This window comes from Cryobacterium suzukii (genome assembly GCF_004403185.1).
Classification (GTDB): domain Bacteria; phylum Actinomycetota; class Actinomycetes; order Actinomycetales; family Microbacteriaceae; genus Cryobacterium; species Cryobacterium suzukii.
Genome location: NZ_SOHJ01000003.1, coordinates 112,930 through 170,600, shown reverse-complemented (window position 1 = coordinate 170,600; position 57,671 = coordinate 112,930). Strand labels below are relative to the sequence as shown.

Sequence of the window (57,671 nt, the reverse complement as noted above, 5' to 3'; positions counted from 1 at the left end):
CGAGTCGGCCCTGCGGCACCTGGCCGGCGTGTTGCTGCACGCCCCCATGGTTCGCGCCCGCGAACTGGCCCGCGCCGGCGAGCAGGACGCCTACCTCACCGGGCTGGACGCCCTGTTCGGTATCGACGTTACCCTGCCAGCTGCCGGCGCAGCGGATGCCGCCGACGCCGGTGCGATCGCCTCTTAGCCCAGCTCGATCAGGGTGACGCCAGCGGGCGGGGCGGAAGTTGACATGGCGGCCAGTGCTGCTGGCGCTTCGGCCAGGGTGATTCGGCGGCTGATCAGGTCTTGCGGTCGCAGCCGGCCGCTCAGCACGAGGTCGAGCAGGGCCGGATAGTCGTGGGCGGGCATGCCGTGGCTGCCGAGCACGGTCAGTTCCCGCGCGATGACCGTACCCAGCGGCATCCGCGGGTCGTCGGCCAGTAACCCGATCTGCACGTGCCGTCCTCGAGTAGCCAGCGAGCGGATGCTGATGGCCACCGTATTCTCCCGGCCGAGCGCCTCAAGGCTCACCTGTGCGCCGTCCACGGTGAGCGCTCGAATACGATCGACCACCTCGGAGTCGCCGAGCCCGGCCGAGTTGACCACGTGCGCCGCCCCAACGCGGGTCGCCGCCTCGAGCGCGTCGCCACTGATGTCGACGGCTATGACGGTGGCGCCAAGCGCCTGCCCGATCATCACCGCGCTGAGGCCCACTCCGCCACAGCCGACGACCACCAGAGTCTCGCCCGCCTTGAGGTTCGCCTGGTGCACGAGCCCACGATACGAGGTGGCGAACCGGCAGCCGAGTAGCGCAGCGGCCCCGGCGTCGAGATCGTCGGGGATGGCGATGAGGTTTACATCGGCGTTGTGCAGCGCGACCCGCTCGGCGTAGGAACCCCAGTGGGTGAACCCTGGCTGGGTCTGGTTGCGGCAAACCTGCCCGTTGCCGGCGTCGCACTCCGGGCACTCGCCGCAGGCGCAAACAAAGGGAACGGTCACTCGCTGGCCCACTCGGAACCGGCGCACGAGCGGCCCGACCGCATCGATCACGCCGACCAGTTCATGTCCGGGGACGTGCGGCAGTGCGATGTCGCTGTCGTGGCCGAGCCAGCCGTGCCAGTCGCTGCGGCAGAGGCCGGTGGCCTCCACCCGCACGATCACGCCGGCCGCGCTCAGCAGCGGCTCCGGCACCTCGCGCAGCACCGGGAGAACACCGAACTCTTCGAAATAGACCGCTTTCATGGTCTTATTCTGCCTGACGGATGCCTGCGCATCCGTTTTTTGAGGGCTAGGCGCCGCGCAAACGCACCGCGAGGTAGGCCTCGAGGTCGGCGAGCGGCACGCGCTCCTGTGCCATCGTGTCGCGGTCGCGCACGGTGACGGCTTGGTCGTCGAGCGAGTCGAAGTCGACCGTGATGCAGAACGGCGTACCGATTTCGTCCTGGCGGCGGTAACGACGGCCGATGGCTCCGGCGTCGTCGAAGTCGACGTTCCACAGCTGACGCAGGCTCGCGGCGAGCTCGCGCGCCATGGGGGAGAGCTTCTCGTTGCGCGAGAGCGGCAGAATGGCGGCCTTCACCGGCGACAGTCGCGGGTCGAGCTTGAGCACGGTGCGCTTGTCGACGCCGCCCTTGGCGTTCGGGACCTCTTCTTCGACATACGCATCGACCAAAAAGGCCATGAGCGAGCGGGTCAGGCCGGCGGCGGGTTCGATCACCCAGGGCGTCCAGCGCTCGTTCTTGGTCTGGTCGAAGTAGGACAGGTCTTTACCGGATGCCTTGGCGTGCGTTGACAGGTCGAAGTCGCCGCGGTTCGCCACGCCCTCGAGCTCACCGAACTCGGTGCCGGTGAAGCCGAAGCGGTACTCGATGTCGACGGTGCGCTTGGAGTAGTGCGAGAGCTTCTCGGCCGGGTGCTCGAACAGGCGCAGGTTTTCGGGATTGATGCCGAGGTCGGTGTACCACTTCATGCGGGTGTCGATCCAGTACTGGTGCCAGGTCTCGTCGGTGCCGGGCTCGACGAAGAATTCCATTTCCATCTGCTCGAACTCGCGGGTGCGGAAGATGAAGTTTCCGGGGGTGATCTCGTTGCGAAAGCTCTTGCCGATCTGGCCGATGCCGAACGGAGGCTTCGAGCGCGATGCCTGCAACACGTTGGCGAAGTTGACGAAGATGCCCTGCGCGGTTTCGGGGCGCAGGTAGTGCATGCCGGCCTCGTCATCGACCGGGCCGAGGTAGGTCTTGAGCAGGCCGGAGAAGGCGCGCGGTTCGGTCCAGATGTGGCGGTTGCCGCAGTTGGGGCAGGCGATATCGTCGAGGCCGTTTTCGGGCGGGCGGCCCTTCTTCTCCTCATATTGCTCTTCGAGGTGGTCGGCGCGAAAACGCTTGTGGCAGCTGGTGCACTCGATCAGCGGGTCGCTGAAGACCTCGACGTGACCGGATGCCTCCCAAACCTGGCGAGGCAGAATCACCGACGAATCGAGGCCCACGACGTCGTCGCGGCTCGTGACCATGGAACGCCACCACTGCTTCTTGATGTTCTCCTTGAGCTCGACGCCGAGGGGTCCGTAGTCCCAGGCGGAGCGGGAACCGCCGTAGATCTCACCGGCCTGAAAAACAAAGCCGCGGTGGCGGGCGAGGGCGATGACGGCATCAAGATGGGTGGGTGCGGCCACGGTGGCTCCAATGGTCGAAGGCGCAGAATTTGGGCGAGTGCCCGGTTATCCATTTTACGTGCTCTATCCATCCCGCGTTCCCGCTCTGGGTCTGAGTCATTCTCGCGTCGGGGTAACGTAAAGAGGCGGATTCACGAGATTTGCTCTGGCTCAAGGAGGAGAAATGGGCGTTACGTCCAGCACAACCAAAGAACCGACCGCTCTGAAACGGGTTCCGCGCGACCTAGCCGTCGCGCTGAATCCCGAGGAGCTTGACGCCCACGATCGCCAGTGGACGCCCCTCAAGATTGCGATCTGGTCGGCGATTTCGCTGCTCGGCGGCCTCAGCTGGGTCATGCTCGCCGTGGTGCGCGGTGAGACCGTCAATGCCATCTGGTTCGTCTTCGCCGCGATCTGCACCTATCTCATCGGCTACCGCTTCTACTCGAAGTTCATCGAGAAGCACATCATTCGGCCCGATGACCGTCGGGCCACTCCGGCCGAGTACAGGGCAGACGGCAAGGACTTTGCCGCGACCGACCGTCGCGTTTTGTTTGGCCATCACTTCGCCGCCATTGCCGGTGCCGGGCCGCTGGTCGGCCCCGTGCTGGCCGCCCAGTTGGGCTATCTGCCGGGCACGATCTGGATCATCGTCGGCGTCGTACTCGCCGGTGCCGTGCAGGACTACCTCGTGCTGCACTTCTCTATGCGCCGCGGCGGTCGCTCGCTCGGCCAGATGGCCCGTGACGAACTCGGCGTGATCGGCGGCACCGCTGCACTCATCGCGACCCTGGTGATCATGGTGATCATCGTTGCCATCCTGGCCCTCGTCGTCACGAACGCCCTCGCCGAAAGCCCATGGGGCGTCTTCTCGGTCGGAATGACCATTCCGATCGCGCTGTTCATGGGCTGCTACCTGCGCTTTTTCCGCCCCGGCAAGATCACCGAGATCTCCATCATCGGCTTTGTGCTGCTCATCGCCGCCATCGTCGGCGGCGGTATGGTCAACGGCACCGAATGGGGCCAGACCTACCTGCTGCTCGACAAGGTCACCATCGCCTGGGGCATCATCATCTACGGCTTCATCGCCGCGATCCTGCCCGTGTGGCTACTGCTGGCACCGCGCGACTACCTGTCGACCTTCATGAAGATCGGCACGATCGGGATGCTCGCCGTGGCGATCGTCATCATCCGCCCCGAGATCAACGTGCCGGCGGTCAGCGGCTTCGCCACCAGCGGCACCGGCCCCGTCGTGGCCGGAACGCTGTTTCCGTTCCTGTTCGTCACGATCGCCTGCGGCGCCCTCAGCGGCTTCCACGCACTCATCGCATCTGGCACCACGCCCAAGCTGATTCAGAAGGAACGCCAGACCCGGTTCATCGGCTACGGCGGCATGCTCATGGAGTCGCTTGTCGCCATCATGGCCCTCGTTGCCGCGCTGTCGATCGACCGGGGCATCTACTTTGCCATGAACTCCTCGCCAGCCCTCACCGGCGGAACCGTGCAGGGCGCGGTCGCGTTCGTGAACGGCCTCGGCCTCACCGGCGTCAACCTCACCCCCAACATGCTGACCGACATGGCCACCAACGTCGGCGAAGAGTCGATCGTTTCCCGCACTGGCGGCGCTCCCACACTCGCCGTCGGGCTCTCGCACATCATGCAGCAGCTCGTCGGCGGTACGTCGATGATGAGCTTCTGGTATCACTTCGCCATCATGTTCGAAGCGCTGTTCATTCTCACCGCAGTGGATGCCGGCACCCGCGTGGCCCGCTTCATGCTGCAGGACAGCCTCGGCAACTTCTTTCCGAAGTTCAAGAACACCTCTTGGCGTCCCGGTGCCTGGGCTGCCACGGCGGTCATGGTCGCCGCCTGGGGAGCCGTGCTGCTGATGGGAGTGACCGATCCACTCGGCGGAATCAACACGCTCTTCCCGCTGTTCGGTATCGCCAACCAGCTCCTCGCGGCCATCGCCCTGGCCGTATGTATGGCCATTGTCGCCAAGCGTGGATTGTTCAAATATCTCTGGGTCGTGGCCCTACCGCTCGGCTTTGCCGCCGTGGTCACCATTTCAGCCTCGTTCCTGAAGATCTTCTCCACCACCCCCGGCATCGGCTACTTCGCGCAGAACCGTGCGTTCGCCGACGCGCTGGCTGCGGGCGAAACAAGCTTCGGCACCGCGCCGAATGTTCTGGCGATGGAGGCGGTCGTGCGCAACACGATGGTGCAGGGTGTGCTGTCCATCATCTTCGTCGTGCTCTCGATCATCGTGATCCTGACGGCGATCCAGGCCACCGTGCGCGCGTACCGCCAGCGCTCGAACGCCACGAGCGAGGATGACGCCGTGCAGTCGCAGATCTACGCGCCGGCCGGGTTCATCATGACCCCGCCCGAAAAGGTGCTGCAGGCACAGTGGGATGCCCTGCCGGTCGAGAAAAAAATCAAGGTCAAGGGCCACTAATGACCCTGTGGGCGGGCGTCCGCACTGGCGTCCGCGGTGTGGCCTGGTACCTCAAAGGCCTTCTCGGCGAGGACGCCTACGACAAGTACGTGGCGCACCACGCGGCCTCCTGCGAAACGGATGCTGCCGGCCTCGACCGCGCGCCGCATCCGCTACTCACCGAGCGCGAATTTTGGCGGGACCAGACCGACCGCCAGGATAAGAACCCGCAGGGGCGCTGCTGCTAGCGTGGTCGCCGGCGGCTAGTCTGGGGCGATGACGAACACGGGGGTGGCAGAACGGCCCAGCGCGCTCCGCTCTCGCCTCGGCCGCCTGCCGCCGTGGGGCCTCGTGCTTGTGATTTGGGCGGCGTCTCGACTGCTCACGACGACCCTGCTGGCGACCCTGTTCGCCGTCGCGACCCGACTCGACTGGAACTTTGCGAGCTACCGCAGCGACCCGAACTTCTTTACCTTCTCGGGGTCGTGGGACAGCTCGTTCTACCGGCAGATCGCGCTGCACGGCTACCCGACCGAGCTTCCAACCGACTCGGCTGGCAACGTCCTGCCGAATGCCTGGGCGTTTCTGCCGGTGTTTCCCTGGCTCGTACGCGGTGTGTCTGCCCTGACCGGCCTCGATTTCTACGTCGCAGGGGTGCTCGTGGCCACCCTGTTCGGCGCTCTGGCCGCGCTCGCGCTGTACCGCCTGTTGGCACCTCGGGTGGGTCCTTACTCGGCGCTCTGGGCGGTCGCCCTGTTCTGTTTCGGGCCGCTGTCGTTCATTTTGCAGGCGGCCTATGCCGAGAGTCTTTTTCTATTCTGCGTCTTTGCAGCCCTCGGCCTGATGATGAATCGGCGCTACCTGCTGATGATTCCGTTTGCGATAGTGGCCGCGTTCTCCCGGCCCGGGGTGCTCGCGCTGTCGCTGGCCCTCGCGATCATGCTGCTGCTGCGCTGGCGTGTGCGCGACCGGATGTGCTGGAGCGAACGCTGGGCCATAGTGGCCGCCGGGCTGTCCATTGCGGCGGCCGGTCTGGCCTGGCCGCTCGTGGCTGGCGCTGTCACGGGCGTGCCCGACGCTTACCTGATCACTGAGCTGTCCTGGTGGACCGGTTTCGTCGGTCAAGCCCCGTTCGTGCCGCTCACCCCGTGGTTTCTGATGGCCGGAAAGTACCTGGGGTCGGCCGGCATCGCTCTCGTGCTCGTGCTCGCGGCCGGTTTTGGGTGGTGGTTGTCGCGGCGTGCGCTGCATCCGCTTCGGCCGGAGGCCGTGGCCTATTCGGCGAGCTACGGACTCTATCTGATTGCAGTGTTTCTGCCGCAGCAGAGCCTGTTTCGCTTGCTGCTGCCGCTCGCACCGCTGCTCGGTGACCCGGCGATCGCGCGGTCGAAACCGCTGCGCCGCGGACTGCTCGCGGGGTCGATCGCGTTGCAGCCGATCGCCATCGTGCTGCTCTGGTTCATCGGGTACCCCTAAGTTTCACTCGCCGAGCCGTGACTCTTCGAGCGTTGAAACGTTTAAATCGCGTCAGGACTCACGGCTCGGCGAAGCGGGCCGGCTACACCCCGTAGATCAGCGCGCGCTGCTCGGCGTAGCGTGCGCGCACGTCGATGGCCCAGTCTCGGGTGGCCGAGGGCGCAAGTTCGGTCGCGATCTCGCGCTTCCACTCGGGAAAGCTCCCGTCGAGGGCCCAGGCGGCCTGCCGCGCAGCCCCGAGGGCCACGTATTCGCCGGGGGCTGGGAGCACGACCGGCACACCGAAAACATCCGCGGCAATCTTCTGCACGGCGGGCGACTGCGAGCCACCACCGATCAGAATGACCTGCCGCACCGGCACACCCTGGCTGCGCAAGGAGTCGAGCGCGTCAGCGAGGCTGCAGACCAGACCCAGAACGGATGCCTGGGCCAGGTTTTCGGGGCGCATATTGGCCCGGCGCATTCCGGTGAGGGAACCGGTGGCATCCGGCAGGTTCGGGGTGCGTTCGCCATCGAGGTAGGGCAGCATGAGCAGGCCGTCGGCGTCAATCGGGGCGGTGAGGGCGAGGGCGCCGAATCGCTCGATGTCGACGCCAAGCATGCCGGCCGTCGCCACGAGGGTGCGGGCACCGTTGATGGTCGCGAGCAGGGGAAGCTGGCCGCCGGCGGCGTCGGCGAACCCGGCGACTGAGCCTGAGGCATCCGCTATGCGGGCAACAGTGCTGGCAAAAACGGTGCCGCTGGTGCCGATCGACACGACAACGTCGCCCTCCTCCGCGCCGAGGCCGAGGGCTGCGGCTGCGTTGTCGCCGGCGCCGGCCGAGATGATGACCCCCCCAGGAGTGACCCCGGCGTGTTCAGATGGGCCGAGCACGCGTGGCACTCGCGCTGCATGACCGAGGGCGGCCTCGAACAGGTCGAGGCGGTACTCGTTGCTGGGCACCGAAAAATATCCGGTGCCTGAAGCATCGCTGCGGTCGGTCGTCGACTCGGCGGGCCGCCCGAGAATGTTCCAGGTGAGCCAGTCGTGTGGCAGCAGTACCTGCTCGACGCGCGCGGCGAGCTCGGGCCGGTTCTCGCGCAGCCAGGCCAGTTTCGTGATGGTGAACGAGGCGACCGGCACTACACCGACCTCCTCGGCCCACATCGAAGCGCCGTACTGCTCGGTGAGCGCGGCGGCCTGCGGGGCGCTGCGCACGTCGTTCCAGAGCAGGGCGTCGTGTACGGGCGTACCGACAGCGTCCAGAGCGACCATGCCGTGCTGCTGCGCGCTCACACCGAGGGCGAGCACATTGCCGTCACCCTGAGCGGATGCGCTACCGCCGGCCTGCTCGAAGGCCTCCCACCAGCGATCGGGGTTGATGCTCGTGCCATCGGGGTGGGGTGCGCTACGCAGCTGTAACAGCTTCCCGGTGTCGGCGTCGACACTGACTACCTTGCAACTCTGGGTCGAGGAATCCACTCCGACAACCACGCGACGATTCAGTGCCAACGCATCTCCTTTGAAACCTAGTTGTGATCAGCCTAATCGAGCGACGCGGTGAGCACCTCAAGGGTGCGGCGTGCGCCGACCGTGTGCAGCAGGTGGAGCGCGCGGTCGTAGGCCGCCACAAACGCGGCATCGTCGATCAGATCGCCGAACAGGTCGCGGTCACGCAGGAACGAGTGCGGATCGGCCCGGTAGTCGGCGGCGCTTTGCATGACCGTGTCCTTGATGCGGTCGACGACGTCGATCGGTTCGCCCTGCTCGTCGGTGCCCTCGGCGTAACGGGCCCAGCTCGCCACGACCTCGTCGTGCTCGAACGCCAGGGTGGCATTCGCCGCCAGCACGGCGGCGGCCGCCTTGTGCAGAGCACCCCGTTCGAGATCGCGCTCGCCCAGCGCCGGTTGGAAGACGCCCCGCAGAAACATCGCATCGCCCAACGGGTGCTGCAGGAGCTGCCGGACGATGACGTTGTATTACTCCCCTCGCCGAGCCGTGAGTTTCAGTCGCCGAGCCGTGAGTCTCAGGGCGTTGGAACGTTCAAATCACCCTAAGACTCACGGCTCGACGGCTGCATCCCCGTGAAACTCACGGCTCGGCGGCGGGATCTGGGCCTAGCGCTCGAGCGGCTCGCCGAACAGCGCGAACATCCAAATCACAATCGACAGGATCACCATCGACCAGGTGATCGCGCCGAGGAACAGGCTGGTCGAGAGCGAGGTACGTGCGTCTGGTGTGCCCTTTCCATTGCGAGATCGGGCATCAGTTGTTCGGGTAGAGGGCGAAGGTGAGCACGAAGCTGATGGCACCGTAGACCACCATGATCCAGTTGACGCCAACGACCAGAAGGCGCACTCCGCGGGACAGGACGGGCGCGGCATTGGTGCCCGGCTCGATGATCGGATCGTCCTGCAGATTCTGGCGCAGCTGGTTCCAGATGGCTGGCGCGAGCAGCAGGATTCCGGCACCGATGGCTACCGGCAGTGCGGGAACGCTAAACAGCACCACCTGCCCCCACCACACGCTGAGCAGAACAGGACAGAAACCACAGAATGATATCCCTGCCGCGATCAGCCCCACCGTACGCGGGCGGGTCCGCGCGCGCAACAAGACGGGAATGACTCTCGGTATCAAGCCCAACAGGAGGATTGTCGCCCCCAGGGACACGACCATCCACAGTCGCACGGCCAGACCGTCGTCACCACCCGCGAGGGGGTAGGCCGTTTGGCCGAGCACCCCCAGCCCGATCACCCCGATTCCGCTGGTCAGCAGGACCTCCCGATTCGACGACTTGTCCTCGGGAAGGGTCGGCAGATCGAGCTCGACGGCGTAGCGGGCGGGGCTGCCAAACGATTCCTCGGCACGGGCACCGGAATCGGCAAGAAACTCGCGGGCGCTGGCCACGGCATCGCCGATGGCGGTGCCGGGCACGTCGAGCAGGCGCAGTTCGATCGTGAGATCGTCGAGCCAGGCGGCGTTGTCGGTCTCGCGTGCGGCCTCAGCCAAGCGGATGCCGGCGGGCTCGGAATCGCTGGTGTCGTGATCAAGCGGGTTGCTGGTCATCATGATTCGGCCGGGCCTTTCTGCAGGTGGTCGTGCACGGTGGTGGAAAAAAGTTGCCACTGGGCGATCTGGTCGGTCAGTTCGCGCCGTCCCGCCTCGGTCAGCGCGAAGTATTTGCGCCCCGGTCCCCCGGCGCCCGGTCGCCATTCGCCGGCGATCCAGCCGGCCGCTTCGAAGCGGGTGAGCAGCGGATACAGCGTGCCGCCCTTGATGGCGCCAAACCCAGACGTTTCGAGCGCGGTCGCGATCGCATAGCCGTAGGTCGGGCCGGGCGCGAGCGTGCGGAGCACGCAGAGGCTGAGGGCCGCGCGCATCCAATCGGCCGGCCAGGGTTTGGGTTGCATGACTACATAGTCTCACTAGTTAGTCAGACTGTCTACTTACGATTCCGTATCGCACTCGTCAAACCTGGGCTCGTGATCATTTTCTCGAGTGCTGACCCCTGAAATTGCACGTCCCCACCACACTTGTATAAGAACTCACAGCGAGCCGCGTCAGGCCAGGGTGCCGTCGACCAGTTTCACGATCATTGAGCAGTCCTTGCCGCCCTGGCCCTGGTCGATCAGGCGCTGGAATAGCTGCTGCACGTGCTGACCGATCTCGAGCGGTGTGTTGGTGGCGGCGGCAGCGGCGACCGCGAGGCCGATGTCCTTATTGGCGAGCTCGGCCGTAAAGGTCGGCGCGAAGTCGCGGTTCACGGCCGCCGATGGCACGACCCCCGCAATTGGATACCAGGTGCGCAGCGCCCAGCTATCGCCCGACGAAACGGATGCGATGTCCCAGAACACCTGCGGGTCCAGTCCCAACCGATCCGCCAGCACCGCTCCCTCGGCGGTTGCGGCGAGGCTGATGAACAGCATCAGGTTATTGCAGATCTTCGCGGCCTGGCCGGTCGTCGCCCCACCGGTGGGGATGATATTCGCGGCCATCGGCTTTATGTACTCGGTGGCGTCGGCGACGGCATCCGCTTTCCCGCCAATCATGAAGGTGAGCGTGCCCTTCTCTGCACCGGTGATGCCGCCAGAGACCGGGGCGTCGACAAAGCGAAAGCCCGCCGCCGCTGCCGCATCGTGCAGGACCTGGGACGATTCAATGTCGATCGTCGACGACTCCACGAGCAGGGTTTTTTGGTCGGCCTGAGCGAAGACTCCCTCATCGCCGAAGTACACCGCGCGGGCATGCTCACCCTTCGGCAGCATGGTGAAGACCACGTCGGCGCCTGCTACGGCATCTTTGATGCTCGTCGCGCGCGTGACTCCAGCGGCCACCGCCGCGTCGAGGGCGGGGGCGCTCAGGTCGAAGCCGCGCACGCTGTGCCCGGCCTTCACCAGGTTTGCCGTCATGGGGCCGCCCATGTGGCCAAGTCCAATCCATCCGATGACCGCCATGGCATAGCTCCTTCGCGTAGGTATCGGGCCTCAATGCCCGACAACTCCACGATGGCACAACTTAGCGCCAGCTAGTGCACGTACTCCAGCAGGTCGGCCCCGACCGCGCGCATGCCGTCGAGAACCGCGAGCCGCGTCATCAGCTGAGTGTCATCGAAGAGCAGCGTCACAGCGTAGGTCACGCCGGCCCGCGGTCCGCGGAGGATTCCCGCCTCGCTGCGCACCCCGGCAGTCGCTCCCGTCTTGTTGACCATGAGCAGACCGTGGTCGCTCTCCCGATGCGCGAGCGGATCCAGGCCGAAGGCGCTGGCCACGAGCGACAGGTCGGTGTTGAGCGACAGCCAGCCGATAACGCGCGCGCTCGTTTCAGCATCGACGATCTCGCCGCGGGCGAGCGCCGTGAACAGCCAGGTGAGTTCTTTAGCGCTCCCCACCGACAACTGTGGCGCGTCATCCGGCCCGCGCTTGGAACGCACCAGATCGAGCAGCGCCGTGCGGCTGAGCCCGAGTTGCTCGGTGCGGGCGCGTACCGAGTGCAGCCCGACAGCGCGAATAAGCACGTTGGTCGCGAGGTTGTCGCTCGTCGCGCCGACCAGCGCTGCGAGGTCGGCCACGCCGAGTCGTGAAATCTGCAGGTGTTGCCAGACCCCGGAATCGCTCACGGCGTCCGCGCCGGACCGCTCGAGCATCGTCGCCAGGCCGAATTCGGCGTCGTTCAGGCGCGCGGCCACCTCGATGAGCAGCAGCACCTTGCCAACGCTCGCCGTCGGCATCGACACGTGATCGTCGACCGAGAACAGCACCCGTCCAGTCGCGAGATCGGTCGCCCGCGCCGAAACCTGCACCCCGTTGAGGGCGAGGTCACCGAGGGACGCAAAGCCGCGGGTGAAATTCTCGGGCGAATCCGTCGTGCGGTGCTTGCCACCGGAGAGCGCGGCGTGGCGGGAACGGCCGGTGACGGCATCCGCTCGGCTGGAAGCAGCACCGGTGCCGTCGGCGTCGCGCTTAGAAAAGACCACTCGGCTCGATCCCTTCCTCGACAAACGCCCCGCGCCTGCCCCATCCCCGGCTCAGAAGAGCTTGTTCCTAGACTAACCCCGACGGGGGGACAATCGCGCTACCAGATGGTGACGCGCTGCTCGGGGGCGAGGTAGAGGGCATCCGTTTCGCCGACCTGGAACGCTTCATAGAACGCGGGAATGTTGCTGACGATCTGGTTGCAGCGAAACTCGTTCGGCGAGTGCGGGTCGATGGCCAGCAAGCGGATGGCCTCAGCGTCGCGCAGCTTCATTTGCCAGGCCTGGGCCCAGGAGAGAAAGAATCGTTCGGCACCGGTGAGTCCGTCGATGACCGGGCTGTCTTCGCCGTTGCGCGAAAGCAGGTACGCCTTCCAGGCGATGGAGAGCCCGCCGAGGTCGCCGATGTTTTCACCGATCGTGAGCGCGCCATTGACGGTGTTTCCCGGAATGGCCTGCGGCTCAAGCCCTTCGAACTGGGCGATGAGCGCGGTCGTGCGCAGCTCGAACGCGGCCTTGTCCTCGGCGGTCCACCAGTCGATGAGGCGGCCGTCGCCGTCGTACTTCGAGCCCTGATCGTCGAAGCCGTGGCCGATCTCATGGCCGATGACCGCGCCGATCGCGCCGTAATTAGCGGCCGGGTCGCGCGCGTCGTCGAAGAATGGAAACTGCAAGATAGCGGCCGGAAAGACGATTTCGTTGAATCCGGGGTTGTAGTAGGCGTTGATGGTCTGCGGCGTCATGAACCACTCGTCGCGGTCCAGCGGCTTGCCGATCTTGCCGAGCTCGCGCTGAAACTCGAACTCCCCGGCGGCCTTGACGTTGCTGATCAGGTCGTCGGCGTTGATGGACAGGCTCGAATAGTCGCGCCACTTCACCGGGTAGCCGATCTTCGGCGTGAATTTGCGCAACTTCTCGAGGGCTCGTGTGCGTGTCTCCTCGGTCATCCAGTCGAGGGTACTGATGCTGTTCTCGTAAGCCTGTACGAGGTTGGCCACGAGCACGTCCATGCTCTCCTTGGCGCTCGGCTTGAAGTGACGCTCCACGTAGATGCGGCCGACGGCCTCGCCCAGGGATCCCTCTACGAGCGAGACTCCGCGCTTCCAGCGGTCGCGCAACTGCGGGGTGCCACTCAGGGTGCGCCCGTAGAAGTCGAAGTTCGCCTCGACGAATTCGCCAGACAGATACGCAGCACTCGAGCGGATGACCTGCCAGCGCAGCCAGTCCTGCCACGATTCGAGCCGGTCGTCTGACAGGGCGGTCGCGAGTCCGGAGATGTAGCTGGGTTCCCGCACGACGACCTCCTCGAAGGCGCCGGCCGGGGCGTCGAGGCCCGCAAGCCAGAGGTCAACGTCGGCGCCCGCGGCGAGCGCGGAAACCTGGCCCCAGGTGCGCAGGTTGTAGGTCTTCTCGCTGTCGCGGGTGGAGACCTTGTCCCAGTGGTGCGAGGCGAGTTCGGTTTCGAGGTCGAAGACGCGCGCTGCACGCTCGGCTGCGCCGGCGAAACCGGCGAGGGTGAACATCCGCTCAAGAAATTCCTGGTACTTGGTGCGGATCTCGGCGAACTTTTCTTCGCGGTAGTAGCTCTCGTCTGGCAGGCCGATACCGCCCTGCGCGATGAAAACCAGGTAGCGCTCCGGATTGCCCGGGTCGTTGTCGACGTAGAGGTGGAAGGCTCCCGCGACGCCGCCACGCTCGAGGCGGCCGAGGGTCGAGAGGAGCTCGGAGATGGAGGTGACCGCGTCGACCGCTTTGAGGTCTGCGGTCAGCGGGGTGGAGCCGAGCGCTTCGATACGTTCTTCGTCGAGAAAGCTCGTGTACAGGTCGCCGAACTTGCGCTCGAGGCTGCCCGCGGGCGCGGTCTGCGCCTCGACGATGATTTCGCGCACGGCCTTCTCGGCGTCTTCGGCCAGCATCGTGAAGGAACCCCAGCGGGCCTTGTCGGCGGGAATCTCGCTGCGTGCGATCCATTTGCCGTTCACGTGCCGAAAGAGGTCGTCTTGCGGGCGCACCTCCGGGTCAAGTTCGTTCTGGTTGATTCCGGATGCAGTCGCCAGCTCAGTCATGGGTTCAGCCTATCCGGGGAGGATGACAGGTTGTCGCAGCGGGGTCGCACATGCCGTTCTGGATGCGCGCGCCCGGTATGGGAGCGCGCATCGGTAACCGGCGTAGCGCCCACCCAAATGGCGCGGCCATAGCTTTCGGGCGTGCGCCGATAGCGGATTATGTCGCGGCGAGCGTTCCGAGCGCCTCACGGGCGCGAGTCATCGAGGCGCCGAGCCCCCACTCGGTCGACAACCGCTCGAGCACGGCAAGTTGATCAGGGGTACTCAGGCGGATGCGGGCGTCGAACGCCGGCAGATCCAGGTCGCGCACGACCTGCACCACGGCCGGGGCCACCGTGAGGTAGTCGGTGGCGGCGAGGATCTTCGAGCGAACGGATGCCCCCATCACCGTTTTCGGGTCGCTGGCGGCCGTCACGATGCCGTCGAGGTCACCCCAGGAGGCCAGCAGGATCGCCGCGGTCTTCTCCCCCACCCCGGCGACTCCTGGCAGCCCGTCGGAGGCGTCGCCGCGCAGGACCGCGAAGTCGGCGTATTGCGCCGGGGTGACGCCGGTCTTAGCGGTGAGGGAGGCATCCGTCAGTGTCTCCAGCCGGGACATGCCGCGCCCGGTGTAGATGACGCGCACGTGGCGGGAATCGTCGACGAGCTGAAAGAGGTCGCGGTCGCCGGTGACGATGTCGACGGAGATCGACGCGTGCGAGGCCAGGGTGCCGATCACGTCGTCGGCCTCGTGGTGGGCGGCGCCGATGATGGGGATGCCGAGGGCGTCGAGCACCTCGCGGATGATCGGAACCTGGGGACTGAGCAGGTCGGGCACCGATTCGATCGCGGGGTCGGCATCCGTTGCCGGCTCGGCGGCGACCCGGTGGGTCTTGTAGGTGGGGATGAGGTCGACCCGCCACTGCGGGCGCCAGTCGTTGTCCCAGCAGGCCACGATCTCGGTCGGCCCAAACTCGGTGCTGAGCCGGGCGATCATGTCGAGTAGTCCGCGCACGGCGTTCACCGGCGTTCCGTCGGGGCCGCGCACGGTGTCGGGCACGCCGTAGAACGCGCGAAAGTACAGGGCTGCGGTGTCGAGGAGCATGCGGCGCTCGGGTTGAGGGGTCACGGCGAGCAGTTTGCCACGGTAGGCCCGTGTTGGCGCGATGACCGCGCCCGATCTGGGTGGGCGCTACGGTATCCGGCGTAGCGGGTGCCGATATCGGGCGCCCTCCTACGCGCGTGGCGGGCCGGCGCGGGTAAGCGCGCCAGGTACGGGTGGGCGCGCCATCTGTAGGTGGCGCGGTGACCCGCAACTGGCGCGCCGACGGGCGGCGACCGCCTACAGCGCCTTGAGCTCCTCGGTCACCTGGGCGACGGATTTCTTGGCGTCGCCGAAGAGCATCGTGGTGTTGGCTCCGAAGAACAGCGGGTTCTCGATGCCGGCAAAGCCCGAACTCATCGAGCGCTTGAGCACGATCACCGCGCGCGACTGGTCGACGTTGAGCACTGGCATCCCGAAGATGGGCGAGTTCGGGTCGGTGCGTGCGGCGGGGTTGGTGACGTCGTTGGCGCCGATGACGATGGTGACGTCCGTGCGGGAGAACTCGCCGTTGATGTCGTCCATCTCCTTCATCGCGTCGTAGGAAACGTCGGCCTCGGCAAGGAGCACGTTCATGTGCCCGGGCATGCGCCCGGCCACCGGGTGGATCGCGTACTTGACCTCGATGCCGCGTGCTTCGAGCACCTTGGCCATGTCCTTCACAGCGTGCTGGGCCTGGGCGACGGCGAGTCCGTAACCCGGAACGACGATGACCTGGTTGGCGTAGGCGAGCTTGATGGCGGCATCCGCTGCAGAGGTGGATTTTGCGACCTGGTCTCCGTTGCTCGTGGCCGCATTGCCCTGGGATCTGCCACCGAACCCACCGGCGACGATCGACGGAATCGACCGGTTCATGGCCTTCGCCATGAGGTTGGTGAGGATGGTGCCCGATGCCCCGACGAGCATGCCGGCGACGATCATCGCGATGTTGTTGAGCGCGAGTCCGGCAGCCGCCGCGGAGAGACCGGTGAGGGCGTTGAGCAGCGAGATGACGACGGGCATGTCGGCGCCGCCGATCGGGAGCACGGTCATGACCCCGAGGATGCCCGCCAGGATGAGGATTGCGACGAACCAGACCAGGGCCGCGCCCGTGGTGGTTGAGCCGATCCCGACGACGACGGCCGCGACGACGGAGCCCAGGAACAGGATCGCGTTCAGCGGCTGTTGCAGCCGACCGACCGACAAGGGGTGCCCGGGCAGAATCTGCTGCAGTTTCAGGAACGCGACGATCGAGCCCCAGAACGACAGTGAGCCGATGATCGCCGCGAACAGGGACGCGATCACCAGTGGAAGCACCGGGCCGGACGCGACGCGGAGACCGGTGAAACCGTCGCTTTCGAGGAATTCACCCCAGGCGATGAGCGCGACGGTTCCGCCGCCGACTCCGTTGAACAGGGCGACGAGCTGCGGCACGGCCGTCATCTTCACCTTGCGAGCCGGCGGGATACCGACGATCACTCCCACGACGAGAGCGGCGATGATCACCAGCCAGCTGCCGGTGTCGCGGATGTGGATCAGGGTCGCAATGAACGCGACGCCCATGCCGGCCGCAGCGATCTTGTTGCCGCGCACAGCAGATCTCGGGGCAGTCAGCCCGGAGAGCCCGATAATGAACATCGCGAACGCGACGATGTAGAGAGCGTAAACGAGGATATCCATGGTCAGTTCTTCCCGTCGGTCGAAGCGGCGGGGCGGGTTTTGAACATGGCGAGCATCCGGTCGGTCACGACGAAGCCGCCGATGACGTTGACGGTGCCGAACACGATCGCCACGAACGAGATGATCTGCAGCGGAATACTGGGGTTATGTGCCGTGCCGAGCACGGTAAGGGCGCCGAGCACGACGATGCCGTGGATGGCGTTTGTGCCAGACATGAGGGGGGTGTGCAGCGTGTTGGGTACTTTCGAGATGACGGCGAAGCCGATGAAGCCCGAGAGCACGAGGATGGCGATGTTCGCCAGAAAGTCGGTGTAGTCCATGGGTCAGATCCTGTTCGGGGCCGTGGCACGCGTGACGCAGGAGAGCGCCACGACGTCGTCGGAATAGTCGGGGTCGAGTCGGCCGTCCCGCACGAGCAACTCGAGCAGCGCGGTGAGGTTCTTTGAGTAGAGCTCGCTGGCATGCTCGGGCATGGTCGAGGGCAGGTTGAGCGGCGAGGCAATCGTGACGCCGCCGACGACCACGGTCTGGCCGGGAACGGTGAGCTCGCAGTTGCCGCCGGTCTCCCCCGCCATGTCGATGACGACACTGCCCGGTTTCATACCGTGCACGGCCGCAGCGGTCACGAGTCGCGGCGCCGGCCGCCCAGGCACGAGGGCGGTGGTGATCACGACGTCGAAGGTGGAAATCGCTTTCTCCAGTGCTGCCTGCTGCGCGGCGCGCTCGTCGGCGGTGAGCTCGCGGGCATAGCCGCCGTCACCGGCCGCGTCGATGCCCACGTCGAGCCATTGCGCGCCCACCGACCGCACCTGGTCGGCGACCTCCGGGCGCACGTCGTAGCCGGTTACGCGGCCGCCGAGCCTTCTGGCGGTGGCGAGAGCCTGAAGCCCGGCGACGCCGACGCCGAGCACGAGCACGCTCGCCGGTTTGACCGTTCCGGCCGCCGTCGTGAGCATCGGGAAGAATCTAGTCGACAACGACGCTGCGAGAATGACCGACTTGTAGCCGGCCACGTTCGCCTGCGACGAGAGGGCGTCCATCACCTGAGCCCGGGAGATGCGCGGGATCGCCTCGACCGCGTAGCCGACGATGCCAGCATCTTGCAGCGCGACGATCTTGTTATCTGTGTTGCGCGGTGCGAGGAACCCGATCAGGGTCGTGCCCGCCCTGAGGCGGGCTATCTCGGCGTCGGTGGGCGGAGCGACCTTGAGCACGATGTCGGCGCTCCAGGCGTCACCGATGGTGGCGCCAGCTTCGAGATAGAGGTCGTCACCCATGAGCGCCTCGGCTCCCGCGCCGGATTCGACAACGACGTTGAGCCCCCTGGCAACGAGAGACGCGACGGCGCGCGGCACGAGGGCAACTCGCCGCTCCTCCGCCCCGCTCTCACGCACGACGCCGATTCGGGGCGTCTCAGGGTACGGTCGGGGATCCGGCATGGTCGAGCCTTTCGAAACGGATGTCCGCACGCTCGTCACTGAGGCGGCAAACATTCTTGCGGGATGAACGCGGGCACCTGAACCAAAAATGATGTTCCCGGCGCGTGCCCGAAGCGTCCACGGTCGGCAGAAGCTTCTGGGACGAACATATCGGGATGGGGCGGGGGATAGGCCCGATATGCGGTCGCCGCTGATGAAAGATTTGGCTTTCTTAACACTTCAGCGGGTTGCCCTGAGGCGTTTTCACGTCCTGAGCACGCAGCATCCGTTTCGCATTTTCGTTGGAGTGGCTGCGGGATCACGGGGCGAGCCACCGCCGGCGCGCCCGCCGTAGAGTCGAACCATCAACATTTTGCGGGCACAGCCCATCGACCGCGACATTCTGCGACTCGCCGTGCCCGCGCTCGGCGCGCTCATGGCTGAACCCCTGTTTCTGCTGGCGGATTCGGCCATGGTCGGACACCTCGGAACCACCCCGTTGGCCGGACTCGGCCTGGCGAGCGCGGTGCTGCAGACCATCATCGGCCTGATGGTGTTTCTCGCCTACAGCACCACCCCGGCGGTGGCCCGCTGGCTCGGCGCCGGCGACACGCGCAAGGCAGTCTCCGTCGGCATCGACGGGCTGTGGCTCGCCGTCGGCCTCGGCGTCGTTCTCGCGGCCGGTGGCCTGCTCGCCGTCCCGGTACTCGTCGGCGCGTTCGGCGCCGAAACGGCCGTGACAGCGGATGCCGCCACCTACCTCGGCATCTCGATGGTCGGCCTGCCCGCCATGCTGCTGGTGTTTGCCGCCACCGGACTGCTGCGCGGCCTGCAAGATACCCGCACCCCGCTCTACGTCGCCGGGATCGGCTTCGGCGCGAACATCGCGCTCAACTATGTCTTCATCTACCTGCTGGGCTGGGGCATTGCCGGATCGGCCGTTGGCACCGTCGTAGCGCAGTGGGGCATGGCCCTGGTCTACCTCGTGGTGGTCGCCACGCATGCCAGGCGCCACAGCGCTCCGCTGCGCCCGCACCGGGCCGGAATGCTGCTCGGCGCCCGGAGCGGCGGCTGGCTGTTCCTGCGCACGCTGAGCCTACGCGCCGCCATGCTGCTCGCCGTGTTTGTGGCCGCCCAGCTCGGCTCCCCCGAGCTCGCGGCCTTTCAGATCGCCATGACCCTGTTCGCGACGCTCGCTTTCGCGCTCGACGCCCTCGCCATCGCCGCCCAGGCCCTCGTCGGTCGCGGCCTCGGTGCCGGGGATGTGACCGGGGTGCGCGCCATCCTGCGCCGCTGCCTCGAGTTGGGTCTGCTCGCCGGGATCGTGCTCGCGGTCGCGGTGATCGGCACGAGCGGGGTGCTCGGGCACGCGTTCACCAATGCCTCGGCGGTGACGGAGCTGCTTCCGCTGACCCTGATCGTGCTGGGGGCATCCGTTCCCCTCGGCGCGGTGGTTTTCGTGCTCGACGGCGTACTCATCGGCGCCGGCGACGCCCGCTATCTCGCGCTGACCGGGCTGGTGAATCTCGCGGTGTTCGTACCGCTCGCCGGAGCAGTGCTGCTCTGGGCGCCGGCGGGTGCGGCCGGGCTCGCGCTGCTCATGGCCGCGTTCGCGCTCGGCTATCTCGGCGCCCGCGCCGTGACCCTCAGCTTGCGCGCGCGCAGCAAGGCTTGGATGGTCGTCGGGGCGCTCTGACTTCACCAGATGCCTTCCGGTTGCGCGCCCAAGAGTGCGGGCCACTCACGCGTCCGACAACTGGTTGCGAGGCCGGAATCTGCCGACAACGCTACTCGAGCGGGTAAGCGAGAGCGTTCTGACAGATGCCCAGCGTCACGCGGTCGCCGACCCGGGGCAGGTCGGGCGCTGCAATGCGCGCACGCACCGCCGTTTTCTCTGCGTCAGCGAGAGCAAAGCTGACCAGGGCATCGTGGCCGGCGTAGGCGATGGCTGTGACGACGGCATCCGTTGTGGGCTGGGCCGAACCCCGCGCGCCCAGGGTCAGCCATTCCGGGCGGAGGAGTACGCGCACGCTCGTTCCGTCGGCGGGAGCGGATGCTGCGCCCCGCTCGCCCATCGGCCCACCGGACGACCGCTCGGACCGTGACTGCACGCCCATCCAGTCTGCCGCGAGTGAGCCAAGGGCGCACTCCACCCGGCCGTCCCTCCAGTGACCGTCGAGTTCGACGGTGTCGCCGACGAACCCGGCAACCCAGGGGTCGACCGGGCGCTCGTAGACATCCGCCGGGGTGCCGAATTGCAGAATCTCGCCGCCGCGCATCACGGCCACGAAGTCGGCGAGGGAAAGCGCCTCTTCCTGGTCGTGCGTCACGAGCAGGCTCGTGTTGTGCTGCCCGCGCAGCAGGGCAGCGACCTCGGTGCGCAGGGCCGAACGCAGCAGCGGGTCGAGGGCCGCGAACGGTTCGTCGAGCAGCATGAGGTCGGGCCGGGGGGCGAGCGCCCGGGCCAGCGACACCCGCTGAGCCTGGCCGCCGGAGAGCTGCGAGGGGGCGCGATCCACGAGTTCGGTCAGGCCCACGAGGGTGGCCAGTTCGGTGATTCGGGCCGCTCGGCTGGTCTGGCGGCTGCGGTCTGGGCTGATCGGTGCCGCCGCGAGGTGGCTCGAGGGCGCGCTCACGCGCACCGGGGCGCGGGCCACGCGACCACGCCGGGTGAGTCCGGCCAACAGTCCGCCGACTCCGCCGGAAGTCTCGCCGGGTTCGCAGTAGAGGTCGTCGTTCTGCTTCGTGCGCGGCAGTCCGAAGCCGATGTTCTCGCCGACCGACAGGTGCGGAAACAGGGAGGCATCCTGGGGAACCCAACCCATGCCGCGCTTCTCCGGAGCGCGCTGCACGCCGGGGCCGGTGACGAGGCGCCCACCGACCGTGATCGTGCCGGAGGCGACCGGCAACAGACCCGCGACCGCGCGCAGGAGAGTGGTCTTGCCGCATCCGCTTGGACCGAGAACGGCCACGAGTGAGCCGCGCGGAATGCGCAGGCTGACGTCGTCAAGCACACGCGTGTCACCGTAAGAGACGCTCAGCGCCTCGATCGCTACCCAACCCACTAGTTCTCCCTTGCTGTGCCGCGGATGCCCGACAGCAGCACCGCGGGCACCATCGCCACGAGCACGAGCGCCGCAGCGTAGGGCGCGGCAGCGCCGAACTCGAACAGGGCCGTGCGACTCCACAACTCGGTCGCGAGCGTCGAAATGCCCGTCGGCCGCAGCAGCAGCGTCGCTGGCAATTCTTTCATGGCCGAGATGGCCACGAGCAGTGCGCCGATCGCGATGCCGGGCAGGGCGAGTCGTGCGGTCACCCGCCACCAGGCCTGGAACGGTGAGAGGCCGAGCATGCGCGATACGTCGCCGAGGCTCGTCGGTACCGCCGCGATGCCGCTGCGCACGCTGCCGATGGCGCGAGGCATGAACAGAACGACGTAGGCGAAGACGAGCACGAGCGAGGTTTGGTAGAACATCGGCACCGCGGCGAGTGCGAAGAACACGAGGGAGAGGCCCACGACGATGCCGGGCAGAGCATGGCCGAGAAAGCCGACGGCCTCGATTACCGCGACCAGCCTTCCGCGGTACCGGGCGGCGAGCGCGGCGATCGGCAGTGCCACGAGCACCGCGATCACGGCGGCCGCCAGGGCCAGCCCGAGGGTCGCGCCGATCGCCTCGACCAAACGCGGCACGTCGATAGCGCGCAGGGTTTCGGCCTCGAGCAGGCGAGTGAGCAATCCGACCACCGGAACCACGACCCCGGCGAGCGGCGCGGCGAGGAGCACCGTGACGTAGACGGGCCAGGTACGGCCGGGCGCGCGCGCCGGCATGGTACTCCGACCGGGAACACTGGAGACTTGGCGGCGGCTGTGACGTTCGCCAGCCACGACCACGAGGGCGAGCACGACGAGCACGAGGGCGAGCAGCGCGGCCTGGTTGCGGTCGAAGCTCGCACCGTACGCGGCGTTGATTCCCCAGGTGAGCGTCTGAAACCGCAGCATCGAGACGAGCCCGAAGTCACTCAGCGAGTAGAGGCAGACCAAAAGTGCCCCGGCGATGGCGGCCGGGCGAATCTGCGGCCAGGTCGCGGCCGCGAATGCGCGCAGCGGGCCACGACCGAGGGTGCGGGCCACCGATTCCAGATCTGCGGATGCCCCGCGCAGGGCCGCAGCGACCGGCAGCGTCACGTAGGGGGTGCAGACCATGGTCATGACGAACCAGCTGGCCCAGAACCCATTGAGGTGGGGAAACCAGACCAGCCAGCCGTAAGCGGCCAGGTAGCTTGGAACCGCGAGCGGCAGCGCGGAGACCAGCAGCAACGTGCGCTGGAAGGGCAAGCGGATGCGCGTGAGAATCCACGCGCAGACCGTGCCGAGCACGAGGCACGACAGGGTGACGGCCGCGGCGAGCAGCACCGTGTTGACCGTGAGCTGCAGCACGCGCTGGCGCATCAGGGTGTCGAGCAGTTCGGTGAGCCCCGCCTCCGTCGTGCGCACCACGAGGTAGACCAGTGGAATGGCGGCGGTCGCCGCGCAGAGCGCGGCGAGCACCAGCAGCCAGGGTGGCGCGCCAAAGCGATACCGGCCGGGAGTGCGTGGCGGGGCATCCGTTTCGAGCGGCGGAATAAGCAGCTCAGTCACGAGAGGCTCCCGCCGCAGGGTAGGGCGCGGCCCCCGACCCGAGCCCGCAACCGCGCCTTCACTACTGCAATGCTAGATCAGGCCGTGCTTGCCGAGCAGGGCCTGCGTGTCAGCGAGGGTGTCGAGATCGGCCAGGTCGAGGTCCGGGTTGACGAGCGAGTCAAGCTCTGGCAGTCCGGCCGGGGCGTCGATGCCGCCGATGAGCGGGTACTCGTAGGTCTCGTCGACGAAATACTGCTGGGCATCGGTGCCGACGAGATAGTCGATGAACTCGAGCGCGTCGGCATCCGATGCGGCGCCCGCGAGCAGGCCGGCCCCCGTGACGTTCACGATCGATCCGGCATCGCCAGCCTCGGGGTAGGAGAGCTGCGCGCGCATGTTGGCCTCGCCGGTTTCGGCGGCCTGGGCGAACCAGTAGTAATGGTTGATGAGTCCAGCCTCGATGACCCCGTCGTTGACGGCGGCGAGAATGGCTCGGTTGTTATCGAAGATGACCGGATCGTTGGCGGCAACGGCGGCGACCCACTTGTCGGCGGCCTCTTCGCCGTTCAAAACCCGATAGGCGGTGACGAAGGCTTGAAAGCTCGCGTTGGCCGGCGCGATGCCGAACTTTCCGGCCCAGGCGGGGTCGGTGAATGCATCAACACTTGAAGGCACGTCGGCCGCACCCATCGCCTCACTGTCATAAGTGATCACCCGGGCCCGGCCGGTGACGCCGACCCAGGTGTCGTCGGTCGAGGTAAATCCGGCCGGGACCTTGTCGGTGGTTGCTGCTGGCAACGTCGCGAACAGGTCGGCGTTGCTCAGGGCTCCGAGCGCTCCGGCGTCCTGCGCGAGAAACACCTGGGCCGGAGTGGCCTCGCCCTCTTCGAGCAGGAGCGCGCCGAGCTCAGCGGTGTTGCCGTAACGTACCTCGACGCTGATGCCGCTCTGCTCTTCGAACTGGTCGATCAGCGGCTGGATGAGCGCTTCGTCGCGACCCGAGTAGAGGGTGAAGGCGTTGTCGCTGGTTTCCGCTGGGGCTGACGGCTCGGCGGCCTGGGTGCAGCCGGCAAGGGCAAGGACAGAGGCACCGGCCAGGAGGGCGGCGACAGGGAAGGGGATGCGCATGGGACTCCAGAGACGTGGCGAACGATTTCTAAGGTAAGGCTACGCTAACTTTGGCGTTGAGGCGAATCGTGGATCCGCTCGATCAGGGCAAGCCGCATGGCCTCGCTGGCCGCGACGCGCGACCTTTGGCGGAGCGCGCGGAGGGAATAGCCCGCGTCAGCACACCGTTGACCCCACTCAACGATGCGGTTCAGGCACTCGCTGCCTGTCTCGTCCGATACGAAGGAATGACAATTTTGGATCTAATCAACCGACACGGCATCATCACCGGAGCAGGGCAGGGAATAGGGCGGGCCCTGGCTGTTGAATTCGGATCGCGAGGCGCACACCTGCTCCTGGTGGGCCGGAAAGAGTCAACGCTCACCGCGACAGCCCAGCTGGTCGAAGCCGCCGGAGGCACGGCCGAAGTCCTGACGCAGGATCTCACCCTGCCTAACAGTGTTGACCGAGTTTCTGAGGCCGTCGAGTCGTGGCCCACCGTCGACCTGCTAGTGAACAATGCCGGCAACGTTCGCGCCGGGCGCCTCGAATTGACCAGCGAGGCCGATATTCGATCCATGATCGATCTCAACCTCGTTGCCCCCGTGCTTCTGACCCGGGCACTGCTGCCGCGTCTTCGCGCCGGCGCCGACCGGGACAGCATTGTCTTGAACATTTCCAGCGGAATCGCCCTCGTCGGCATGCCGTTTTATTCTGTCTACGCCGCAACCAAGGCCGGCCTCGCTCGTTTCGGAGAATCCCTGCGGCGCGAATTGACCGGATTGGGAGTGCACGTCGCGACCGTATACCCGGGCGCGACGGATACGGACATGATGTCATCGCAGAATGCCGCCGCCTCACCGGGCTGGGAGCGCCGATCCCTCGACGACGTCATTGCCGATGTGCTGGCCGGGCTGGAGGCTGGCGACCACGAAATCAACACAGCCCCCGAAGGCCGGCGTGGCATGCAGGAGCTCAACATCTCCGACCCCATGGCCGTCGATGCCGCGATGGCTCCCGGGCTCGCAGATTTGGAATCCGCGGTACGAGACCACCGCAGCATCTAGGCGGTCGTTCGCCGGGCTGGCGGCATCCGTCGGCCCGGCCGACCGCATCCGTTCGCCGCAGAAACGACACAAAAAAGCCTGGCGACCGCCGCGCGGGAACGCGCAGCGACCGCCAGGCCGGTAAAACGACCTATCGGCTGATGACAACCTTCAGGGCGTTGGTTTCGGCGGCGCGACCGAAGGTGTCATACGCTTCCAGCATCTGATCAAAGCTGAAGTGGTGACTGGCGAACTTCTCGGCGGGGAGCTTGCCCTGCGCGACGAGCTTAAGCAGCATCGGGAGGGTGTTCGTGTTGACCAGGCCCATGCTGATGTTGATGTTCTTGATCCAGAGCTCTTCGAGGTGCAGCTCGACGGGCTTGCCGTGCACTCCAACGTTGGCGACGCGGCCGCCGGGGCGAACGATCTCCGTCGCCATTGTGAAGGTCTGCGGGATTCCAACGGCCTCAATGGCCACATCGACTCCGGCCCCATCGGTCAGCGCGAGAATCTGCGCCTTCCAGTCGGTGGCAGAGGACACGACCGTGTCCGTCGCGCCGAATTCCTTGGCCTGCTCGAGGCGGTTCTTGTCGAGGTCAATGGCGATGATCGTGGCGGCTCCGTAGAGGCCGGCGGTGGCCATCGCTGAGAGGCCAACCGGCCCGGCGCCGATTACGGCGACCACGTCACCGGGCTTGATCTGACCGTTCTGAACGCCGATTTCAAAACCGGTCGGCAGGATGTCGGACAGCATGACGGCCTGATCTTCGGTGACGCCTTCCGGCACCTTGTAGAGCGAGTTCTCGGCGTAGGGCACACGCACGAATTCAGCCTGGGTACCGTCGATCAAATGACCGAAGATCCAGCCGATGCCGCTCGTTCCCTCGTCACCGAGGCAGTGCGAGTAGAGTCCGGTCTTACAGTTAGCGCAATGTCCGCAGGACTTGACGCACGAAATGATGACCCGATCTCCGACGCTGAGCGTGCTTACGGACGAGCCGATTTCGGTAATGGTGCCAACACCCTCGTGGCCGAGAATTCGGCCCTTCGTGACGGCGGGCACATCGCCCTTGAGAATATGCAGATCCGAGCCACAAATGGTGGTCGTCTCAACCCGCACGATCACGTCGGTCGAGTTGATGATCTCGGGATTTGGAACGTCGGTCCAGGACTTGTCGCCGGGACCGTTATAAACCAGTGCCTTCACTGACTTTCTCCTCTTATCGAATCGCGGGCCTCTTACGGCAGGAGCTTTCGCCCCGTTCCGGGCTCGTTACTTTCAGCATGCGCCTCGAGTCTGGGAGCCAGAGGCACGTTGTGCGGTGCCGGCACCGGCATCGCAACGCGGCATCGGTTAAGCTCGACCAGTGCGCCTTGTAATTGCGAAATGCTCCGTTGACTACGCCGGGCGTCTCAGTGCGCATCTGCCGCTGGCCACTCGCCTGCTGATGATCAAGTCTGACGGTAGTGTGCTCGTGCACTCCGACGGCGGCTCATACAAGCCGCTCAACTGGATGAGCCCGCCCTGCTCCGTCACGATTTCCGAACCCGACAGTGATCAAGCGGATGCCGGCATCACCGCCCTCTGGACGGTCACCCACGCCAAGACCGCCGACCAACTCGTGGTCAGCGTCTACGAGGTGCAGCACGACTCCGCGCACGAACTCGGCATCGACCCCGGCCTGATCAAGGACGGCGCCGAGTCACACCTGCAGAAGTTGCTGGCCGAGCACATCCATCTGCTCGGTGAAGGCTTCACTTTTGTGCGCCGCGAATACATGACGGCGATCGGGCCGGTCGATATCCTCGCGCAGGACGCGAGCGGCCGGTCGGTCGCGGTAGAACTGAAGCGCAATGGTGATATCGATGGGGTCGAACAGCTCACGCGCTACCTCGAACTCATGAACCGTGACCCACACCTGGCACCGGTCAGCGGGGTTTTCGCCGCGCAAAAGATCAAGCCGCAGGCCCGCAAGCTGGCCGAGGATCGCGGCATCCGTTGCCTGCTGCTCGACTACGACGCGATGCGCGGACTCGACGATACGGCCTCGAAGCTCTTCTAGCTCGCTGTACCGCGCTAACCGGGCAAAAGCTGAGAAATAATGGGCAAATGGGGGAAGTGCGTTGAGATCGCCTAGGCTGGTGCGAGTGAATCCCACTCTGACGCGCACCTGGAGCGCCATCCTCTTTGACCTCGACGGAACCATTACCGATTCCGCCCCGGCCATCACCAGCTCTTTGGCTCGCACCTTCACGTTGCTCGGCCGCCCCGTTCCCTCCGATTCCGAGCTTCTCGCCTATGTCGGCCCGCCAATGCTCGACGCCTTTCAGGAATACGCGGGCATGACCGCCGACGAAGCCCATGAGGCCATCGCGGTCTACCGAGCTGAATACCACGGTGCTGCCGCACTGGATACGGCTGTCTTTCCCGGCATCGCCGGTCTGCTCGAGCGCATCCACGCTGCGGGCATTCCGCTCGCCCTGGCCACCAGCAAGCCCGAACTGAGTGCGATCGCCATTCTCACGCATTTCGACCTCGCGAAGTACTTCACGACAACGGTCGGGGCCTCCGCCGACGAGACCCGCAGCCACAAGGCCGACATCGTCGCCGAGGCCCTGGCGCGCCTTGCAGCAACCGGAGTCGACACCAGCGGTGCCGTCATGGTGGGTGACCGCAGCTACGACGCCGTCGGTGCCGAGGCCAATGGCATTCCGGCAATTCTGGTGGAGTGGGGCTACGGCTCCCCCGCCGAAGCCGCCGCGGCGACCGCCGTCGTGCACTCGACCGACCAGCTCGGTCGTTTGCTGCTCGGCTGAGACCCGGCGTCTAGGAGTCGAAGCCGAGACCCAGCGCGTCGAGGCTCCTGAGTAGGGCGTTGCGCTTGCCGCGGTTGTGGTCGGCACGGTCCAGCGCCCACCGGGTGGCCTGAATTCCAACGAATGCGATCGGCTCCGGCGGGAACGAAAGTGGACGGCCCCGCACCATGGCCAGTTCAGTGCGTTCCGTGCTGCGGCCGGCCAGCTGGTCGAGCATGACCTGGGCCGCGAAGTGCGTGGCGCCAACGCCGAGGCCGGTGAATCCGGCGGCGTAGCTGATGCGTCCGCCTCGAGCCTGCCCGAAAAAGGCGCAAAACCGGGTCGAGGTGTCGATGGCACCGGCCCATTTGTGGCTGAAGCGCACCCCGGCCAGCTGCGGAAAGGTCGTGAAGAAGTGACTCGCGAGCTTTTCAAAGCTTTCGGGTCGGTTCTCATAGCCGCTGCGCACTCTGCGCCCATAGTGATAGACGGCGTCGTAGCCGCCGAACAGAATGCGGTTGTCGGCGCTCAGCCGGTAGTAGTGAAACTGATTGGCCAGGTCACTGAGGCCCTGCCGGTTCTGCCAGCCGATCGCGGCGAGTTGGTCGTTGTGGAGCGGTTCGGTCATGAGCACGTAGTCGTAGACCGGCACGGTTGCGAGTTTGTTGCGCTTGAGTAGCGAGGGGAAGACGTTCGTGGCGAGCGCCGTCTTGCGAGCGGTTACGGTGCCGCCCGCCGTCACGATTCGGGTGCCTTGCGCCGCGGTTAGTCCGGTCGTGTCGATGTTCTGCACGAGCGAGTGCTCGAAGATCTCGACGCCGAGCCCGGTGGCCACCCGGGCGAGCTCGGCGGCGAGCTTGCCCGGATGCACGAGGGCGTTGCTGCGCCGATGCCACACCCCGGCCAGGTAGGTCGGCGAGGCCACCTCGGCCTGCACGGCCGCCGCATCGAGAAAGACGGTGTTGTCATCAGTGTCTTCTTCGCACAGCCACTGAACCTGGTGCTCCTCGACGGCGAGGTCGATGGCGCCGGTGCGTTCGAAATCGCAGTCGAGGCCGAGGCTCGCCACGGCCCGCTCAATCTCGTCGAGATTTTCCTGGCCGAGCTCGGTCAGCCGGTCGATCTCCTGCGGCCAACGGCGGCGCCCGTTCTCTTGACCGTGGGTGAGACTCGCCTCGCAGAAACCACCGTTGCGGCCGGATGCTGCCCAGCCCACCGTGCGCGCCTCCAGCAGCACCACTCGCGCCGCCGGATTCTGCTGCTTGGCCAGCACCGCGCTCCACAGGCCCAGGTAGCCGCCGCCGACGATTGCGAGGTCGCAGTTGAGGTTGCCCGAGAGGCGGGGATAGTTCGCGCGCGGAGCGAGGTCATCGAGCCAGAAGGAGCCCTGCCGGGTATCGACGAACGAATCGGCGACGACGGATGCTGCGGGCCGGGCTCGGTCGAAAATCGTGCGGCTCATGCGTGGCAGCTCGTCATGGTGGCGTCCTCTCCTCCGGACGGGGCCCGGGCCCGATCCACGGGCCCAGTTTATAGACTGGGCCCGTGGACGGGGCCCGGGCCCCGTCCGGTTCGCGGACATCCGCTTAACGCAACAGTGCCGCCCCGCAGAAGCGGGACGGCACCAGATCAAACGCTGAGACTAGATGATCGCGGCGCGCAGGGCGGCAGCGGCAGCTGCCGGGTCCTCGGCGCCGTAGATTGCTCCGCCGGCAACGGCGACCGTTGCTCCGGCGCGCTGCACGGAGGAGATGGTCGACAGGTTCACGCCGCCCGCGAGGGAGAAGGGAACCTTGGCGGTCTCGCCCTGGTTGAGCAGTGTTGCCAGCGAGAAGCCGGGCTCGGCCTGCTCGTCGAGTCCGGCGTGCATCTCCACGAACTGGGCGCCGAGCGCGGTGACCTCGCGGGCGCGGGTGACCTTGTCGGCAACGCCGATGAGGTCGACGACGATGCCCTTGCCGTGCTTGGTCGCGGCGGCGACGGCACCGATGATGGTGCTGTCACCAGCCGTGCCGAGCACGGTCACGAGGTCGGCGCCGGCGGCGAAGGCGATGTCGGCTTCGAGCTCGCCGGCATCCATCGTCTTGAGGTCGGCGAAGACGATCTTGTCGGGGTGCGCAGCCTTGATCGCGGTGACGGCGCGCAGGCCCTCTGCCTTGATCAACGGGGTGCCGAGCTCGATGATGTCGACGTGGGGGGCGACCTGAGCGGCCAGCGTGAGCGCCGCTTCGGTGGTCAATACGTCCATTGCTACCTGGAGCTTCATGGGGTTCTGCTTTCTGTTGGTGATGAAGAGTGGAAAGTTCTTGGAAAAGGTGCGCGCCTTATTCGAGGTTGGCGTGACGCGGCCAGAGCTGTTCGGCCGTGGCGCCGCTCAATTGCCAGAGCGTGTGAAACAGGGCGTCGCCGACGAGCAGCACTGCTTGCTCGAACAGACCGCCCGAATACTGCGCCGACACCTGTCCGGCATGGTCCTGCTTGGTCGCGGCCGGAATGACCACGGTCACCGCAGCGAGCCGCCCGAGCGGCGACTCGGGAGCCGTGGTGAGTGCGATAATGTTCGCGCCCACGCTGTGGGCCGTCTCGGCGGCTCGCACAATGGCGCCCGTCGTCCCGGAACCACTGGCAACCAGCAACAGGTCGCCAGAAGCGATCGCCGGGCTGGTCACCTCGCCGACAACGTGCACGTCGAGTCCGAGATGCATCAGCCGCATAGCGGTCATCTTCAGCGCGAGGCCGGAGCGACCGGCACCCAGTACGAATACACGGGGCGCCGCAGCGAGCACGGTGACCGCCTCGTCGAGCGATGAAGCGGATGCAGACCGCAGCGCGTCGACGACGTGGCTGTTCTCGGCGAAAATGAGCCCGAGGGCATCCGCTGCAGTTGGGGTGGTTGTCGTTTCGGTCATAGGTCAATACTCCACTCCTTCGAGCGGGAGTGCTGCCCGCCAAAAGAATGGTTAAACTACCCAAACGGATGGTTCTGAGTGGGAATCAGGGATGGCCCGGGTAGGCTATACCTATGACGATCTTCGCAACCTCCCCCGAGCCCGGCACCCGCCCTGCCACCTCATCCGCGCAGACCGCACGCAGCGCGGCGGCCGAGCGCTCGAAACTCATCGCCGACCTGACCGACGCGCACGCGACCACGCTGGAAACCCTGCTCGCCGTGCTGCGCTCGGGTAGCACGAGTGACACGGCCGCCCGCCAGAAAGCCACCGAGCTGGCGGCCGCTGCGATGGTCGCCCTGCGCGCGGTGAGTGACCTGGATCGCAGCCTCACCGAGGAACCCGTCGCCCAGGCCTTCGAACGACTGCGCGACGATCTGCGCCCGCTCGTGCGTTTCGGCGATCTCGATGTGCAGTTCATCGAGCCACCGGTGAATGGGCGCGCCCTGCCCGGTGAGGTCGCCCACGAAGCCCGCGCCATCGTGCGCGGCGCCGTGCTTGCCCTGGTCGAACAGACCGGGGTCGCCCGGGTGCGCGTGCAATGGGACTGCGACGGCAGCAACCTGCTCATTCGCATTCGCGACGACGGACCGGGCGACCTCGACGCGGAGGTGCCCAGTGTGCGTCAACTGGCAGCCCGCGTCGTCGCCCTCAGCGGCACCCTGGGCGTCGAGGCGACCGCCGGCTGGGGGTCCGAGATGGCGGTGTCACTTCCGCTCGACGCGCCCACGGCATCCGTTTCTGCCGCTGCGGCCTGGGGGCTCAGCCCACGCGAACGCGGCGTGCTCGAGCTCGTGGCGTCGGGCGCGCGCAACAAGGCGATCGCCGAGGCGCTGACCATCAGCGAGAACACCGTGAAGTTTCACGTGGCCAACCTACTGCGCAAGGTGGGCGCCTCGACCCGCGCCGAATTGGCCGCCCTCGCCCGCTGACGCGCGCTCGTTCGCCGCGCCAGCTATCGCGCGCCGCCCCCTCTAAGGCTGGCGCGCCCACCCGCAACTGGCGCCATGACCCGCGCTGAGAAGGCATCGGAGAGAAGCATCTCGAGACCACCCGCCAGACGCGGACGACCAACCGCCTAGCCGGTCCAGCGCAACCCCGAGCGCATCGCGTAGGCATCCTGCTCGAGCTCACGCAGCGCATGCCGCCGGCCGCTCCTGATCCGGCTTCGGATCACGACCCACCGCGCTCTGGGTCGACTCAACGCAATAGTCAGCGACAGCCGGCGCGTCCATTCTCGCAGCCCTGGTTTTCGAGATTCCGAAACAGGCCACCGCTCATATTCTGGACGGCTGAAACGGGGCGCATCTTTCCCTCGGCACCGGCCGCCACTCGGGCTCCTGATATATCCTCAATATTAGGGGTAGTGGACTAGCCCACACGCGGCTTTCCCGGGCTTCGGCGAACCGGCACCATGGTCGAATCCCGACAGCGGAGGTCATCATGACAATCGGATTCGACACACGAGCGCAGCCCGTCACCATGCCCGTGGCGCACTTAACCGTTCATCTATTTGGCAACCTGACCATTCGTCGAGGATCGGTTGTGCTGCACGCGCATCAGCTCGGCGGCCCGAAACCACGTCAAATTCTGGAGATCCTGCTCGTACGCCTGGGACGGCCGGTCTCAAAGGACCGCCTCATTGAGCTGCTCTGGGGAGCCACACCGCCTCTCGAAGCCCTGCCCACACTGGAAAGCTACGTCAGTGTGCTGCGTCGCCACCTGCAGCCGGGTGCGGGCAAATTTGGCCCGCTACAAACCACGACCGGCGGTTACGTGCTGGACCGCGACCTGGTCGACGTCGACCTCGACCAATTCGACGTTCTATTGCAGCGAGCACAGAAGACCATTCCAACCCTGGCCTACCCCCTGCTGCTTCGGGCCCTTAACCTCGCCGCCGCACCGCTGCTCGGCGATGAACTGGTACCTGCGTGGGCGTCGGAGGTCCGCGAGTTGCACGCTTCGCGGCTGACGTCTGCCCGCATCCTTGCGGCGGAGACCGCCGCGACCCTGCACCGCATCGATGATGCCCTCGACTTTGCGAGACTCGCGCTGGCCGACGATCCGCTTAATGAGCGGGCATGGACCGCCCTCATCCATGGGCTGGAAACCAGCGGGCGCCACGCGGAGGGCCTACAGGCCTATGAGCGTTGTCGCCAGGCCATGCAGAGCGAACTCGGCTGTGCGCCCGGCTCCATACTGCGTTCCGCCCAGCAACGACTGCTGCACGCGACGGCCGAAGGCGACGGCGATCTTTCGGACGTACTCTCGGCCCTTCTCATGCTGCACAACCAACTTCGCGTGTCGCCCGTACCCGCCATCGGAGAGATTTCTCGTCCCGATACGGCGTTGAGCACCACCACGCCACGACCAGAACCGGGCGCCCAATCCCTGCGGGAGGCCACCAATGTCGTCACGTCATTCCTCCAACGAGTACTCGCTTGCACCTAGACCGACCGCTCTACCACATGGGGGGGACGAACGACAAGCACTCGACAGAAACTCATGTAATGCACATACTGATCTCGACGATCACAGGACGCGGTACCTTCCGCCCGCAGCGAGGCTCGAACCGGGTCAGAGAGGTCACTGGAAATGAGCACGAAGATGTCCCCAATCAAACCCAACGTCCAGGGAATGACACCAACCTTGCTGGCGCCCACAATGACGGCCCCCAGTAAAATTCGCATCCTCATCGTCGACGACCACACGACCTTCACCGAACTGCTCACCGGTTCCCTCGACCGCGAACCCGACCTGTGCAGCGTCGGCTCGGCCAACAGCGTCGCGAGCGGCATCGCCGCGTGCCTGGCGCTGTCCCCCGACGTCGTCGTCATGGATTACCACCTGCCCGACGGCAGCGGGCTCGTCGCGGCCGCCGCCATCCTGGCCCGCGCGGCCCACACCCGCATCGTGATCCTCACCGGCGACCCGGCGCTGGAAGCTCTCGAACAGGCAGCTGCGATCGGCGTTTGTGCCTTCCTCCCCAAGGACGGCTCCCTCGCAACGGTGCTCGACACCCTCCGGCACGCACGCATTGGCGGTTTCATCGTTCATCCGTCGCTCGTAAGTTTGCTCAGCACCCGGCGCCGCCTGCGCAGCGAGGAGATCCCGTTTCCCGACCTCACCAAACGTGAACTGGCGGTGCTCCGACTCATGGGCGAGGGTTCCGACGTTCGCGCCAACGCCAAGACCCTGGGAATTTCCGAAAACACCTGCCGCGGCTACGTGAAATCCATCCTCGGCAAACTGGGCGCACACTCACAACTGGAGGCCGTCGTCGTCGCAACCCGTCTTGGCTTGGTACCAGCCCAACATGTCTAAGCGACCCCCGAGGCTTTCCCGGCCGGAAGAAAATCAGGCTGCTGAGCGCTCAGAGGTACGTGCAGCCGTGCAGCGTTTTCTCCTGACCGGACTCATCGCGTTGGTGGTCGTTGCTGTTCCCGTGGGGCTCTGGGTGCGTGCGCAGGCCGCGGCCAATGCCATGACTAACGCCGTGTTGTTGACGCAACGCCTGGCGGACTACTCGCTCGGCCCACTACTTACCGACGCCGTGCTCGACGGCGCCGCCGGCGCCGACCGCCAGCTCAATGAGCGGCTGGCCCCCCGCCTGGCCGACGGCGCCCTGGTGCGAATCAAGGTGTGGGACGCCACCGGGCGTGTGATCTACTCGGACCTGCCGATGCTGGTCGGTCGACATTTTGACATGCCCAGTTGGGCTCCCCAACTGCTGGCTGACGGCCAGGGGAGGGCCAGCCTGGAGGCCCAGGATGAAGTTGAAAATCAATTCGAAACCGGTAACGGTGATCTGGTGGAGGTGTACGTTCGCGCCATCGCCGTCAATGGTCAGGCTTTGGTCGTGGAAGCGTATTTCAATGACGCGGATGTGCGTGCGGATCAGGACTCCGTCCTGCTCGGTCTGATCCCCACTTTCCTGCTGTCACTGGGTGCCTTGCAGCTGGCCCAGCTCATTCCGGCCATCCAGCTGGCCCGTCGAATACAGGGGCACCAGTCGGTCCGACGCAAGCTGCTGCAACACGCCATCGATGCCTCCGATCTGGAACGCCAGCGCATCGCCCGCGATCTGCACGACGAGGTCATTCAGGATTTGGCTGGCTTGTCGTACGCCCTCGAGGCCGAGGAGATGCACTCAACGCCCGAGAATCGTCCACTCTTCGCGCAGGCCAAGGCAATCCTGCAAAAGAACGTGAGCACGCTGCGCTCCATGTCCTCCGAACTGTATCCGCCCGATCTTGATGAGCTGGGCCTGCCCGAAGCACTCGCTCAGCTCGCCGCGCGCGTGCTCGAGCATGGAATCGAAGTCAAGCTCCAGATACCGGCCGACTGTGACCTCGACCGCGATCGGGCTGCCATGTTCTACCGGGTTGCCCGAGAGGTGCTCGCCAACACCGTGAAACATGCCCGTGCCGGCATCCTGGAACTGACTCTCATGCAGGACGACGACCGCACCATTCTGCTGATCCACGACAACGGATGCGGCTTCGACCTGTCCGCCGACGCACCAGACAACCACGTGGGCCTGCGCATCATGCGCGACACCATCCAGGTCGCCGGAGGTTCGCTCGAGGTACGCTCCTGGATGGGCGGTGGCACCTCGGTCATGGCCACTCTGGATCGAGAGGCTCCCGTTCGAACGCGGTAACCGGACATCGCCGCCGCCGTAGGAACCCGCTCCATAATATGATCGGCACGGTCGCGCACAGCATCCGTCAGACCAATCCCATAGCCGATTCGGCGACCAGGCGAGACGGCAACCGGGGAACTCGTCGACGGCGTGGTCAGCGCACGGAGTGGTGCCATACGTGCCGATCGCATCAGCAGCACGGGTCACACCGGGCCTGCCATTGCCGAGGTCGGCACCGGGCTCAAGCAACGGTCCAATCCGGTATCGAATCCGGGGCCATACCCCGGCAGTGCAGCCGTTCAGTATGAGCACTAGCAGCACCGCCGGGACCAGCTGATTCACGTAGAACAATTAGGTGCCCGCCGGCAATCCCGGCCGGTAGACCGGCGGGAATGAGCCCATCGGCGTGGTGTCCACCACCGGAACATCCGAGGTGACCGGATCGTTCACCCGGTAGTCGCCGACGGCAAACTGAATCATCATGTCGTGGTCTTCGTGCGAGAGGTTGTGGCAGTGGATCATATAGCGGCCGCCGGCAGCCCCCCCGGTATCGAACTGCATCAGCACCGTGACGGATTCATTTTCACCGACATAAAAGACGTCCTTTGGCCCCTTCTCCCAGGCGAACGGTTTGCCGCCATTAGTATTGCGCCCGATAATCTTGCCGTCTACCAGGTGGATATGGACCGGGTGAAACCAGCCGCCGGAGGAGTTGACGATGGTCCACTGCTCCACGTCGTAGGGCTGAGGGTTGCCGAACAGCTTGGTGAAATTCGACTTCTCCACGTCGTCCCAGGTCATGCCGTTGATTCTCCACAGGCCGTTCCCGCGGTCCACCACCATTTTCCGTTTGACCTTGGCCATCTCCGGCGTGAGGCTCATGGTGGCCAGGCCGCCCAGAGCGGGATGGATCGCGCCGCCATCGTCGAGGGAGGTGGGGATGGCCGAGATGGAACCGGCGCTCGAACCGGAGTCGGCTACGACCTCGAATTTCATGATCTTGCCGGTGTTCGCGAAGTCCACGTTGTTCTTGTTGCTGAGGTTGCGCAGCTCGATCGCTTGCCCTGGCTTGTACTTACGAAAGTCGATCAGAATCTCGTAGCGTTCGGCCGTGCCCTGGCGCCACGATCTCACCGCTTGAACGGTGGGCGTCATGCCGCCGTCGGTGCCGACGATGTAAATCGGCTCACCGGTCGAGAGGGTCGGACGGTAAGAGCGTCCGACTGAGGCGATCAGCACTCGAAACCGGTAAATGCGAGGCTTGACCTTCATCGTGGGCCAGGGCACTCCGTTGACCATGATGATGTCACCCCACACCCCCTTGTGGCCGTTGTCGTTGTAGCCGAGGGAGCCGTCGGCTTTAAACATGGCATCGGAGATCATGAGCGGCACGTCGAATTCGCCCTGGGGCAGCTGCGCCCGTTCGAACGGGTCGTGCAGGGCATAGATGCCAGCCAACCCCGAGTACACATTCTGCGCGGTCTGGTGCATGTTGTGATCGTGGTACCACAGCGTGCGCGCCGACTGCCAGTTGGGGTACTGATAGTTCTTGACCTTGCCGACAGCGGTGAAGTCGTTGGCGTAGCCGTCGTACTGCGGCAGCGACGGCGAACCGTGCAGGTGGGTGACGGTGCGAAACGCACTCGGGTGAAGCAGACCGTTGGCTGGCAGAGCGTTGCGAATGCGCACCTCGCTCCGGGTGCCCTGATCCAGCCGAATGGTCGGGCCGGGGAAGATCCCGTTATAGCCAGCGACCGTCGTCGCTAGCCCGGGAACAAACTTGGCTTGCCCGAGCTTCTGGGTGAGAGCGTAGCGGGCAAAGGGGCGCGACGGATCGCCGTCATCGAATCCCGTCTGGTACGGCAATAATTCGGGGGGACGACGGAACACGCCAGCGTAGGGCACCGGCATATTGGCGGGTGCGAGCTGGCTTTTCGTCATGAGCGGGGCGGTGGAAACCGGATCGTCGTCGCCTCCGCTCATCCCGATGACACCGAGCGCACCGAATGCGCCCAGCTGCAATACTTCTCTGCGTGATGTCATGACGTCTCCTGCTGAATTTCTGAAAAACACTGGTTGGGGATGTTGCGGTGACCGGCTGGCGACTCATAGGAGAGTCGCCAGCCGGGTAATTCGAGTGACTGTTTTAGTTCACCGCCCCCGTCGTGTACGACCACGTGCGGGTGACCACCGGGTTGCCGACCAGGTCTCGCACAGCACCCGTGCCACCGGTGATGTTCACCGTGTACGTCGTGTTGGCCAGGAGTGTGGCATTCGGGTTGATCGTCAGTACGCGAGTCGTCGCGTTGAACGACAGGGTCGAAGCGATCGTCGCGCCGGGACGCGTGACAGTCACCGACGTTGCGGTGAATCCAGTGATGGCTTCGCTGAAGGTCGCGGTCGGGCTCACCAGCCGTCCAACTCCTGTCGCGCCCGAAGCGGGAGTCAGCGCGGTGATGGTCGGAGCCGGACCGGTAGTGAACGACCAGGTGCTCGTCGCTAACTCGTTACCGGCCGCGTCACGGATGCCCGAAAGGGTAGCCGTGTAGGTGCGGTCGGCGAGCAGGGTCACGCTCGGGTTCAGAGTCGCGACTCGCGTCGTGGCGTTGTAGCCGACCACAGCTGCGATCACCGTGGTACCGCGCCGCAGCACGAACGTCGTACCGCTGACCCCGGTGACCGGTTCACTGAACGTTGCCGTCAGATTTCCGGTCTGGCTGATCGAGCGATCACCGGCAGCCGGCGTGCGCGTGGTCACCGTCGGCAGCACGAACTCCGTGCGCGGCGTGACCACTACCGAACGAGCCGAGGCCGCTCCGGTGCCGACCGAGTTGATCGCCGCAACATCGAAGGTGTACCCGGTGCCATTCGTCAACGACCCGATCACAGCGCTGGTGACATCGCCCACCGTCGTCGTTCCCGTTGCCGTTGCGTCCGCTCCGATGAAGGTTCGAACCAGGTAGCCCGTGATCGCGGCGGCGTCAACCACCGGCGCCGGGGCCGTCCAATTCACGGACACCGAAGCATCACCAGCAACCGAGGTTCCGATCACGGGAGCTCCGGCCACGACCTGCACCACCGGTGCTACCGGGGCCGTCGTGAACGACCAGCTGTCGGTAGTCATCAGGTTGCCCGCAACATCCGCTATACCCGACAGCGTCGCCGTGTAGGAGGTGTCGGCCAACAATGTCGCGCTCGGGTTCAGGGTCGCAACCCGAGTAGTGGCGTCGTAGGACACTGCGCCGGGAACGGCCGTGGCACCGTTGGCGAGCACGAACGTGGTGTCGCTAACTCCCGTGACCGATTCACTGAACGTTGCCGTCAGGTCACCAGTCGCGCTGACCGAGGTAGCGCCAGCCAGCGGTGTCCTCGCCGTCACCGTGGGGGCGACGACATCAGGTTCCGGATTCACCGCACTGATCGTGAACACAGCCTGACCAGTGGCCGAAACGTTTCCGGCGGGATCGAAGGCATTGAACGTGAGCGTTGCGGAGGTAGTGACCGGTATCGCGCCGGTGTAGAGCGTAGCGGAGTCGGAGATGACACCGCCGGCGAGAACCACGTCGGTACCGTCGACGGTGTAGTAAATGTCCGACCCGGTCTCATTGGCGCTCAGCGTGACCGATTGTGCGGTAGCGAAGGTGCCGCCGGCCGGCGTTGCTGTGACGGTGGGTGCTGTGCTGTCGGTTGCCGGGATGGCATGAACGGCCGGGAAGGTTTCTCCGACGCTACTGACCGCGACCACGTACACGTCGTAGGTTTCGCCGGCGGCCAGGCCGGTGATCGTGGTGCCGGTTGCACCCTGGCCGGTGATGCGCTTGCCAATTTCAACTTGCTCATTGTTCGTGACGGTTTGCCCCACGGCAGCGGCCCGGTACCCGGTAATGGCCGGTGTTCCGGGGATCGCCTGTGCGGGGGTCCAGGTGAGTGCGATCCCGGTGCCTGCCTTCGTGGCTGCGACGTTCGTTGGCCCGGGAGGTCCCGAAGCGAGCGGGCCATTGGGGCAACCGCCCATGCCGGGGCCGCCCGGTTCACCGAACTCGGCGATGGTCAGACCCTGGCGGTTGGCATTGATATCTTCGGCCTGCCATCCCATAGCACGCTCGCCGCCAGCATCGGCCGCGAGCTGCGCCGCGTCAAGCTGGTCGAAAATATAGGTAGCGGTGAAGGTGTTCGGCCCATTCAGATCAAATTCGAGACTGGAGCGGTAGCCGCCCTTGGGTGCGGGGGTCATCGGTCCCGGTACGGCGCGCACATCGCGGCGCTGCACGGTCGTTGGTACCAACGCGGGCTCGATGATGCGTTGTTCGACCTGTGCCCGGTTGACCGTGGCGCCGATATGGCCGGTGACCGTGACGGTGGTGCCGCTGCGCACAGCGCGGCCGGTCACGAACACGTCTTGGACCAGCGTGTCTCCGGCAGCTGTGGCACCAAATTTGACGGACACTGTGTCCGCCGGGAGGATATCGGGGGTCACCTGCAGGCCGGTTCCAGCGCCCCAACACACGCCGCCGGGATGGTTGATCTCAAAGGCGACGTCGCCGGCCTGGACAACAGCCTGGGCTGAACCAATCACACCGACACCGGCGCGGCTGACTTCAACGGTCGCCGTCTCCCCCAGATGGTTTTGGTAGCCCTCGAGCACGACGAAGTCCCGGTTGGGGAAGACCACGATGTTGTCTGGGAAGGTCGGAACGGCAGCATTTGCCGCTGGGATGGCGAGCACGAAGCTGGAGCACAGCGCTGTGACAGCGATCCCCACCAGTGCGGTCTGACGCCGATCCGGGAACCGGGAACCGGTCCATTTCGGTCCGTTCAATAATTTTTTCATGGTGCGCCGTCCATTCCATAAAGTGGAGCATGATTCACGCGTGTACGAACGATGTCAGCCGAAGCTTGTAAAAATACTGGGGTTGGCGCCAGGCCGGCGCGAAGGGGATTCTCCGCGATTCTCGAACCTCATTTGTGGGGAGGTCGCCGACAAACACGAACCGGCCGGCGACTCGGGAAGAGTCGCCGGCCGGCCGGGGGATGGTTCAGGTTCCTTGGCTTAGAACAGGATGCCGGTCGTGAAGGTCCAGGTGCTCGTCACTAGCGGGTTACCCGCGAGGTCTCGAACGCTGCCCGTTCCTCCGGTCATGGTGACCCGGTACTGCACGTTCGAGCTCAGTGTCACCGGGTTGATGGTCAACACATTGGTGGTGGCGTTGAACGCCGCAGCCGAGGTGATGACCGCTCCGGTGGAGACCCGAGTGATTCGAACCGTGGTCGCGCTGACTCCGGTGATGTCTTCACTGAGTAGCACGGTCACGTTGGCGTTCCGGCGTACCGCGATGGCTCCGGGTGCGGGAGTCCTCGTGAGGATCGTCGGTGCCGGGCCCGTAGTGAAGGTCCAGGAACTGGCCACCATCGTGTTGCCGGCGAGGTCACGGATACCCGAGAGGGTGGCCGTGTAACTGCGGTCCGGGAGCAGGCTCGCGTTCGGGTTCAGCGTCGCGACGCGAGTCGTGGCGTTGTACGACACCACGGCAGGGACCAGCGTGGTGCCGAGCCGCAACACGAACGTCGTTGTGCCCACTCTCGTGACCGGCTCACTGAACGTTGCCGTCAGGTTGCCGGTCTGGCTGACCGAGCGTGCACCGGAGGCCGGCGTGCGCGCTGTCACTGTGGGAAGCACGAACTCCGTGCGCGGTGTGACCGCAACCGAACGAGCGGATGCCGCTCCGGTGCCGACCGCGTTGATCGCGGCAACATCGAAGGTGTACCCGGTCCCGTTCGTCAACGCCGTGATCACCGCACTGGTGACGTTGGCCACCGTCGTGGTGCCCGTTGCCGTGGTGCCCGCCCCGATGAAGGTACGAACCCGATAGCCCGTGACAGCCGGGGCGTTGGCCACAGCGCCCGGGGCGGTCCAGTTCACCGTCACCGAAGCGTTACCAGCGACCGACGTTCCGATCGTCGGAGCGCCCGCCACCACCGGTGCTACCGGCGTCACCTCCACCGAACGAGCCGAGGCCGCTCCCGTACCGACCGAGTTGATCGCTGCGACATCGAAGGTGTACCCGGTTCCGTTCGTCAGCGCAGTGATCGTCACGGTCGAGACGTTGGCGACAATCGAGGTGCGGGTCGCCGTGGTACTCGCGCCGACGTAGGTGCGAACCCGGTAACCCGTGATCGGTGCCTGGTTGGCCACCGGTGCGGGAGACGTCCAGTTCACGGTCACCTGCGCATTACCGGCGACCGGGGTTCCGATCGTCGGAGCGCCCGCAACCACCTGCACCACCGGTGCCGACGGAGTCACCGCGTTGGACGATGCCGAGAATGCGCTCGTCCCTTCCGCGTTGGTCGCCGATACCTGGAACGTGTAGCTGGAGCCGTTGGTCAGCCCGGTGACAACCAGGCTGGATGCGGTTCCGGCCGCGGGGCGAAGTGCCCCCACCTGAGCACCGAACGAGTCGAGCACCCTCACCGAGAAGCTGGTGGCGATGCCGGTCAGCGAAGCCACCCAGTCGACGGTCGCCTGACCGTTGCCGGCAACTGCAGAGACGGTGGTCGGCGTTCCTGGAGCCACGGTGTCGCTGAACTGCAGGCGTTCAATGTTGCGAAGGGTGTCTGTACCGTCGATACCACGGTTGTCAAGCACCGTGGTGGTCGATCCCGCCGAGCCGAGCGTGCCGTCGCCACCGGTCGTGGTGACCTCGTAATCGGTGGTGAGCCCGGAGAAAAGTGCCGAGTCAGTGCCGCTGGATCCATACAGGATCTCACGAACTGCCACAATGTTGCCCGGGTCGACGTTGCCAGCAAAAACAGCTTCCTGAAGCGTCGGTCCGGTGAGCGCACCGGCGGCGTCGGACAGGTACTGGCTAGCCATCGCGCTCTGGTTCGTGCCGTTGATGCTGGCACTGCCAATCTCCGATGCCGGGTCGCTCGCGTTGGTGCGGACGCTCAGGCGAAGGCTGAGGTACGCGTCGCCGTCGATGATGTCGTCGGCGCCTCGTCCCTCGATCAGGTCGCTGCCGCCGCCGCCGAGGAGCACGTTGCCGGCGCCCCAGACGTTCGGGCCTTCGAGGATCGGGCAGTCACCCTGTGCCGACTGCGCGACAACGGATGCCAGCGTGGTCGTGAATTCCGGAATCAGCGCGTCGAAGCCCGCGATGCGGTCTACTCCGGCCTGGTCCACAACGTCACAGCCGATGAAGCCACCGCCACCAACGGCGCTGGGAACCACGTCGTCGCCGCGGAGGATGTCATTCAGCTTCCAGCCCGAGAGTGCCTCGACTTCGTTGTACTTGTCGCGTACACCGACCTGCAGGATGTCCAGCGGAGCGATCGGCAGAGCCAGATCGGAGTCCTGAGCCTGGGGGTCACCCTGGCCAGTCGACCAGTCGTAGCCGGAACCGCCGGCGACCTTTTCAATGCCAGGACCACCGACGCCAATGTCGTCGCCGCCCTCCATGTCGTAGTCGTCGTCGCCGCCCTGGCCGATCATGAAGTCGCTACCCGGCTTCTGCGAGTCGTCCAGGAAGAACAGGTTGCTGCTGTCTCCGATCATGAGGTCGGGCTGGTTGCCGCCCTCTTCCCAGTCGTCTCCACTGTCACCGAAGGCCGCGTCGAGGCTTTCACCGAGAACGATGAAGTCGTCGCCTGCGCCACCGAAGGTTGTGTTGGCGTTGGCTCCACCGTTGGTGAAGTCCTTGCCTTCGCCGCCCATGAGGATGTCGAGTCCGGGTCCGGCATCGATCGCGTCGTTGCCTGGTCCGCCCTTGGGCACGTCGTCTCCGGCGAGGTCGGTGATGATGTCGTTGCCTTCACCGCCGAGAGCCACGTCGGCTCCGCCACCGCCCTCGATGACGTCGTTGCCGAGGCCACCCCAGTAGGTGTCGTTGTCGTTCCCGCCGTAGATCCGGTCCACGTTTCCGGTACCGTTGTAGACGGCCTGGCCGTTGATACCAGCGGGGTCGACCGTGTTGCGGGCACGGTATTTGATCGTGCCGTCGGGCATGCGAATCAGCAGGGCTGTCTCATTACACTCGGATTGCGGGTCGTCGGCGACGGCGTTGCCCGAGGCTTCAAAGCCAGCGATGGTTCCCGCCAGGTTCTTCAGCTCGAACTTGCAGTCAGCCGTGGCGAAGGGATCAGCCTTGAGCGAGTGCGCGTTCGTGTTGCGCATCATGAGCTCGGCAAAGGAGTTACCCTCCAACTGGGTGCGGAGGTTCATGCCGGGCGTGCGGGCGAGATAGTACAGACGGTCACCGTTTTGCAGGTTGGTCATCTGGTTCTCGAACACGTAGTTGAACGTCGTGCCGAGCAGGCCACCAAACGGGGTCGTCATCTCAGCGAGGCCGCCGACCCAGAGGTCGACGTCGTCGAGACCCGTGATCGAGTGCGTGCCCGAGTTGGCCCACGTTCCGGTGCTGTTCATGAAGTCCATGGCACCGTCCGGAGAAGTTTCTCCGGCCAGGGCGTCTGGGCTCACGATCAGTCGTGCGGCGTCGCGCTTTCCGTCGAGCGTGCTCGCGCCGGTAATGGTGGGGAACTGACCGTAAGCCGCGACGAAGTTGATTAACGATTCCGGGTGCTTGAGGTTCTCTCCGAAGTCGATCCAGTTCGTGTATGGCTTGAGCGCCCCATCGTTGGTCTTGTTGAACAGATCACGACGGAATACGTTCAGCCGCGGCACGCCTTCAGAACGCGCACGGGTTATGTTGATCGCTGCCAGATCGAGCGGCAGCCCGAGGAGGTCATTGCGCAGGGTGTCGGTGACGAACTCGTCGAGTTCGTTACCCACCTGGTCGCTCATGCCCATGATGACGCTGCCGGCGGCCTCTTCGGAGGTCAACTGACCCTCTGGTCCACCATCGGTGTACGCGGGCGGGTTGAGGAAACCCTCGAGCAGGGAAATGTCGTTCTGGCTACCCAGAACGTCATCACTCGTGCCGAACAGTCCGTCTACTCCCGGCTTGTCCTGGTTGCGACGCGAGATTGTCTCGGTCAGCATGGAGTGCCCAAAGCGGTAGACCGCGTGCGCGAACTCCGCGCTGACCGCCGGGTTTATCTCGGTCTGGGTGAAGGCGAACGGCTCGAACGGGTTGATACCGGGCTGCACCTTGCGGGCGAATTCCTCGAAGACGAGGTGCTGGTACTCCATCTCGGTGACGTAGCGGGCAGCCTGGAACAGGCGGTCGCCGTTCCACCCGACAGCTCCGCTAGCCAGCTTCCACTCGGTCAGCGCCGCAGCGCCCTTGGCGGAGGTGTCGTTGGTCAGGGTGTTCTTGATGTCATCGACCAGACGGTCATGCTCCGAGTGGAACACCTGGTGAATGGCGGTCAGGCCAATGTTCTCGTTGACGCGACCGTCACCGGCGATGAAGTGAGCATTGAGCATCTCATCGTCGTAGGTGCCGGACGGCTGGCTGGCGAAGTCAGCAGATGCCGTGGCGTTACCGTCTGGCGTGAGTCCGGACTTCGGCTCCGCGTTGTGCGCGATATCGGTCAGGAACGGCGTGTTGAAGTAGAGCACGTCGCTCGGAACGGGCACGGGGTTCGCCGTGTCGCCCTCGACCAGGCCCGTCGCGGTGGCGTACTGTGCCATGCCGCGCGCTGGTCCGGGGATGAACTTGCCGTAAGCATCCACTGCCAACATCGGGATGTTGAGAACATCCTTGTCAGCCAGCAGGAGTCCGAGCACGTTTGCGGCCTGCGCCTTGGTCGTGGCCCAGGTTGCCATGCCGCCCGCGGTGGGTCCGGTCGGGCCGCCGATGAGCTTGCCGGTGGCGACCGGCCTGCCACCCTCGGTCACGTACTCGCGCAGGAACACCTGGTGCGAGGCGTGCGAGGCGTAGGTCTGGCTCTGGTCGACCCACGGGGAGTCCGTGTTGAGGGCATCTTGAACGTCGTCGGCGCTCTCGTCGGCGGGGGTCGCCGGGTTGTTGCCGGCGACGCCATCGGGTCCTGGCTGGTTCTTCGCACGGGTCAGCACCATGAAGGCCTGGTTGGCGGGAACCTCGTCACCGTTGCCGGCGATCCCGTCAGGACCGGAGACGCGCAGCGGGTCATCAGCCTTGAGCGGCACGAAAACCGTGCCACCGCCCTTGACCGTCTGGTCGATCCCGTGGTCGAAGAACTGACCGAACAGGGTGAACATCGAGTTGTACGGCGGCGAGAGGCCGACGTCGGTCGTCACGTTCGGCATGAACAACGTCTGGTTGGAGGGGATACAGCCGGCGGGAACACCAGCCGGCACGGTCGGGCTCGGGTCGGTGGTGCACGCTACGACGCCCTCATTGCCCTGGGTGCGCACCGGGTTTCCGGCTGCGGCGATGGCGGCCGGATTGGTCGACGTCTGGTCGACGATCAGGTTGCTGACCGTGCGCGGCTCACTGTCGAAGACCAGGCCCTTTTTCTGGGCGTAGGAGGTCTGGTTCGGCGGTCCGAATCCGGAGGGCGTGACCTCCGCTTGTGAAAACACCGGTGTCGTGAGGCGCGGGAAGATCTGGTCGGCGGCGCCGAACTGGTCCTGACCGGGCTGCAGATTATTGCAGGATCCGTCGACCGTGCGCAGTCCGAGCGAGAGCAGCGGGCTGGCGATTTGGTTGGGGCCGGTTCCGACGAGCGCGCCACACGGGCCGGTGGCCGAGGTGGTGTTCGCAACGTGGGCTTCAGCGATCTTGATCTGCTTAAGAATGTAGGCGAGGTCGCTTGTGGTGACTGCGAACCCCTGGCCGACCGCGGCGATGGCCGCCTGGGCCGGCAGTGCGGCCGTCAGTCCGAGTCCGGCGTAGAGCACCGCAGCCATGCCGGCTGCTACTACGCGCATGGGCTTGCCGAAGACTCTCCGCGGTTTTCCACCGTCCTGAAAAGGTGGACTACCTCGCATCCCGGTTGTGCTTCTCGTTCTGCGCATGTTTCCTTGACCGTCGAACGTGCTCATGACGCACCTATCTCTTCAGGGTGAGCGAATGGTGCAAGAGTGCGTTGTGTGCCTTATGGAAACCTTGGGCCGGCGCCACCCCATCCACCACCGCTTTCCGGGCCCGGGCCCGATCGCCTTTCGCCCGCGACGGCCAGCCCCGGTTCCGTGCTAATTTCGCCAGACCATGTCTGATCTGTCCGCGCCAGCCGCACTCACCGCCCACGCCCCGGTTTCCGGCTCCCGGCAAGCGGATGCCCGCAGCCGCGTCGCCGTCGCCGACATCGCTGTTCGTCTGTTCCATGCCCAGGGCTACGAGGCCACGAGTACCACTCAGATCGCCGCGGCGGCTGGCGTGTCACGCAGTACCTTTTTTCGCCAGTTCCGGTCGAAGGACGACGTCATCTTCGCCGACCATGATGAGTTGCTCGAGCAGATCGACGAGTATTTCGCCCGCGAACACGATGACCCGTGGCTGGCCGTGTGCGAAGCGGCCGCGCTCGTGTTCGAGCGGTTCCGGGAGCGCCTCGAGGTCGTGCGGGTGCGCGACCGGGTCGTGCGCCAGACATCCGTTCTGCGCGACCGGGAAACGGTCATGGTGTCGCGCTATGAGAAGACCTTCTCGGCCTACCTGCGGCGACGGCTGCCGCAGGTCGACCCGGTGCTCGCCATTCAGTTCGCGGCGGCGGTCACGGCCACCCACAACTTCGAGCTGCGGCGCATGATTCGCGCCACCGCCGCGGCCCAGCTGCTCGATTCGGCCGCATTGGCCGCCGAATTGCGCGCGGTGCGCACTCGTTTTGCTCCAGCCAGCGCCGCCCCGGCCACCCCGGCCAGCGAGCTTTTGGTCGCGGTGTTTCCGGCCTCCGCTCTGCCCGACGATGTCGCCCGGGTGATCGCCAGCCGCCTTCGATCGGCCGAGGACTGACACCAAGTGTCACTTGACGTGAGACTCAGTGTCAGATAGAACTGTAGTCACACCCGCTTCTGCGAAAGGCAATGATGCCCGATTACGATGTCTCCGCCCCGCTCGACACCGACTACTACGGCGTTTTCGCTAATGTGCCCGAAGCTGATCGAGCGTTCTGGAGCCGGGCACGTACTTTTGCAGTGGAGACTCTCGACGAGCTGAGCGAGGCCTGGGACAAGGCGGAGTACCCGCTGCACCTGGCTCGCCGCTTGGGCGAACTCGACCTGCTCACCGACGGCGTCGAGGGGCCGGGGCTCACCCCCATGTCACCGCTCGCCGCCGGCCTCGTGAACATGGAGATCTCCCGCGGTGACGGTTCAATGGGAACAGTCGTGGCCGTGCAGGGCGGGCTCGCCCTGCGCAGCATCGCCATGTTCGGAAGCGACGAGCAGAAAGCTACCTGGTTGGTGCCCCTGGCCCGCGCCGAGAAGCTCGGCGCCTTCGCCCTGACCGAACCCGATCACGGTTCTGACTCGGTGGGCCTCGAGACCACCGCCCACCTTGACGGCGACGAATGGGTCATCAACGGCGAGAAGAAGTGGATCGGCAACGGCTCAGTCGGTGACGTGACCGTGGTCTGGGCACGCGACGACGACGGCAACGTACGCGGCTTTCTGGTCGACCAGTCCCTACCCGGCTACCACGGCGAGACGATGCTCGGCAAGGGCTCATTGCGCGCGGTGCATCAGGCTCGGATCACCCTGACCGACGTGCGAATTCCGCTCGACGCGGTGCTCCCCGGCACCCACACCTTCAAGGACACGGCCGTGATTCTGTTCGCCACCCGGCTCGGTGTGGCCTGGTCGGCGCTCGGGCACGCGACCGCGGTGTTCGAAGCCGCCCTCAACTACGCGCAGCAGCGCGTGCAGTTCGGCAAGCCGATCGCCGGGTTTCAGATCGTGCAGGAACGCCTCACTCTGATGCTCTCCGAGCTCACCTCCATGCAGCTGCATTGCATCCGCCTCGCCGAACTCGACGCCGCCGGAACCCTGCGGCCCATCCAGGCCAGTCTCGCCAAGTTTCACAACACCCGCGCGGCCCGTTCTCTCGCCTCTCTCGCCCGCGACATGCTCGGCGGCAACGGAATCCTGCTTGAGAACCACGTCATTCGTCACCTAGCCGATATCGAATCAATTCACACCTACGAGGGCACCGAGAGCATCCAATCACTGCTCATCGGTCGCGACCTGACCGGGGTCAGCGCCTTCCACTAGGTTCGACCTGTTTTTTCGCTACATCTATCATCTTTTCGGACAAAGGAGTCCCACGTGATTGAAACGACGAATATACCGCCCGGTTCACCCAATGACTCTCCGCTGACCCCGATGCGATTTCTGCAGCGTAGCGCCGAAGTATTCCCCCACAAGGATGCGATCGTCTATGGCGCTCGGCGTTACACCTACCGCGAATTCGCGCAGGCTGCCGAGGAGCTGGCCCATGCCATCCGTTCACGCATCACACCGGGCGACCGCGTTATATTCCTCGCGCCGAATATACCCGAGATGCTCATCGCCCACTACGCCGTTCCGCTAGCCGGCGGTGTACTCGTCGCGTTGAATTCCCGGTTGGCCGGTCCGGAGGTGCACTACGTCCTTGAGCACTCCGAGGCGACCCTGCTGTTCATCGACGCCGAGCTGGTGAGCGGCGTTGGGGACGTGTTTGCGACATCCGCTACGCTCACGGGGATGATCGAAATCGCTGACGGTGAGTTCGGCATCACCGAGAGCGGCCTCGACGTTGGCCAGCAGACTCTCGAGTCCTTTCTGGCCGAAGCCGACAACGACTCCGCCGAACCGCTGGCCTGGGAGGTCACCGACGAACGCGCCGTCATCTCAATCAACTACACCTCTGGCACGACCGGCAAGCCCAAGGGCGTGATGTACTCCCACCGTGGGGCGTACCTCAACTCCTTCGGCGAGGTGTTCCACAACAAGTTCACGAGCGACTCTGTCTACCTGTGGACCCTGCCCATGTTCCACTGCAACGGCTGGTGCACACCGTGGGCGGTCACAGCAGCCGGCGCCACCCACGTCTGCCTACGCGCCGTGCGGGCCGAATCGGTCTGGTCGGCCATCGACACCCTCGGGGTGACCAACCTATGCGGCGCACCCACGGTCTGCGGCGTCATCGCCAACGCGCCTATGAAGCACGTGCTCGAGACGCCGCTGTCCATCACCACCGCCGGCGCCCCGCCATCGCCGAGTGTGATTGAACAGCTCGACGCGCTCGGAATCACGGTCGTGCACGTCTACGGCCTCACCGAGGTCTACGGCCCGTACACGATCTGCGAATACCAGCGCGAGTGGGACGACCTGCCGGCCGACGAACGCGCCCGCAAGATCTCCCGGCAGGGTGTCGGCATGGTGCAGGCCGAGTCTGCCCGCATCGTCGACTCGGCCATGGCAGACGTTCCAGCCGACGCGCAAACCATCGGTGAGATCGTGCTCCGCGGCAACAACGTCATGCTCGGCTACTTCAACGACCGTCAAGCCACAGCGGATGCCTTCCGCGGCGGCTGGTTCCACACCGGCGACCTCGGCGTCATGCATCCAGACGGCTACATCGAGATCAAGGATCGCGCGAAGGACATCATCATCTCGGGCGGCGAGAATATCTCAACCATCGAGGTCGAAAACGCGATGCTCACCCACCCGACCGTGCTCGACGTGGCCGTCGTCGGCATGCCGCATCCCAAGTGGGGCGAGCGGCCCAAGGCCTACGTTGTGTTGCGGCCAGACTCCCTGGTGACCGAGGTCGACCTGCTCACCCACACCCGATACCTGATAGCGGCGTTCAAAGTACCCGACTACGTGACCTTCGTCGACGCACTGCCGCGCACGGCCACCGGCAAGATCATGAAGGTCGTGCTGCGCGAGCTCCCCGAAGAGGCATCCGAGCCGGCCGTCCTGTAGCTGGTCGTGCGAGACTGCGCCGCCCGGCATCACCGGCCAGGTACGAAAACGCCACAGCGATCCAAAAGAGCCCTAGCATCAGACAAGTCGGCAAACTACAGTTGTTGGAATGCTCACTCCCATGAAAGAGCCAGCCAGGCCCGTCCCGTCTTTTTCCGGTGTCGGCTTTGTGCGCGTGCGCGGGGCCCGCGAGAACAACCTGCGAAACGTTGACGTCGACGTTCCCCGGGACTCGATCGTCGCCTTTACCGGGGTCTCCGGCTCGGGCAAATCCTCCCTCGCCTTCGGCACTATCTTCGCCGAGGCTCAGCGTCGTTTCTTTGAGTCGGTCGCGCCCTATGCCCGCCGACTGATTCAGCAGGGGCACACGCCGCGGGTTGACGAGATCACCGGGCTACCGCCCGCCGTGGCCCTGCAGCAACGCCGGGGAACACCGAGTTCTCGCTCGAGCGTAGGTACAGTCACCACCCTCTCGAACTCGCTACGCATGATGTATTCCCGTGCTGGTATATATCCGACGGATGCCGCGGGTCGACTTGATTCGGAATCATTCTCGCCCAACACAGCGATAGGCGCCTGCCCCCGATGCCACGGTCTCGGCATGGCCCACACCGTCACAGAGGCGTCGATGGTGCTCGACCCCACCCTGAGCATTCGGGACGGCGCCATCACCGCCTGGCCAGGGGCCTGGCAGGGCAAAAATCTGCGTGACATCGTCGCCGTTCTTGGTTACGACATCGACGCGCCCTGGCAGGAGCTATCGCGGGCCGACCGGGACTGGATCCTCTTTTCCGAGGAGCAGCCGGTGGTCGAAGTCGTGCCGCAGCGCGACCGGATCGCAGTGACCTATCAGGGTAGATTTTGGAGTGCGAAGAGCTTTGTGCTGCACACCCTCGCCGACAGCAAGAGTCAGACGATGCGGCAGCGGGTGCTGCGATATGTCGACACTGGCCCGTGCCCGGACTGCGGCGGAAGCGGTCTCAAGCCCGAGGCATTGGCCGTGACGGTCGCCGGGTACACCATTGCCGCGCTCAACGCTCTACCGATGACTGCCCTCGCTGCTATTTTGCGGCCAATCGTGTCTGGCGCTCCGAATACGTCGGAGGTCGCCGTCACCCTCGCCGGTGACCTCTTACGCCGCATTAACGTACTGCTCGACCTGGGACTTGGCTATCTGGCGCTCGGGCGCTCGACACCGACGCTCTCTCCCGGGGAGATGCAGCGGCTGCGCATCGCAACGCAGCTACGATCTGGGCTGTTCGGCGTGATCTATGTGCTTGATGAGCCCTCGGCGGGTCTGCACCCGGCCGACGCCGAACCCCTGCTCGACGTGCTCGAGCAGCTCAAACTCTCGGGTAACTCGGTCTTCGTGGTCGAACACAATATGGATGTCGTCGGTCGTGCCGACTGGGTCGTCGACGTTGGGCCACGGGCCGGTGAAGGTGGCGGCGACGTGCTTTACAGCGGGCCGACCGCTGGACTGGCCGAGGTGGAGACATCAGTGACGCGGCGGTACCTGTTTGCCGACCACCGTGATCTGGTGCAGCGAGGCGAATTGCGGCATCCGCTGGGTTGGCTGGGCTTGACCAATATCACCCGGCACAATCTGCGCGGACTCGACGCGCAGATCCCACTCGGCGTACTCACTGCCGTTACCGGCGTCTCGGGTTCAGGCAAGTCAACCCTGGTCAGCCACGTGCTCGCCGAGGCCGTGGGGCTGCACTTGCACCCGGATCCCGACGACGTGCCGGTGCTCGACCTCGGCGACCCCGATGTTGATGTTGATGCCGCTGCAGAAGCAGCGGCTGATGCGGCGTCCGGCGAGCGAATTTCCGTCGCCCAGGTCGACGGGATGGAGGCGATCGACCGTTTGGTGCAGGTCGATCAGAAGCCGATCGGGCGCACACCTCGATCGAACCTGGCCACCTATACCGGCCTGTTCGATGCCGTGCGCGCGACCTTCGCCGCCACCGACGAAGCGCGCGTGCGCGGTTACAACGCCGGTCGATTTTCTTTCAACGTGGCTGGTGGCCGCTGTGAGACCTGCCTCGGCGAAGGTTTTGTGGCTGTCGGGTTGCTGTTTCTGCCCGGCAGCTACGCACCCTGCCCGAAGTGCGGGGGATCGCGCTACAACCCCGAGACTCTCGAGGTGACCTACCGCGGCAAGAACGTCGCCGAGGTGCTCGGCCTCTCCGTCGACGCGGCGCTGGTCTTTCTCGCCGAGGTTCCCGTGGCCGCGCGCAGCCTGGAAACCCTACGCGAGGTGGGCCTCGGGTATCTTCGCCTCGGTCAGCCAGCCACCGAACTCTCCGGCGGAGAAGCCCAACGCATTAAGCTCGCGACAGAGCTTCAGCGGGCTCGCCGCGGTCACACGCTCTACTTGCTCGACGAACCGACGACCGGATTACACCCGGCCGACGTCGAACTCTTGATGAAGCAGCTTGGGCGCCTCGTCGACGCCGGAAACACCGTCGTCGTGGTTGAACACGATATGGACGTCATCGCCGCCGCCGACTGGGTGATCGACCTCGGCCCCTCCGGTGGCGACCAGGGCGGCCGCATCGTGGCCGCCGGCACCCCTGCCGCCGTGGCCGTGCACCCAACGAGCCGAACCGCCCCCTACCTGGCCCGCCGCCTCGCCTGACTCCCCGCACCGCCCTCATCGGTCTCCCTGAGGTTGATTTCAGTGAATAGAGCCCAAACGAGCGGCGGCTCGGTCAATTTTAATTTGGCGGAATAATTCACACCCTGCAAAACGCTACACCTGAAGGCGCTCACAGCGAGCCGGCCCGGGGGTACTCACGGGGCGGGCGGCCCGCTCATTCTCGCACGTCCCCCTTTTCGCACGACCGTCAGGATCAGTTATGACCACAACAGCCAACGCGCCTACCACCAAGGCCGAGCTACACCCGGACGCCAAGCGCAACCAGCTGGTGATCCGCGTTCTGTTGGTCTCGGCGTTCGTCGTTATCTTGAACGAGACCATTATGGGTGTGGCGCTGCCGCACCTCATGAACGACCTCAACATCACGGCGACCGCGGCGCAGTGGCTGACCACAGCGTTCATGCTCACCATGGCCGTGGTCATTCCGATCACCGGTTTTCTCATTCAGCGCTTCAACACCCGGCCGATCTTCATCGCCGCCATGACACTGTTCAGCACCGGCACCCTGGTCGCCGCGCTTGCTCCCGGCTTTGAGGTGCTGCTCATCGGCCGCATCGTGCAGGCCACCGGAACGGCCATCATGATGCCGCTGCTCATGACCACCGTCATGACGCTTGTTGCACCCGCTTCCCGCGGCAAGACCATGGGAAACATCTCCATCGTCATCTCGGTTGCCCCAGCCATCGGCCCCACCATCTCCGGCATCATCCTGAGCGTGCTGGACTGGCGCTGGATGTTCATAATCGTGCTGCCGATCGCCATCGGCGCGCTCATTCTCGGTGCCTCGCGCATTCAGAACGTGACGACGCCACGCACGGTTCCCCTCGACGTGCTCTCCGTCATCCTCTCGGCATTCGGCTTTGGCGGGTTCGTCTACGGACTCAGCAACCTCGGCGCGGCTGCCACTGCCGGTTGGCTACCGCTCGGCATCGGCGTGTTCGCCCTACTCCTGTTCGTGTTGCGTCAGCTGCAGTTGCAGCGCACCGATCAGGCCCTCCTCGATCTGCGCGTGTTCACCTCGCGCACGTTCACCCTCTCGATCTCGATGCTTGGCATCAGCATGATCGCCCTCTTCGGGACCATCATTCTGCTGCCGCTGTACATGCAGAACGTGCTCGGCATGACCGCACTCGCCACCGGACTGTTGCTGCTTCCGGGAGGGCTAACGATGGGCCTGCTCGCGCCGTTCGTCGGCCGCATCTATGACCGCCGCGGCCCGACCATTCTGCTCGTTCCCGGGTCGATCATTGTCAGCGCCGCGTTCTGGACCATGACCATGATGGGGCAGAGCACCGAACCGTGGATGCTCATGGTCGCCCACATCGGCATGAGCGTCGGTCTGTCGATGCTGTTCACGCCGCTGTTCACGTCGGGCCTCGGCTCGCTCTCGCCGAACCTGTATTCCCATGGCAGCGCCGTTGTCGGCACCATCCAGCAGCTGGCGGGCGCCGTTGGAACCGCACTGTTCATCGCCGTGATGACGTCCCAGTCGACCGCTCTCATGACGCGGGGCGTGTCCGAGGTCTCGGCGACGGCATCCGGTATTCACGATGCGTTCCTGTGCGGCGCGATCATCTCGCTCTTCGCGATTCCAGCGGCGTTCCTGGTGCGGCGTCCACCGCTCGGTGCGCCGGCGCCCATCGGGCACTAGCCCACGCACCTGCACAGCGCGCTGGTTCAGCGGATGCGCTGGGCCAGAACCGCGGGGTGGTCATCCGGCAGTCCATGCCGACGGCCGCCCCGCAGCCGCGCCACGTTCTTCTTCTCCCAGTCGCGCAGCGCCCGGCGCAGGGGGTCAATCGCGGCGCTCTCTGCACAGCTGCCGGCCGTGCGCCCGCAAGAACACTGCTGCGTCGCTGAGTCGTGGTGCAGCGCTTCGATGCGCCAGATCCCGGCCATGGCCCAGTCGATCTGCCGGTGAGCCAACTCGGTGTTGCGTTCGGCCCGCTTGACCAGGTCGTTCTGCAGCAGGCCGCGCACCCCGTCGATCCCGGCCGTGAATTGGCCGGCGACGATGGCGCTGAGCTCGGCGACCTGATCGCGGAGCGCGGTCAGGTCGTTGTCTCGGGCGACGAGTAAAGCATCCGTTTCGATGATGTATTCGGCGTGGGCGGTCTCGGACGCCGCCCACCGAGCGGCCCACAGCCGCACGTGCTCAAGATCGCGACGTTCCGATTTATCGGCCCCGATGTGGTGCACGCACAGCGAGCAGACCACCTGGTCACTCAGCGAGGTGAAGTGAAAGGGCTGCGGCGCGAGGCAGCACAGGCAGGCTACTTCAACGTCGACGTACAGCGGATGCGCGTGCGTCACGACTGCCCCCTCTCCCTGTGTACCCTCGAGAATACCGGTGCGGGGCACAGAACCGAGGCACGCACCAGCAGATCGGGACACCATCTTCGCACCTGCCCGCCGTCGCCTGGCCGCGATGGCCGTCGTCCTCGTTGCTATCACCGTGCTGAGCGGCTGCGGCCCAATCAATGCCGGCAGCGCCGCGGGTGTTGACTTCAAGACCTTCATTTCGAGCGAATCCGGCGTCGCCGACGTCGGCCTCTTAGTGAACAACACCCTTCCTTTCTCGGGCTCGGTGGACGCCACCGTCACTCTCGACGACGATGTCTCCGACGAACGGCTGCGCGAGCTGACCGACCTCATCGGCCAGTACGTCGATGAGCACAAGAAGCTCGTGCAGTGGTCACCCGTCGTGCTCGAAACCGGCGCGTTCGGCCTCGCCGTAACGGCCGTGCGCACCGACAACGACCAGCTACTCGGGTTGTACGCCGACCTGCGCGCCGCCGACACCATCGTCGGCGCAGCGATCGGCGAGTTCAGGGTGAGCGTGACTGCGCTCGGCGCCGACCAGCTCGTCGCGGCCTACGACCAGGCCGACGCCCTCCTGGCCAACTACCCGTTCTTCGACCCAGCAGAATTATTCTCGGCAGATTCAACGGCCGCCTTCGAGATGTCCGGCAGCGACCTGACCAGAGACGACTTGTACGGCGAGACGGGATCCGAGCCCAGAATCCGGCCCGACGCCGCCATTAGCGCCTTTCATGACGCGAACGTGGCCTTTGAGCTTGCCAGCGCCGGCTTATCGCCCATCGGATTCGGTCTCAAACTGCGAAAGCAAGCGGATGTCGCACCCACCACCGCCTTCATAGCCGCACGGCCCGACTACGCTAGCCTCGGCAGCGTCACGATCACCTCAAGCCTGGTCACCCTGCAGGACGAAGGCGATTACTCAGCCACCAATCGCATCGTGGATGAGCTCGGCGACTACCCCGGAATCATCGAGATCAGAGTGTCCCCGAACGGTCTTCGTTTCGTCGTCGACACGGGCACCACTGCGCAGGCTGTCGACACGATTCTCGCGAACAACGCCGATGTAGCCGCCCTGGATTTTCTCAGCTTCGAGACGAGGGTTGCCGTGCACTCGTTCTACGTTTCGAACACCGACTACCGTGATCGGCAGAGTGCCATAAGCACGGCGAATGCCCTACTGGCCGACGATTTCGTCACGAGTGTGACGAGTATCGCCGATGAGCTCGAAGTGCTCGTCGACAATGCCGCTGGTCTCGCCGAGTTCGCGCCCCTCGCGAAGCGGGCGATCGCGTATGGAATCACCGTCGACCTGGAGACCACGGACTTTCGGCTGCGGTTTACGGCGACCTCGCCTCTTACCGTTTTGCCACCGAACAGCGAATTCGATGACACCGACCCGGTCCTCCAGGACACCTTCATCGCCGCCTGGAACGCAGCACCACCGGCAGGATAGGGTTTTCGGATGCCGCCCCATTCCTCCTCGGCCCGCCCCACCGCGACCCGCGAGTTCCTCGCCGGGGCCGGTTTTCTCGGTCGCGGCCTCAAAATGTGGATCACGTCACCGCGCCTCATGCTGCTCGGGGCCCTGCCGGCGTTCATCGTCGGCATTGCCTATCTGGCCGGTATCGTGGTGCTGCTCATCAACCTCGAGGCCATCGCCGTGGCCATCAGTCCGTTCGCGAGCGGCTGGGGGGAGCCGTGGCGCACCGGTATGCGGGTGGTGGCTGCCGCGGCGGTCGCGGCTGCCGGCATCCTCTTGTTGGCGTACACGTTCGTGGCCGTGACCCTCGCAGTCGGTGACCCCTTCTATGAGCGCATCTGGCGAGCGGTCGAAACCCGTCTCGGCGATGCGCCGGTCGAAGCCCCGCGCGGCATTCTGCGGTCCGTGGCCGACGCCCTGCGACTGGTCGGTCTCGCCGTCGGGGTGGCTCTGCTGCTTCTGGTTTGTAGCCTGATTCCCGGGCTCGGCCAACTGCTCGCGCTCGTTCTCGGGGCGCTGTTCGGCGGTTGGATCCTGACGCTCGAGCTTACCGGCTTCGCCTTCGATGCCCGCGGCTTTACCGTCAAACAGCGACGACGGATGCTGCGCGCGCGCCGCCCCCGCAGCCTCGGCTTCGGTGTGCTCACCTACCTGTTGTTCCTGATCCCGGGCGCGGCCGTCATTGTGATGCCCGCGGCGGTGGCCGGCGCGGCCATGCTCAGCCGAGACGTGCTCGCGCCTAGACCTGAAGCGGTCTAACGCTTGCGGTGAATGATGCGGCCGCTGCGAGCCGCGATCGCACGCACGACCACCGGACGCGCGCCCGCCCAAATTCCGGCCGTGACCAGCAGCGCGGCGACGAAGATCCAGACGCCGGTCCATCCGTCATCATTGCGTGCGGCATACATGTGATTGAGGTTCGCGCGGGCGCCGGTCGTGAGCACGAGCGTCACGTGAACGACGATGAACGCCACGAAGAAGATCAGCACCGCGAAGTGCAGCTTGCGCGCAACGGGCAGGGGAAAGAC

General features: G+C 65.5%; 44 protein-coding genes (2 of these 44 only partly in view). 19 read left to right on the top strand and 25 right to left on the bottom strand.

Annotated features, from left to right (window positions below):
* Positions 1–187 carry the end of a glutamyl-tRNA reductase gene (locus E3T39_RS03930; RefSeq protein WP_134513424.1) on the top strand. Its footprint begins 1,187 nt before the window's first position, so the window shows 187 of its 1,374 coding nt (coding positions 1,188–1,374); the start codon falls outside the window, past its left edge; its stop codon occupies positions 185–187.
* Here E3T39_RS03930 and E3T39_RS03925 read toward each other — a convergent pair.
* Both E3T39_RS03925 and E3T39_RS03920 read right to left on the bottom strand, forming a co-directional pair.
* Positions 184–1,224 (bottom strand): zinc-binding dehydrogenase, encoded by a 1,041-nt coding sequence (locus E3T39_RS03925; protein ID WP_134513423.1) that lies wholly within the window; start codon positions 1,222–1,224, stop codon positions 184–186. The genes E3T39_RS03930 and E3T39_RS03925 overlap by 4 nt on opposite strands.
* A 46-nt stretch (positions 1,225–1,270) precedes the next feature.
* Complete coding sequence (locus tag E3T39_RS03920; protein WP_134513422.1) at positions 1,271–2,656, bottom strand: glycine--tRNA ligase; 1,386 nt, start codon at positions 2,654–2,656, stop codon at positions 1,271–1,273.
* A gap of 163 nt (positions 2,657–2,819) precedes the next feature.
* Here E3T39_RS03920 and E3T39_RS03915 point away from each other — a divergent pair, with 163 nt between their 5' ends.
* The 3 genes from E3T39_RS03915 to E3T39_RS03905 are packed head-to-tail and all read left to right on the top strand — an operon-like array spanning position 2,820 to position 6,548.
* On the top strand, positions 2,820–5,093 hold the full coding sequence (locus E3T39_RS03915) for a carbon starvation CstA family protein (RefSeq protein WP_134513421.1): 2,274 nt from the start codon (positions 2,820–2,822) through the stop codon (positions 5,091–5,093).
* Positions 5,093–5,320, top strand: a complete 228-nt coding sequence (locus tag E3T39_RS03910; protein WP_134513420.1) for a YbdD/YjiX family protein — start codon at positions 5,093–5,095, stop codon at positions 5,318–5,320. Before E3T39_RS03915 ends, E3T39_RS03910 begins: the two co-directional genes overlap by 1 nt.
* 28 nt (positions 5,321–5,348) lie before the next feature.
* On the top strand, positions 5,349–6,548 hold the full coding sequence (locus tag E3T39_RS03905) for a hypothetical protein (RefSeq protein ID WP_134513419.1): 1,200 nt from the start codon (positions 5,349–5,351) through the stop codon (positions 6,546–6,548).
* Positions 6,549–6,630: 82 nt separating this feature from the next.
* Here the strand turns inward: E3T39_RS03905 and xylB are convergent, their stop codons facing one another.
* The 11 genes from xylB to E3T39_RS03850 form a co-directional block, all read right to left on the bottom strand.
* Positions 6,631–8,034: a xylulokinase gene (gene xylB / locus E3T39_RS03900; protein WP_134513517.1), complete on the bottom strand. Its 1,404-nt coding sequence runs from the start codon at positions 8,032–8,034 to the stop codon at positions 6,631–6,633.
* A gap of 38 nt (positions 8,035–8,072) precedes the next feature.
* The gene (locus tag E3T39_RS16080; RefSeq protein ID WP_166784029.1) at positions 8,073–8,459 is read right to left on the bottom strand and encodes a mannitol dehydrogenase family protein; all 387 of its coding nucleotides are present in this window, start codon (positions 8,457–8,459) and stop codon (positions 8,073–8,075) included.
* A gap of 334 nt (positions 8,460–8,793) precedes the next feature.
* Entirely contained in the window at positions 8,794–9,597 is an 804-nt protein-coding gene (locus E3T39_RS03890) for a hypothetical protein (protein WP_134513417.1), read from the bottom strand.
* Positions 9,594–9,938, bottom strand: coding sequence for a PadR family transcriptional regulator (locus E3T39_RS03885; RefSeq protein ID WP_134513416.1), 345 nt, complete (start codon positions 9,936–9,938; stop codon positions 9,594–9,596). Before E3T39_RS03885 ends, E3T39_RS03890 begins: the two co-directional genes overlap by 4 nt.
* 150 nt (positions 9,939–10,088) lie before the next feature.
* Positions 10,089–10,982: a 3-hydroxyisobutyrate dehydrogenase gene (gene mmsB, locus E3T39_RS03880; RefSeq protein WP_134513415.1), complete on the bottom strand. Its 894-nt coding sequence runs from the start codon at positions 10,980–10,982 to the stop codon at positions 10,089–10,091.
* Between the two features lie 71 nt (positions 10,983–11,053).
* Entirely contained in the window at positions 11,054–12,001 is a 948-nt protein-coding gene (locus E3T39_RS03875) for a serine hydrolase (RefSeq protein ID WP_134513414.1), read from the bottom strand.
* 98 nt (positions 12,002–12,099) lie between these two features.
* Complete coding sequence (locus tag E3T39_RS03870) at positions 12,100–14,064, bottom strand: M13 family metallopeptidase (protein ID WP_134513413.1); 1,965 nt, start codon at positions 14,062–14,064, stop codon at positions 12,100–12,102.
* A gap of 157 nt (positions 14,065–14,221) precedes the next feature.
* Positions 14,222–15,148: a 5'-3' exonuclease gene (locus E3T39_RS03865; RefSeq protein ID WP_134513516.1), complete on the bottom strand. Its 927-nt coding sequence runs from the start codon at positions 15,146–15,148 to the stop codon at positions 14,222–14,224.
* A gap of 237 nt (positions 15,149–15,385) precedes the next feature.
* Positions 15,386–16,804: an NAD(P)(+) transhydrogenase (Re/Si-specific) subunit beta gene (locus tag E3T39_RS03860; RefSeq protein WP_134513412.1), complete on the bottom strand. Its 1,419-nt coding sequence runs from the start codon at positions 16,802–16,804 to the stop codon at positions 15,386–15,388.
* A 2-nt stretch (positions 16,805–16,806) separates the two neighbouring features.
* A complete protein-coding gene (locus tag E3T39_RS03855; protein WP_134513411.1) occupies positions 16,807–17,124 on the bottom strand; it encodes an NAD(P) transhydrogenase subunit alpha part 2 in 318 nt (105 codons plus the stop codon).
* Positions 17,125–17,127: 3 nt separating this feature from the next.
* Complete coding sequence (locus E3T39_RS03850) at positions 17,128–18,243, bottom strand: Re/Si-specific NAD(P)(+) transhydrogenase subunit alpha (protein ID WP_134513410.1); 1,116 nt, start codon at positions 18,241–18,243, stop codon at positions 17,128–17,130.
* A gap of 352 nt (positions 18,244–18,595) precedes the next feature.
* On the opposite strand from E3T39_RS03850, the gene E3T39_RS03845 reads away from it, so the two are divergent.
* The gene (locus E3T39_RS03845; RefSeq protein WP_134513409.1) at positions 18,596–19,918 is read left to right on the top strand and encodes an MATE family efflux transporter; all 1,323 of its coding nucleotides are present in this window, start codon (positions 18,596–18,598) and stop codon (positions 19,916–19,918) included.
* A gap of 91 nt (positions 19,919–20,009) precedes the next feature.
* Here E3T39_RS03845 and E3T39_RS16360 read toward each other — a convergent pair whose 3' ends face one another.
* The 3 genes from E3T39_RS16360 to E3T39_RS03830 form a co-directional block, all read right to left on the bottom strand.
* Positions 20,010–21,287, bottom strand: coding sequence for an ABC transporter ATP-binding protein (locus E3T39_RS16360; protein ID WP_241979495.1), 1,278 nt, complete (start codon positions 21,285–21,287; stop codon positions 20,010–20,012).
* Positions 21,287–22,861: an ABC transporter permease gene (locus tag E3T39_RS16275; protein ID WP_198416080.1), complete on the bottom strand. Its 1,575-nt coding sequence runs from the start codon at positions 22,859–22,861 to the stop codon at positions 21,287–21,289. The genes E3T39_RS16360 and E3T39_RS16275 overlap by 1 nt, the downstream gene beginning before the upstream one ends.
* Before the next feature lie 72 nt (positions 22,862–22,933).
* On the bottom strand, positions 22,934–23,971 hold the full coding sequence (locus E3T39_RS03830) for an extracellular solute-binding protein (RefSeq protein WP_134513407.1): 1,038 nt from the start codon (positions 23,969–23,971) through the stop codon (positions 22,934–22,936).
* Between the two features lie 236 nt (positions 23,972–24,207).
* Here E3T39_RS03830 and E3T39_RS03825 point away from each other — a divergent pair, with 236 nt between their 5' ends.
* The gene (locus E3T39_RS03825) at positions 24,208–25,017 is read left to right on the top strand and encodes an SDR family NAD(P)-dependent oxidoreductase (protein WP_166784028.1); all 810 of its coding nucleotides are present in this window, start codon (positions 24,208–24,210) and stop codon (positions 25,015–25,017) included.
* A gap of 130 nt (positions 25,018–25,147) precedes the next feature.
* On the opposite strand, the gene E3T39_RS03820 is transcribed toward E3T39_RS03825, so the two are convergent.
* Positions 25,148–26,203, bottom strand: a complete 1,056-nt coding sequence (locus tag E3T39_RS03820; RefSeq protein WP_134513405.1) for a zinc-dependent alcohol dehydrogenase family protein — start codon at positions 26,201–26,203, stop codon at positions 25,148–25,150.
* 160 nt (positions 26,204–26,363) lie between these two features.
* On the opposite strand from E3T39_RS03820, the gene nucS reads away from it, so the two are divergent.
* Both nucS and E3T39_RS03810 read left to right on the top strand, forming a co-directional pair.
* Positions 26,364–27,059, top strand: a complete 696-nt coding sequence (gene nucS, locus E3T39_RS03815) for an endonuclease NucS (RefSeq protein WP_134513404.1) — start codon at positions 26,364–26,366, stop codon at positions 27,057–27,059.
* A gap of 85 nt (positions 27,060–27,144) precedes the next feature.
* Positions 27,145–27,813 (top strand): HAD hydrolase-like protein, encoded by a 669-nt coding sequence (locus E3T39_RS03810; protein ID WP_241979494.1) that lies wholly within the window; start codon positions 27,145–27,147, stop codon positions 27,811–27,813.
* 10 nt (positions 27,814–27,823) lie between these two features.
* Here the strand turns inward: E3T39_RS03810 and E3T39_RS03805 are convergent, their stop codons facing one another.
* The 3 genes from E3T39_RS03805 to hxlB all read right to left on the bottom strand — a co-directional run bounded on the left by E3T39_RS03805 (position 27,824) and on the right by hxlB (position 30,701).
* Positions 27,824–29,254 carry an NAD(P)/FAD-dependent oxidoreductase gene (locus E3T39_RS03805; protein WP_134513403.1) on the bottom strand — a complete coding sequence of 477 codons (1,431 nt, stop codon included), beginning with the start codon at positions 29,252–29,254 and terminating at the stop codon, positions 27,824–27,826.
* A 180-nt stretch (positions 29,255–29,434) separates the two neighbouring features.
* Positions 29,435–30,058: a 3-hexulose-6-phosphate synthase gene (hxlA, locus tag E3T39_RS03800; RefSeq protein WP_104191384.1), complete on the bottom strand. Its 624-nt coding sequence runs from the start codon at positions 30,056–30,058 to the stop codon at positions 29,435–29,437.
* Between the two features lie 58 nt (positions 30,059–30,116).
* Complete coding sequence (hxlB, locus tag E3T39_RS03795) at positions 30,117–30,701, bottom strand: 6-phospho-3-hexuloisomerase (protein ID WP_134513402.1); 585 nt, start codon at positions 30,699–30,701, stop codon at positions 30,117–30,119.
* A 113-nt stretch (positions 30,702–30,814) separates the two neighbouring features.
* On the opposite strand from hxlB, the gene E3T39_RS03790 reads away from it, so the two are divergent.
* The 4 genes from E3T39_RS03790 to E3T39_RS03775 all read left to right on the top strand — a co-directional run bounded on the left by E3T39_RS03790 (position 30,815) and on the right by E3T39_RS03775 (position 35,403).
* Positions 30,815–31,672 carry a LuxR C-terminal-related transcriptional regulator gene (locus E3T39_RS03790; RefSeq protein ID WP_134513401.1) on the top strand — a complete coding sequence of 286 codons (858 nt, stop codon included), beginning with the start codon at positions 30,815–30,817 and terminating at the stop codon, positions 31,670–31,672.
* 511 nt (positions 31,673–32,183) lie between these two features.
* Positions 32,184–33,191 carry an AfsR/SARP family transcriptional regulator gene (locus E3T39_RS03785; protein ID WP_134513400.1) on the top strand — a complete coding sequence of 336 codons (1,008 nt, stop codon included), beginning with the start codon at positions 32,184–32,186 and terminating at the stop codon, positions 33,189–33,191.
* A 186-nt stretch (positions 33,192–33,377) separates the two neighbouring features.
* The gene (locus E3T39_RS03780) at positions 33,378–34,064 is read left to right on the top strand and encodes a response regulator transcription factor (RefSeq protein WP_241979493.1); all 687 of its coding nucleotides are present in this window, start codon (positions 33,378–33,380) and stop codon (positions 34,062–34,064) included.
* On the top strand, positions 34,057–35,403 hold the full coding sequence (locus E3T39_RS03775) for a sensor histidine kinase (protein ID WP_134513398.1): 1,347 nt from the start codon (positions 34,057–34,059) through the stop codon (positions 35,401–35,403). The genes E3T39_RS03780 and E3T39_RS03775 overlap by 8 nt, the downstream gene beginning before the upstream one ends.
* A 333-nt stretch (positions 35,404–35,736) precedes the next feature.
* On the opposite strand, the gene E3T39_RS03770 is transcribed toward E3T39_RS03775, so the two are convergent.
* From E3T39_RS03770 to E3T39_RS03760, 3 genes are all read right to left on the bottom strand, one after another.
* The gene (locus tag E3T39_RS03770; protein WP_134513397.1) at positions 35,737–37,428 is read right to left on the bottom strand and encodes a multicopper oxidase family protein; all 1,692 of its coding nucleotides are present in this window, start codon (positions 37,426–37,428) and stop codon (positions 35,737–35,739) included.
* A gap of 103 nt (positions 37,429–37,531) precedes the next feature.
* Positions 37,532–40,216, bottom strand: coding sequence for an Ig-like domain-containing protein (locus E3T39_RS03765; protein WP_134513396.1), 2,685 nt, complete (start codon positions 40,214–40,216; stop codon positions 37,532–37,534).
* A 219-nt stretch (positions 40,217–40,435) separates the two neighbouring features.
* Positions 40,436–46,201, bottom strand: coding sequence for a peroxidase family protein (locus E3T39_RS03760; RefSeq protein WP_166784027.1), 5,766 nt, complete (start codon positions 46,199–46,201; stop codon positions 40,436–40,438).
* 280 nt (positions 46,202–46,481) lie between these two features.
* Between E3T39_RS03760 and E3T39_RS03755 the strand changes: the two genes are divergently transcribed.
* The 5 genes from E3T39_RS03755 to E3T39_RS03735 all read left to right on the top strand — a co-directional run bounded on the left by E3T39_RS03755 (position 46,482) and on the right by E3T39_RS03735 (position 54,492).
* Positions 46,482–47,222, top strand: a complete 741-nt coding sequence (locus E3T39_RS03755) for a TetR/AcrR family transcriptional regulator (RefSeq protein ID WP_134513394.1) — start codon at positions 46,482–46,484, stop codon at positions 47,220–47,222.
* 71 nt (positions 47,223–47,293) lie between these two features.
* Complete coding sequence (locus E3T39_RS03750; RefSeq protein WP_134513393.1) at positions 47,294–48,478, top strand: acyl-CoA dehydrogenase family protein; 1,185 nt, start codon at positions 47,294–47,296, stop codon at positions 48,476–48,478.
* A 54-nt stretch (positions 48,479–48,532) separates the two neighbouring features.
* On the top strand, positions 48,533–50,176 hold the full coding sequence (locus tag E3T39_RS03745) for an AMP-binding protein (protein WP_338145258.1): 1,644 nt from the start codon (positions 48,533–48,535) through the stop codon (positions 50,174–50,176).
* Positions 50,177–50,285: 109 nt separating this feature from the next.
* Complete coding sequence (locus E3T39_RS03740; protein WP_166784026.1) at positions 50,286–52,820, top strand: excinuclease ABC subunit UvrA; 2,535 nt, start codon at positions 50,286–50,288, stop codon at positions 52,818–52,820.
* A gap of 220 nt (positions 52,821–53,040) precedes the next feature.
* Positions 53,041–54,492: an MDR family MFS transporter gene (locus tag E3T39_RS03735; protein WP_134513392.1), complete on the top strand. Its 1,452-nt coding sequence runs from the start codon at positions 53,041–53,043 to the stop codon at positions 54,490–54,492.
* 26 nt (positions 54,493–54,518) lie between these two features.
* Here the strand turns inward: E3T39_RS03735 and E3T39_RS03730 are convergent, their stop codons facing one another.
* The gene (locus E3T39_RS03730; RefSeq protein WP_134513391.1) at positions 54,519–55,154 is read right to left on the bottom strand and encodes a hypothetical protein; all 636 of its coding nucleotides are present in this window, start codon (positions 55,152–55,154) and stop codon (positions 54,519–54,521) included.
* Between the two features lie 115 nt (positions 55,155–55,269).
* On the opposite strand from E3T39_RS03730, the gene E3T39_RS03725 reads away from it, so the two are divergent.
* Complete coding sequence (locus E3T39_RS03725) at positions 55,270–56,616, top strand: hypothetical protein (protein WP_134513390.1); 1,347 nt, start codon at positions 55,270–55,272, stop codon at positions 56,614–56,616.
* Between the two features lie 9 nt (positions 56,617–56,625).
* Positions 56,626–57,402: an EI24 domain-containing protein gene (locus E3T39_RS03720; RefSeq protein ID WP_134513389.1), complete on the top strand. Its 777-nt coding sequence runs from the start codon at positions 56,626–56,628 to the stop codon at positions 57,400–57,402.
* Here the strand turns inward: E3T39_RS03720 and E3T39_RS03715 are convergent.
* A protein-coding gene (locus tag E3T39_RS03715) for a cytochrome b/b6 domain-containing protein (protein WP_134513388.1) crosses the window boundary here: on the bottom strand, positions 57,399–57,671 show its end. The gene runs 681 nt beyond the window's last position; the window shows 273 of its 954 coding nt (coding positions 682–954); its start codon lies beyond the right edge, outside the window — the gene reads right to left on this strand; it ends in the stop codon at positions 57,399–57,401. The genes E3T39_RS03720 and E3T39_RS03715 overlap by 4 nt on opposite strands.

What these genes read in the sequence shown, in the direction of transcription:
- E3T39_RS03770 (WP_134513397.1), bottom strand. Translation starts at nt 37,428, where the DNA reads ATGACATCACGCAGAGAAGTATTGCAGCTGGGCGCATTCGGTGCGCTC.
- hxlA (WP_104191384.1), bottom strand. Translation starts at nt 30,058, where the DNA reads ATGAAGCTCCAGGTAGCAATGGACGTATTGACCACCGAAGCGGCGCTC.
- E3T39_RS03750 (WP_134513393.1), top strand. Translation starts at nt 47,294, where the DNA reads ATGATGCCCGATTACGATGTCTCCGCCCCGCTCGACACCGACTACTAC.
- E3T39_RS03740 (WP_166784026.1), top strand. Translation starts at nt 50,286, where the DNA reads ATGCTCACTCCCATGAAAGAGCCAGCCAGGCCCGTCCCGTCTTTTTCC.
- E3T39_RS03850 (WP_134513410.1), bottom strand. Translation starts at nt 18,243, where the DNA reads ATGCCGGATCCCCGACCGTACCCTGAGACGCCCCGAATCGGCGTCGTG.
- E3T39_RS03885 (WP_134513416.1), bottom strand. Translation starts at nt 9,938, where the DNA reads ATGCAACCCAAACCCTGGCCGGCCGATTGGATGCGCGCGGCCCTCAGC.
- E3T39_RS03790 (WP_134513401.1), top strand. Translation starts at nt 30,815, where the DNA reads ATGACGATCTTCGCAACCTCCCCCGAGCCCGGCACCCGCCCTGCCACC.
- E3T39_RS03725 (WP_134513390.1), top strand. Translation starts at nt 55,270, where the DNA reads ATGGCCGTCGTCCTCGTTGCTATCACCGTGCTGAGCGGCTGCGGCCCA.
- E3T39_RS03925 (WP_134513423.1), bottom strand. Translation starts at nt 1,224, where the DNA reads ATGAAAGCGGTCTATTTCGAAGAGTTCGGTGTTCTCCCGGTGCTGCGC.
- E3T39_RS03805 (WP_134513403.1), bottom strand. Translation starts at nt 29,254, where the DNA reads ATGAGCCGCACGATTTTCGACCGAGCCCGGCCCGCAGCATCCGTCGTC.
- mmsB (WP_134513415.1), bottom strand. Translation starts at nt 10,982, where the DNA reads ATGGCGGTCATCGGATGGATTGGACTTGGCCACATGGGCGGCCCCATG.
- E3T39_RS03890 (WP_134513417.1), bottom strand. Translation starts at nt 9,597, where the DNA reads ATGATGACCAGCAACCCGCTTGATCACGACACCAGCGATTCCGAGCCC.
- E3T39_RS03735 (WP_134513392.1), top strand. Translation starts at nt 53,041, where the DNA reads ATGACCACAACAGCCAACGCGCCTACCACCAAGGCCGAGCTACACCCG.
- E3T39_RS03720 (WP_134513389.1), top strand. Translation starts at nt 56,626, where the DNA reads ATGCCGCCCCATTCCTCCTCGGCCCGCCCCACCGCGACCCGCGAGTTC.
- E3T39_RS03830 (WP_134513407.1), bottom strand. Translation starts at nt 23,971, where the DNA reads ATGCGCATCCCCTTCCCTGTCGCCGCCCTCCTGGCCGGTGCCTCTGTC.
- E3T39_RS16080 (WP_166784029.1), bottom strand. Translation starts at nt 8,459, where the DNA reads ATGTTTCTGCGGGGCGTCTTCCAACCGGCGCTGGGCGAGCGCGATCTC.
- E3T39_RS03905 (WP_134513419.1), top strand. Translation starts at nt 5,349, where the DNA reads ATGACGAACACGGGGGTGGCAGAACGGCCCAGCGCGCTCCGCTCTCGC.
- E3T39_RS03760 (WP_166784027.1), bottom strand. Translation starts at nt 46,201, where the DNA reads ATGCGCGTAGTAGCAGCCGGCATGGCTGCGGTGCTCTACGCCGGACTC.
- E3T39_RS03755 (WP_134513394.1), top strand. Translation starts at nt 46,482, where the DNA reads ATGTCTGATCTGTCCGCGCCAGCCGCACTCACCGCCCACGCCCCGGTT.
- E3T39_RS03780 (WP_241979493.1), top strand. Translation starts at nt 33,378, where the DNA reads ATGACACCAACCTTGCTGGCGCCCACAATGACGGCCCCCAGTAAAATT.
- E3T39_RS03910 (WP_134513420.1), top strand. Translation starts at nt 5,093, where the DNA reads ATGACCCTGTGGGCGGGCGTCCGCACTGGCGTCCGCGGTGTGGCCTGG.
- E3T39_RS03915 (WP_134513421.1), top strand. Translation starts at nt 2,820, where the DNA reads ATGGGCGTTACGTCCAGCACAACCAAAGAACCGACCGCTCTGAAACGG.
- E3T39_RS03855 (WP_134513411.1), bottom strand. Translation starts at nt 17,124, where the DNA reads ATGGACTACACCGACTTTCTGGCGAACATCGCCATCCTCGTGCTCTCG.
- E3T39_RS03765 (WP_134513396.1), bottom strand. Translation starts at nt 40,216, where the DNA reads ATGAAAAAATTATTGAACGGACCGAAATGGACCGGTTCCCGGTTCCCG.
- hxlB (WP_134513402.1), bottom strand. Translation starts at nt 30,701, where the DNA reads ATGACCGAAACGACAACCACCCCAACTGCAGCGGATGCCCTCGGGCTC.
- E3T39_RS03775 (WP_134513398.1), top strand. Translation starts at nt 34,057, where the DNA reads ATGTCTAAGCGACCCCCGAGGCTTTCCCGGCCGGAAGAAAATCAGGCT.
- E3T39_RS03785 (WP_134513400.1), top strand. Translation starts at nt 32,184, where the DNA reads ATGACAATCGGATTCGACACACGAGCGCAGCCCGTCACCATGCCCGTG.
- E3T39_RS03870 (WP_134513413.1), bottom strand. Translation starts at nt 14,064, where the DNA reads ATGACTGAGCTGGCGACTGCATCCGGAATCAACCAGAACGAACTTGAC.
- E3T39_RS03865 (WP_134513516.1), bottom strand. Translation starts at nt 15,148, where the DNA reads ATGCTCCTCGACACCGCAGCCCTGTACTTTCGCGCGTTCTACGGCGTG.
- E3T39_RS03860 (WP_134513412.1), bottom strand. Translation starts at nt 16,804, where the DNA reads ATGGATATCCTCGTTTACGCTCTCTACATCGTCGCGTTCGCGATGTTC.